Below are 56,991 nucleotides of genomic sequence, written 5' to 3'. Positions count from 1 at the left end.
AGTGGTCGCCAAATTCGCCCCGCGCTTAGTCTTGCAAACACTTTCAATGAATGTGCCACAATCATGACTGTCTACGGAGCCGAAAGCGGTATCGCAATCGTAGCGGCGCGCGTCCGCGACTTTCGCTCGCTTGCCAATGTTGAGTTGGAATTCAGCGATTTCACAGTTCTCATCGGGGCGAACAACGCCGGCAAGACCAGCTTCCTCGACGCACTCTTTGCCGCAATCGGTGTTGGGCGAAAATCACTCGATGCCGATGATGTGCGCCTCGCACTTGGCGAATCCACTGCGCCCAAGACTCGCTCGGTGTTGGTTGATGTGATGCTGCGGCCCGTCGGTGCCGACGGCAAAATCGTGGATGCTTATCCGGCTGGAAGCTTCTGGACGAACCTCTGGGGTGCCACGGGTATCGCGACCGACGACGCCTTTAACGAGTTCACCGGAATCCGGACGACGCTAAAATGGAGCGACATTCGTGGGGAGTACATACTGGAGCGGCGCTTCCTGAGGGAGTGGAAGCCTTTTGACGATTGGGCGGCGGCGGCCACCCAAGATCGCCCCGTCACGGCGGCTCAGCTTGAGCCCTTGGCGTTACACTATGTGGACGCGAAGCGCGACCTAGACGAAGACTTGCGAAAGCCGGGATCGTTCTGGCGACGCCTGACTGAGGACCTTGGTCTCTCCGTGGCTGAGGTTGAGGAAATGGAGAAGACACTGTCCGGGATCAACGAGCAAATTGTTGGAAAGAGTGCGATCCTTAAACACCTAAAACAAAATCTTGCGGGGTTGCAAACTATTGTGGCCGCAGACAGCGGCACGGTCGACGTCACACCTGTTGCTCGTAAGTTACGTGACCTTTCCAAGGGAGTGGATGTGTCGTTCCAAACGGCCGGGGCCCAGCCGTTCCCACTCGCTCGACATGGCATGGGCACCCGCAGCTTGGCGGCGCTTCTGGTGTTTCGGGCTTACGTCTCGTGGCGATACAAACAGGCTACCGATGGTGGGGACAGCGTGCATTCGGTGCTCGCTCTCGAAGAGCCAGAGTCGCATTTGCATCCACAGGCCCAGCGCTCGCTGTTCGCGCATATCAAGCAAGTTACCGGGCAGCGCATTGTAAGCACGCACTCGCCATATTTCGCAGGCCAAGCCCCGCTCGAAGATCTCCGGCTGTTCTTTAAGGCCAACGGTGATTCTTCTGTGACCAAGTTGGACACAAGTTCACTTCACAAGGACGACATTCGCAAGCTGCAGGATACGGTGATTGAGACCCGTGGGGACATCCTGTTTTCACGCGGGGTCGTGCTCTTCGAAGGGCAGACTGAGGAACAGGGTTTACCGGTATATGCAGGAAAGTACTGGGGCAGGAGTGTTCACGAGCTGGGATTTTGTTTTGTGCGCGTTAATGGCACAGACTACTTTCCGTTCATTTGGCTGGCCAAGGCTCTGCGGATTCCTTGGTACATCTTTAGCGACGGCGAGCCTAAGCCTGTGGCACATTTGAATGCAATGCTCCGGAAGGCAGGTGAGGCTGAGTCTGAGAACTGCCCCAATGTGGTGGTGATCCCAGGTGATATGGGGCTTGAGAAGTACCTGCTGTCCGAAGGATACCAGGCTGAGATTGAGCAAGCGATCGACGAAATCGAGGGCAAGTCCAAGCATTTGGATGATTATATGAAGTCCATGCAGGGGCAAAAGAAGAAGGGCGGCACAACCCGCGACTACACGGCGGCTGACGGTCGCGAGCTCGCGACGCTCGACTATCTCGAGGGTAACAAGACCTCTGCGGCCAGACCCGTTGCCCTCATCATCTCAAACCATAAAGACCCGCAGCGTCGGTTCCCGAGAAAGATCGAGGAACTCTTCGAAGCAATCAGCAAAGCCCATGGGTTGTCCAAAGCCAAGGACCAAGCATGACAGACGCGTTTGGATCGAGGCTCTCGCCGCAGCAGCTCAGCGTTACTAATTATCTGGAGGGGCCGCTCCTTGTCATCGCAGGCCCAGGCTCAGGCAAGACGCGTGTTCTTACGGAGCGAATTCGGCACTTACTGACCAGCGTTCCAGGGCACTTTCGGGTGCTCGCACTCACCTTCACCCATAAAGCAGCTGACGAGATGAAGGAGCGGCTGGCCGACCTCGGCGATGCTAGGGACCGCGCGTTTATCGGCACGCTGCATGGCTTTTGTCTGGAAGTACTGACGGAGCGCGGGAAATTCGTCGGCATCGACGGTGCTCCCAATATTTTCGAGCAGACGAGGGATCGTCAAGAAGTACTTCAGAGGGCGGTTGAAGAGGATCCCTTCCTGTCGGAGCAACTCGCCAACAGTGGAGACTTGAAAGAGCGCCATCGGCGCGTCGTACAATGGCTGTCGTCTATCTCGTACGTCAAGTCGCACCCTATCAGCCACGCCTTGGTGGAAGACGAGGAGACGCGCCGCGTGATGGAGGCGTACGAGGCGGGCATGCGCGCTTCAAACGCCTACGACTTCGATGATCTGCTATTGCTTACCTACAAGCTGTTTGTGGACAACCCCAAGATCGGTGACATCTACCGACGCCTTTACAAGTTCATCTGTGTCGATGAGGCTCAAGATATGAACGAGGCCCAATTTGCGGTGATTATGGCGCTTTGCTCTGACAGCAATCGCAACGTTATGATGGTGGGGGATCCCCGGCAATCGATCTATGGATTCAATACGTCGAGCCCCGAGTATATGGAACGTTTTGGCATCGAATTCGATGCCAAGCGAGTGGAGCTCACCGCTAACTACCGATCGTCGCGTGCAGTCGTTGATTTCACTCAGACGCTGGACTCCAACTACATGGTCGACCAGCAGTTGCCTATCCAAGGGCTTGTAAAGGTGCTGCGTGGAGCCGACGAGAAGGATGAGGCGCGGCAGATCGTTGACAGGCTTGAACAGCTGTTCCAGCAAGGCCATCCTGACGTCGAAGGAGGAGTGCAGCCCGGAAAGTGCGCCGTCTTGGGACGGACACGCTATTCACTACTTGCTGTCGAAGGCGAAATGACGGAACGCGGCATTCCCTTCTACAAGCGTTTTTCTGCCAGCCACGAAAACGAATCCGAGGTGGTCGAGGACTTCCTGGTGGCGTTGCGCGTCTTGGCGAACCCAAAAGATCGGCTGCATCTATCCGCGCTTGCTAAGCGATGGCGGGTGGCCGAACAGCCAGTATCCCACGACTTCTTGGCTAGCTTAGAAGTTATGTCGGGTGCGGCACGCAGTTCTCGCGCAGAGGCGGTCCGAAAAGCTATCGTGGCAGCCTCGAGGAACCCAACGAAGCTGGACCTCATGCTGGCGCTCACTGAATTGAGAAAGCACGCTGACGAACAAGCCGTGGCCGATAGGCTTGCGATCTATGAGGATGTCGAAGTGCTTAGGCAAGAGTGGGACCAGTTCCTGCGCCGCGTGACCGGTGCAAGAACCGCAACCGCCTTCATGAGTAGCAAAGCGCTTGGTAGCACTCAGAAGCCTTCGCGTGAGGGTGTAGCGCTGCTGACTGTGCATTCGTCCAAGGGACTTGAGTTTGATGTCGTATTCTTGGCGGGCATGGCAGAAGGAATCTTTCCGGACTATCGCGCAACCGGCGCAAAGGAACGCGCCGAGGAGAGTCGCAATGCCTTCGTCGCTGCCACGCGTGCAAGGCGCCTGCTGTATCTGAGCTATCCAGCCACACGAGAAATGCCTTGGGGTGGTGTGCGAACCTTGGCTCCATCCACGTTCTTGAATGGGGCGCTGTAGTAGAGCGCTGGTAGGGTTAGCTTTATCGTGGTTGGCTATCCGTTGCTCTCGGGCGACGCCTTTTTGAGGCACGCAGTCCAGACCTATATGTGCCTGTGCCGCCAAGTACGAAGACCATCGCGCCGGCCATACAGCCGGAAATAACGCTGCCAGGTGGATGGCGTGTGTTGCCGGTATAGGCCACCCGTCAGGTGCGCAGGGCACTGTCCGGTCATTTGTCGGCCAACGACAACGCCCATCAGCCCGCCAAGCCCACCAGTGCAGTGTCTGTTCTTTCTGAAGCTGTCCAGGAAGTCATGACGAAAAGAGCATCTTCCAATGCAGCCTTCGGCGCGTGGTGTGAGAACCGAGCAATCTCCACCAAGAAGGGTAACCTCACTTCTCAATGGATGGTTCTTTTCCTTGGAAGGAGAACGCTCTCCACAACCGCAATAGAACGGCGGACTATTTTTCATGTTGCACGGAAAGGCTTGATTCCTGAACGCCCCATGGCCTGGGGGATGCGACCGGCGCGCGCCGGCGGTTCCCTTGCCAAGATGCGGCACTACACCGTACATCGTGCACTGCCTAAAATCGGCATGTTCCATGACTTTCGCGAAGTTCAATCTGCTCTTTGGCGAACCCACGATCTCTGGCATATTTTCTTCCAAGGGGGGCATATGTATAATCAGCCACAAAAGAAAACCGTGCGGACCGCTGCTCTGAGACATGCCGTTGAGGTGCTCACGGAGAAGCGGGAAAGTGGCGCAATAGTAAGTCAGGGCTATGTTCGGCAGGTTAGAGATGACCTTGCAAAACGGACAGGTCACGACAAATCCGCAGCAGAAAAATGTGACGACCAGACTATTCAGGCATGGGAGAACTTTTGGCTAAGCAAGGTTGGTACCAGAACAGCAGGAGACCTTGTCGTGGCCTACCTGGCTGGCCCCGAGCCAATGAATGATTTTGATGAGCTTGTTGGTCTTGGCGTCCACCCGCATGGCATCTATGCATTCGAGTCCGAAAATAAGACATTCAACGAAGCTCTGGCGAGTGCCAAAGCTTCCCACTACCCACTGATCAAGATCATAAAGATGCCCATGGATCGGTACCTGCAAGCCGTTCCGATGATGTTTGATATTATCTATTTCGATGCGTGTGGCCCGCTTCCCAGCACATCCCAGGCGACACTTAGAACCGTTGCGAACATATTTCGATACCAGCGCCTGAATCCCTTAGGCGTCTTGATCACGAATTTCGCCAAACCGGACATAGGCGACGTCGGCCAACTTCACGCATATTCCGATATTGTCAGCCCCTATCTGTACCCAAAGGGAATGCTCGAATCCGGGAAGCCGGAATGGAACATGACCGATGGCGCTGTTGCACACGGAATGATCCCGAAAGGGCAGCCTGAAGACGAGTCCTTCTTCCACAAGGTCAAAGCCGATTTTTCGAATTTCTACGGTCAGTACATTACGAGGCAACTGTTCGATCTGGCGTCGTTCATAGTGCCTATGGCTCGCCTGTCGGCGTCTGGATTGTGGCCGCATTTTTTTTCCAAGTCTCCTGTCGAACTGGCTCCACATGCCGCAGAGCAAATATCGTTCGATGAAGCCTTAGAGTTCGGTGGTGGTGACTACATAGTCGACGCCGACATGAACACCCTCGGGTGGACGCTGGCGTCGCTGAACAAGCATAAGGACGAGAACTATCTCGCGCCGGACGCATCGTCGTTCAAATTGATCGACACGTGGCGCAGAGAGCTAGGCGGATTGCCCAATATCCCGGTGGATGATGTCATTCACGCCTATCTGCTGCTCAGAAATGACCGTGACGGTCAGTGGCTAAAACCCGCAATGAAGGAACTTCTGGCGGGGTACGCCTACATGCAAAATATGTACATGTTCTGCGACGTCCCAACATCCGAACTGGCCCTTTTTCCAGTGCTCGCTCAGTACGCGATGCCCTACCACTACAATGCTGAGCAAACCCGGCGGTACACATACGTGGCGGAGGGCAAGAGCACGGAGATGTTCCTTGACGTCATCCCGTTTGATACTTGCCGATATATTTATGACTGGCTGCCGTCTGCGGAATTGGTACAAACCTCCTTCGATACCGAAGCGCATCAGCTCGTGTATCGTTTCGCCTTGGATGGCCTTATGAAGCATACGATCCGCTACAACAACGAGTATGTGTTTGGCGGCCATGTGATGGGCGTGAATGACGACGGCTATTCGGAACGCCTTCTCAGCGTTCGACAAAAAATAGGTTAGTTCCGAAAATTCCGTGGACCGTTTTTGACGTTCGATGATCCAGCGCCGACATGCGGGTGATGTTCTCGCAACACGCATGTGATGGCGCGACACACAATAGCAGCTTCAAAGCCGCCGGCAGGGCGGGACGCGTGCGCTGTGAACAGCACCCTCATCATAAGTTTTCACTTCCTAGGCCACAGAGCTGCCGTACTACCGTCAGCCCCATCTTGGCCATCACTCGCACGCCCCGGAATGTCCGCTATCCATGTCCTGCCATGAAAAGCCGTCAATCCGCTCTCCGCCAAAAGCGGACAGGCTCTACGCGCTCAAGAGAAGACCGCTGGAGAGCGTGAAAGAAGCATGGCGGTGCACCTCGACCACATATCAAACGCCGTGATTAGGCCGTCTGTCGGGGCGACGACAGCCATTGCTGGCTGATCGCACGTGCCCTGGGTCGCGATCGCCGGCCGTTGGAGGAACGCTAATTTTTCAACGCACGCCAAATAGGGCTAATTGTCCCCGGCCTTCCGCCTAGCCTTGTTGGTGAGTGGAAATGTGCGTGCACTGTCAATCAGCAAGAAGTCAGAAAAAATCTGCCGCGCTTTCGAAGCAAGGTAGATTGGAATGGGCACCCCTCCCAGGCCCCAAATCAGGACCGCCCCCGATTGAGTAGAGGGGACCAGCGAGACGGCTGCCGGTAGGCGTGAGGCGTGTTGAGACAGGAGTGTAGGGCTTGGCCAAGCGCTAAGGGCATTATGGTCATCTGCGGAGGCCGACAGCGCCTTTTCCGACGAAACAAAGGAATTCGGGAAATTTCTCCCCTTGCCACGGTGACGAAAAGATAGAGCTGACATCGGCGGGGTCAGTTCGGGGGTTATGGTCCAAAATTGGGAAATATCTGAATAATTTCAATGTGGTATGGCGGAGAGGGAGGGATTCGAACCCCCGATGGGCTTGCACCCATGCCGCATTTCGAGTGCGGTGCATTCGACCACTCTGCCACCTCTCCGCGGTCATGGTCGGCCGTTGCCGGCGCACTAGATAACGGCTGGGCGGGCAGGTTACAAGGCCAAATCCGCGGGGGAATTCAGCTTCCTGTGCGGGCTCTGTCTGGAGGGCTGCGTTGCGGCCACGTCGGCAGATGGGGCCAACCGGTCCTCGACCGGAGAGATCGGGGGCGGCAAGGAGGCGGCGTGGCCAAGGATTCCGCCCGTTTGCCTTGACTCGTACCGAACCTTCGGTTAGGGGAAGCGCGCAATCGGCGTGGAGGGTTCTTCCACGCCGCTTGTTTTTCGAACCCGCAGACTGACAAAAAGACGGCCGAACCGCGTGACGCGGCTCATCGAGGCCGACCGAACAGCGAAAGGCAAAAAATGTTCGCAGTCATTAAAACGGGCGGTAAGCAGTATCGCGTTGCCGCCAACGATCTCCTGAAGATCGAGAAGCTCGAAGCCAATGTCGGCGATATCGTCGAAATCGGCAGCGTCCTCGCCCATGGCGAAGGCGAAAATGTCACCTTCGGCGCCCCGTTCGTCGATGGCGCTCTGGTCACGGCGGAAGTCGTCGAGCAGGGCAAGAACCGCACCGTCATCGCTTTCAAGAAGCGCCGCCGGCAGAATTCGCGCCGCAAGATCGGCCACCGCCAGCTTCTGACCACCGTGCGGATCGCCGAGATCCTGCTGGGTGGCGCCAAGCCTTCCAAGAAGGCCGCAGCCAAGGTGGAAGCCAAGGAAGTCAAGGCTGACGTAGCGCCCGAGGCGAAGGCTGAGGCCGCGCCGAAGGAAGCCAAGGCGAAGAAGGAAGCCAAAGCCGAGGCTGCTCCGAAGGATGAAGCCAAGACGGAGACCGCCGTCGCCGCGCCGCTGTTCAAGGCGCCGAAGGGCGAGCCGGACGATTTGGCCGTGATCAAGGGCATCGGCCCGGTTGCCGCCGGCCAGCTGCACGAGCAGGGCATCACCACCTTCGCCCAGCTTGCCAAGCTGTCGGACAAGGACGTGGCCAAGATCGACGCGCACATGCCCTTCAGCACCGACCAGATCAACGACTGGCGCGAGCAGGCCAAGGAACTGGCGAAGAAGTAAAACGAACCGGCGACAAGGTTGCCGGATCGGACTTGAAACGGAACGCGAACGCGTTCATAAGACCATTCAAGCGCCCCAGGGCGCATCGGAGTTAGTTAGATGGCACACAAGAAAGCTGGCGGCTCGTCGCGCAACGGTCGCGACTCGCATTCCAAGCGTCTGGGCGTGAAGAAGTTCGGCGGCGAAGCCGTCATCCCGGGCAACATCATCATCCGTCAACGCGGCACCACCTGGCATCCCGGCGTCAATGTCGGCATGGGCACGGACCACACCCTTTTTGCGCTCGAGACCGGCGCAGTCACCTTCAACAAAAAAGCCAACGGCCGAACCTACGTATCGGTCAACCCGATTACCAAAGCCGCGGAGTAGCCGGTTCCGCACTATAAAACCGGCGCCCATCTCGGGAACCGGTGTCTGGCCAAACCATTGAATGGAGCCAGGAAAAGGATCAGGGGAGATGGGTTTTCCATCTCCCCTTTTTTCTTGCCTGGAGGACGTCGAATGGTTGCCGAAGCGGAAGACACCGAAGACGAAAGTTACGCGATAGATTGCCCGGTGCTGGCCACGGAGCGGCTGGTGATGCGCGCCCCGTGCGAAGCCGACATCGCGCAACTGGTCGAGCTTGCCGACAACCGTCACGTCGCCGAGATGCTGGCCCGCATGCCGCACCCCTATGGCGAGGCCGAGGCACGCGCCTTCCTGGCTATGACGAGATCGCGCCGGGCCGGCATCGCCTATGCGCTGACGCTGGCCAGTACCGACATTTTCGTCGGCTGCGCCGGCCTCAACATGACCGACCGCGGGCTGGAGCTCGGCTACTGGATCGGCGAGCCCTACTGGAAGCGCGGCTATGCGACGGAGGCCGCGCACGCGTTGGTCGACCTCGCCTTCCAACGGACCTCGATCCAGGTGCTGCAGGCTTCGACGCGGGTGATCAATCCGGCCTCGCGCCGCGTCATCCACAAATGCGGCTTCCAGTATGCCGGCCAGGGCATGCTGAACTCGATCGTCGCCGGCCAGGTGCCGGTCGAGCGGTACCGGCTGGACAGAAAGACCTGGATCAGTCTTCGAAACTGGGTGCATTTCTAGGTGTTTTGATATTAGGTGAGGCCGGCCTGCAAACGCGGGTTTATGCGCTTCCGGTGCACGTACTTAAGTACGCTCCGCTCCGGTTCTCGAAAACCAGTGTTTTCGGCTCGGCCTGACCTGAATCTCAACACACCTAGCGCGTGCCTCCAAACGACAGGTTTGGCAACGTTGGTTGTGGATCGGACTCAACTCAGCCCATCTCGACCCAAATCGGGAGATGGTCCGAGCCGACCGCTTCACGGTCGACCCACAGGCGCTTCAGCGATCCGGCGAGCGAGGCCGAGGTGAAGATGTAGTCGATGCGTTTGTGGCGGCTTGTGTCTTCGGGTCGCGTGGGATCGACCCAGGTGACGACGTCTGGTGTGTTCAGGCGCTGGGCGACGTCGACGGCGAGATCGGCGGTCAGCGGCATGCCGAATTCATGGTCCGGGCGGCCGACGAGTTCGACATATTCGGGCGAGCCGGGCAGCATGTTGAAGTCGCCCATGACTATGAAGGCTTCGGGATAGGGCAGGTCCGGCAGGCCGATCTCGGGAATGCCGGAGAGGCCGCCGCCCTCGAAGGCATAGTTCAACAGGCGCTGGCGCAGGAAACGGATCTGGCTGGCGCGTTCAACCGGACTGCGATGGTCGAGATGCGTGGAATAGAAGCGGATGAAGCCGAGCGGGGTCTCGACCAGCGCCTCGAGTGCGCCGCGCTGGAAGTTCATCGCCTCAAGGCTGCGGCTGCGCGGCAAAAGCAGATTGCGCGACAGATGGATCGGTGTCTTCGACAGCACCATGTTGCCGAGCTGGAAAGTGGTGGTGATGGCGCGGCCGGCCTCCAGGCGCGAGCCGACATTGACCTCGAAATTGCTGCCGTAAGCGGCAAAATATTCGGGCAGCGCCTCGCCGATCTCGGCCACCATATCGCGGTTGCCGTTCCTCGGATTGTTGCGGGTCACTTCCTGCAGCGCGATCACGTCGGCGCCGCGAACCGCCTCGGTGATGCGGCCGAGATCGTAGCGGCCATCCAGACCGATACCGTACTGGATGTTGTAGCTTACAACCTTCATTCCCGCGCCCCTCAAGCTCCGTCCGCGAACACTGCTACCGCGTCCCCGACAAAAGGGCATCCGGCGCTTTAGTCGCAAAACGGCCTCGCCCTTGGCCGCGCCTTGGTTTAGAGCAAGGCGCAAGATCTAGAGCAAAGCCGCAAGGCCAACAGAAACTGCGTAGTCCAATGAAATTTCTCGATCAAGCCAAGGTTTATATCCGCTCCGGCGACGGTGGCGCCGGCTCTGTGTCGTTCCGGCGCGAAAAATTCATCGAGTTCGGCGGCCCGGATGGCGGCGACGGCGGCCGCGGCGGCGATGTCTGGCTGGAAGCGGTCAACGGTCTCAACACGCTGATCGACTATCGCTATCAGCAGCATTTCAAGGCCAAGACTGGTGTCCACGGCATGGGCCGCAACATGACCGGCGCCAAGGGCGCCGATGTGACGCTCAAGGTGCCGGCCGGAACCCAGGTGTTTGCCGAGGACAATGAGACGCTGATCTGCGACCTGACCGTGGTCGGCCAGCGCTTCCTGCTGGCCAAGGGCGGCAATGGCGGTTTCGGCAACCAGCATTTCAAGACCTCGACCAACCAGGCGCCTCGCCGCGCCAATCCCGGCCAGCCCGGCGAAGAGATGAATGTCTGGCTGCGGCTGAAGCTGATTGCCGACGCCGGCCTGGTCGGGCTGCCCAATGCAGGCAAGTCGACTTTTTTGGCAACCGTCACCGCGGCCAAGCCGAAGATCGCAGACTACCCCTTCACCACGCTGCATCCCGGCCTCGGCGTTGCCCGCATCGATGCGCGCGAATTCGTCATCGCCGACATTCCGGGCCTCATCGAGGGCGCGCATGAGGGTGTCGGCATCGGCGACCGCTTCCTCGGCCATGTCGAGCGCACGCGTGTACTTCTGCACCTGGTCTCGGCGCAGGAGGAAAACCCGGGCAAGGCCTACAAGACCGTGCGCGCCGAGCTCGACGCCTATGGCAATGGGCTGATCGAGAAGGTCGAGATCGTCGCGCTCAGCCAGGTGGATATCCTTGACGCCGATGAGCGCAAGAAGAAGGTTGCGTCCCTCAAACGCGCTGCCGGCCGCGCGCCGATGCTGCTGTCGGCGGCCACCGGCGAGGGCGTCGAAGCGGTGCTGCGCGCGCTGATGGCAGTTGTCGGCGAAGCGCGCGACAGGGCTGCCGCTCCCGTCGAGACCCGCTGGGACCGATAACGATGACGGCGCGGTCGCTGACAAAATACCGGCGCATCACGGTCAAGATCGGTTCGGCCTTGCTGGTCGACCGCACCAGCGGCCTGAAGCGCGACTGGCTGGCTTCGCTTGCCGAGGATATTGCGGTGCTGGCCAATGGCGGCGCCGAGATCCTGGTCGTGTCGTCCGGCGCCATTGCGCTCGGCCGCACCATTCTCGGTCTCGGAAAACGGGCGCTGAAGCTCGAGGAGAGCCAGGCGGCGGCCGCCGTCGGGCAAATTGCGCTCGCCGGCGCATGGTCGGATGCGCTGGGCAAGGGTGCGCTGAAATCGGGCCAGATCCTGCTGACGCTCGGCGACACCGAGGAGCGCCGACGCTATCTGAATGCCCGCGCGACGATCTCGACGCTGCTCAAGATGAAGGCGGTGCCGGTCATCAATGAGAACGACACGGTAGCGACCTCCGAAATCCGCTATGGCGACAATGACCGGCTGGCGGCCCGGGTGGCGACGATGATGGGCGCCGACCTGCTTGTGCTGCTCTCCGACATTGACGGGCTCTATACGGCGCCGCCGGCGCGCGATCCCGATGCAAAATTCATTCCGGTGGTCGACCGCATCACGCCCGATATCGAGGCTATGGCCGGGGCGGCCGCATCCGAACTGTCGCGCGGCGGCATGCGCACCAAGCTCGATGCCGGCAAGATCGCCACCGCCGCCGGCACCGCCATGATCATCACCTCGGGCACCAGGCTGTCGCCACTGATGGCGATCGAGCGTGGCGAGCGCGCCACCTTCTTCAGGCCGAGCGCCAATCCGGTGAAAGGCTACAAGACCTGGATCGCCGGCCAGCTCGAACCGGCCGGGCGGCTCACCGTCGACGCCGGCGCCATCGGTGCGCTGCTGTCCGGCAAATCGCTGCTGCCGGCGGGCGTCAGGCTGGTCAGCGGCAATTTCTCGCGCGGCGACACGGTGGCGATCCTGTCGCCCGAAGGGCGCGAGATCGCGCGCGGGCTGGTTGCCTATGATGCCGCCGATGCCGTAAGGATCGCAGGCCTGAAGACCGCCGAGATCGAAACCGTGCTCGGCTACGAGGCGCGCTCGGCGATGATTCACCGCGACGATCTGGTAGTGAGCGGCGCGGCCGAGTGAGGCGCGGCCCTGCGATTGACGGCGCGCTACTTGTCAGGTTCACGCGGCCATTTGGGCGGGTTGCGGTACCTCTCCTGAACGTCCCGTTGAATTTTCAGAAGCTTGCTGCAACCTCCCAACTGTCCTTCAATGATAGCCTTGGCACGTTTATCCATTTCGGCTTGGGGGAGGTCCGTCCCGTCTGCGATGAGGTCGTGCATGACTGAGTCGGCCATCATTGCGTCTGTCGCTTTTTCCTCCTCCATCTTTTTCTTGAATTCTGCTTCAAGCCTCACACGCGGCCCACATCCATGTCCCTCCTCAACTACGACGTAGATTTGGGAAAACGGCGTCGGTAGCGCGCCGCAATAGCGCTCAGCGAGTACGAGGGACATCATCGAACCTACCATGGTCATGGCCAGGCCATCGGGGCTCTCGCCGAGTTCGATCTTGTCATCGCAGTAATCGGCTGCGCGAAGGCCGGTGGGCGCCAGCATCGTGGCCAAAGCAAACAAGACTGCGGCGCTCTTCATTCTGCTCTCCCGAATTTGCGGCCATTGCCGCGAAGGCCGGCCGCGTGTAAATCCACCAGGCTTCACCGGAGCGGTCAGATGTTGAACAAACACCAAGGCGAAGATGTAGCCAGTTTGATGGCACGGATAGGCCGCAATGCGCGCGCCGCCGCCCGACCGCTGGCTATCGCCACGACCAACGCCAAGAATGCCGCACTCGTCGCCATGGCCGACGCGATCATTTCGCGTGAGCAGGACATTCTCGACGCCAACGCCATCGATGTCTCGAATGGCCACGAATCGGGATTGTCCGGCTCGTTCATGGACCGGCTGAAGCTCGATCCGGCGCGCACCCGTGCCATGGCGGATGGCATCCGTGAAATCGCCGAGCTCAGGGACCCGGTCGGCGATGTGATCGCGGCCTGGGATCGCCCCAACGGCCTGCAGATCGAGCGCGTGCGCACGCCGCTCGGCGTTGTCGGCGTCATTTATGAAAGCCGGCCGAATGTGACGGCGGATGCCGGCGCACTCTGCCTCAAGGCCGGCAATCCGGTGATCCTGCGCGGCGGCTCGGACTCGCTCAATTCATCCGCCGCCATCCATGCCTGCGTGGTCGAGGGCCTGAAGGCCGCTGGTTTGCCCGAAGACGCCATCCAGTTCGTGCCGACCACTGACCGCGCCGCCGTCGGTGAGATGCTGAAAGGGCTTTCCGGCAATCTCGACGTCATCATTCCGCGGGGCGGCAAGAGCCTGGTCGGGCGCGTCCAGAGCGAGGCGCGGGTGCCGGTCTTTGCCCATCTTGAAGGCATCTGCCATCTCTACATCGACCGCTCGGCCGATCTTGACATGGCGGTCAGGATCGCCGTCAACGCCAAGATGCGGCGCACCGGTGTCTGTGGCGCTGCAGAGACTTTGCTGGTCGACCGCGCGGCGGCCTCCACGCATCTGGTGCCGATCCTTGACGCGCTACGCGCCGCCGGCTGCGAGATCCATGCCGATCAGGAAGTGATGAAGCTGTTCTTCGACGCCAAGCCGGCGACCGATGCCGACTGGGTGACCGAATATCTCGACGCCGTCATCGCGGTAAAGCTGGTAGACGGAATTGCCGGCGCCATCGACCATATCGAGACGTTCTCCTCACACCACACAGAGGCGATCATCGCCGAGGATACCAAAGCGGTCGAGCGGTTCTTCAACGAGATCGACTCGGCGATCCTTTTGCACAATGCCTCGACGCAGTTCGCAGATGGCGGCGAATTCGGCATGGGAGCCGAGATCGGCATCGCCACCGGCAAGATGCATGCGCGCGGTCCGGTCGGCGTCGAACAGCTGACCTCGTTCAAATACCGCGTGCGCGGGTCGGGACAGGTGAGGCCTTGAATCATTCGCGTCAGGGCTTGAGGCATTGAGCCCAGACACCCCCCTCTGTCCTGCCGGACATCTCCCCCGCAAGGGGGGAGATCAGCTTTTTCTTCCGCTTTCGCCAATCACTAACGTTGCAAGAAAAGTGCCTTTGCCGGAGCTGCTGATCTCCCCCCTTGCGGGGGAGATGCCCGGTAGGGCAGAGGGGGGTGCCTAGCACCATGCTGTCGTCCCTTCAGCCCGCCATCCCCTCGCACTACCTCCGCATGCCGCATGCCGAGAAAGGCCTCGCCGTCGGCCTGTTCGGCGGATCGTTCAACCCGCCGCATGCCGGCCATGCGCTGGTGGCGGAAATTGCCTTGCGGCGCCTCGCGCTCGACCAGCTCTGGTGGATGGTCACTCCAGGCAATCCGCTGAAGAGCACGAGGGAATTGGCGCCGCTGAGCGACCGGCTGCTGCAGTCGGAGCAGATCGCCAAGAACCCGAAGATCAAGGTCACCGCCTTCGAGGCGGCGCATCATATTCGCTTCACCGCCGACACGCTGGCGTTGGTCAAGGCACGCAATCCCGGCGTCGATTTCGTCTGGATCATGGGCGCCGACTCGCTTCGCGATTTCCACCGCTGGCAGCGCTGGCGCCAGATCGTCATGACCTTCCCGATCGCCGTCATCGACCGCCCGGGCGCGACGCTGTCCTTCCTGTCCTCGGTCGTGGCCAAAACCTTCGACTATGCCCGCGTCGACGAGGGTGACGCGCCCCGGCTCGCCCGCATGAAGGCGCCGGCCTGGACTTTTATTCACGGCCCGCGTTCGTCGCTGTCATCGAGTGCTATTCGCAAGCAAGCCAAGGGGTAACTCCGTAAGACCAGATCGCCGATGTCGCTTTTACGGCGGCCTTTCGCGATTGGCTGGGCGATGCTGCGCTGGATATGGCCACTTCAGTGAACCAGACCGACATCGGCCCCAATCATGGCGCCCCGCCGGCGCCCGTGATCGCCATTGCCAGCGTAATCGTGTCGATGGCGCTGATCGCGGTCGGCAACGGGTTGATGTTCGCCTATATCCCGGTCCGGCTTGGCGTCGAGCGCTTCGATCCGACCTGGGCCGGGCTGATCATCACCGGCCTGTCTGCCGGCGGACTTGCCGGCTGTATCCTGACCGGGCCGCTGGTGCGCCGCGTCGGGCACGCCCGCGCCTTCATGGTGCTGTCGGCGCTGATAGCGCTGTCGAATGCCGCCATTGGCGCCGGCACCTACCCGCTGCTGTGGATCGCGGCGCGCGCGCTTTACGGTTTTGCAATATGCGGCCTGTTCATCGTCGCCCAGAGCTGGCTCAACGATGCCGTCGCAAACGCCATTCGCGGCCGGGTGATGGCGGTGTTTTACGTCGCCTATGTCGCCGGACTTGGCGTCGGCTATGCCCTGCTGGCGGCGGTCGACATCGCGACGGCGCAGGCGCCGCTGATCGGCATTGCCTTCACCGCAGTGTCGATCCTGCCGGTCGGCATGACGCGGTTGGCTCAACCGCCGCCACCTCGCGCAGCCTCCGTGGCGCTTGGCCGCGCCTGGCGGATCTCGCCGGTCGGCGTGGCCGGCATGCTGGCCGTCGGCGGTCTGTCGATGGCGATCGCCGGGTTCGCACCGATCCATGCCACGGCCAAAGGCTATAGCCAGGCCGATGTGGCGCTGCTTTTGTCGGCGATGCCCGTCGGCACGCTGATCCTGCAGATACCGCTCGGCTGGATTTCCGACCGTACCGATCGCCGTTACGTGCTGGCCGGCGCTGCGGCACTGGCCATCGTCGCCGGTATTCTGGCCATCGGCTTCGACGGCGGCGCGCTGATGGTGCTCGTGGTGATCTACATCGTCTGGGACGGCGCCTCGGAATCGATCTATTCGCTGGCCAGCGCGCATGCCGCCGACCGCGCCGGCAAGGACGACATGGTGGCGCTGTCGAGTTCGTTGCTGTTTGCCTGGTCGCTGTCGGGGTTCATCGTGCCGGGTATCGTGACGGCCCTGTCGGCTGTCTATGGCACGCAGGCCTTCATTTATGTGGCCATCGTCATCGCCACTGTCTTCTGCCTGTTCGTGCTGTGGCGAGTGGCCACCACGCGCGCCGTCCCCGCTACGGAGACCAGCAGTTTCGCGCCGATGTCGGCGCAGGCGCCGCTGCCGGTGGAGCTCGCCTACGCCCCGGAAGATAAGCGCTGAACGGTTTCACAGCTCCTACTGCCTGGTGGCGGCAGTTTCCTGTCGAGCCTCCGGCGGAGGTGCGGGAACCGAAATGGCTTCGGCGTCGAACGCCTGCTTGACGCGTTTGGTGAGATCGATCTGGGTGGCGAAGAAATCCGCCGCCGTGGTCCAGTAGCGCAAGGTGATGGCGACGCTGGCATCGCCCACCGTGGCGACGAAGGCGATCGGCGCCGGCTCTCGCTTGACGCGGCGCTCGCCGCCGGCAACGCCCAGCATGGTTTTCTGCGCCAGGTCGATGTCGTTCCAGGAGCCGATGCTCAGCGTGATGTCTCCGCGGCGCACACCGTTGCGGGTAAAATTGCGCACCGGCTGGTTCCACAGCGTCGAATTGGGCGCCAGCACATAGACGCCGTCTGTCGTGCGGAGCTTGGTGGCGAACAGGCCGATTTCCTCGACGGTGCCGGAAATGGCGCCGACCTCGACATATTCGCCGATGCGGAATGGCCTGAGCGCCAGAAGCATGATGCCTGCGGCGATGTTCTGCAGCGTGCCTTGCAGCGCCAGGCCGATTGCCAGCCCGATGGCNGATGGCGGCGATGATCGAGGCCGTCTGAACGCCGAACTGGCCGAGCACCATGATGACCACCAGGATCAGGATGGCGTAGCGCACGATCTTCGAGAAGAAATGGCGCAGCGTCGCGTCGAAACCATGGATATGGCCGAGGCCGGCTGAGATCGATCGTTCTGCGAGCCCGGCGACGAGATAGCCGACGACCAGCAGGATGATGGCGCCGATGGCGGAGAAGGAATAGGAAACGATCAGTGTGCTGAGTTGCGCAAGGCCAGCCTGCACGGTGAGCAGCGTGTTCTGGGGGTCGATTGGCATCAGGAAAATCCGTTTGGGGGGTGTGTCGATAACCCCTGCCGCGGCCATGGGTTCCGATTTTTCTCAAGGCGCCGGAACCGGAAGACGTGCACCGCGTTCGCGCTGGCAGGGCCTCCCGTCTTGAAACTGCAAGGGAACTCTGCCTATCTATAGGGTGTCACCTGATTTCGTGGGTGATTTGGTTGTTCTTGCTGCGAAAGGAAATACACTGAGAACAGCATTGCGGAAGAAGGCTGACATCATGCCTTCGCCGGCCAGGATCAGCGTAGATGACGCCGTGTCCCGTGCCATCAAGACAGTCCTTGCCAGTCTGGAAGACTCCAAGGCCGAAAATATTGTCTCAATCGACATTCAGCGGAAATCGAGCCTCGGCGACTATATGGTCATCGCGTCGGGCCGGTCGCACCGTCATGTCTCGGCTGTCGCCGACCACCTCCTCAAGGCGCTCAAGGATGCCGGTCTCGGCACGGCGCGCGTCGAGGGGCTGTCCGGCGCCGACTGGGTCCTGATCGATTCAGGCGACATCATCGTCCATGTCTTCCGCCCAGAAGTCCGCGAATTCTACAATCTTGAAAAGATGTGGCAGGCGCCGGACCTCGAGGAAGAGACCTTGCACTGAGCTTCGTCTCATGTCGTAACCATCCTGGGTGCGACATGGATTGAAAGCTCGCCGAGGCAGGGATGAAGATAGCAGTTCATGCCGTGGGCCGGATGAAGGCCGGCCCCGAGAGAGAGCTCGCCGACCGCTATTTCGAGCGTTTCGCCAAGAGCGGCCCGGCGATCGGGTTCGAATTCTCTGGTGTCGCCGAGATCGCCGAGGGACGAGCCCAGAACGCCAATGAGCGCCGCCGCGAGGAAGGCCAGAAGCTGCAGGCACAGCTGCAGCCGGGCACGGCGCTGTTCCTGCTCGACGAACGCGGCAAAAACCTGTCCTCAGACGATTTCGCCAGCCGTATCGGCCAGCTGCGCGATGGCGGACGCAAGGCGTTGGTCATCGCCATTGGCGGCGCCGACGGGCACGACCAGTCGGTTCGCGATCAGGCTGAGCTGATAGTCTCGTTCGGCGCGGCGACCTGGCCGCACCAACTGGTGCGTGTCATGCTGGGCGAGCAGCTCTATCGGGCGGCAACGATTCTTTCGGGACATCCCTACCACCGTTCGTAAATCAGTGGGTCGAGGATCAATCGTCCGGATTTCCGCCCCAATGCGCGGCTGTTTTGTGCTAGGCTTCGGTTCGATCATGGTTGATGGTTCGTTAACGAAGCCACGCATAGAGTCGGGCTTCAATGGCTGACAACGGGAAATCACGAACGGGCTTTCGGCACGCGCGCTGCGGCATCGCTGCAGCGGTGGTTTTGCTGTCGCTCGGGCTTGCGCGAGCCGAAAATACGCTGGACGTGGCGCCTGACCCCGATTTGAGCCGTGCCGAATATGAGAAGGTGTCGGCCGAGATCACGCTGTCGTCCGAACGGCTGGCCAAGCTCGCCGCCGACATTGCTTCGGTCAAGAAGGACCATGCCTCGATCACCGCGGCGCTTATCCAGTCGGCGATGACCGAGCAGAAGCTCGGCCAGGACATCGAGGATATCGGCGCCAGGCTCGAAGGACTGAAGGGCGAGGAACAGAAGATCCGTGTCTCGCTGGCGGCGCGGCGCGACGTGCTGGCCGAGGTGCTGGGCGCGCTGCAGCGCATGGGGCTCAATCCGCCGCCAGCGATCCTGGTCAAGCCGGAAGACGCGCTGTCGTCGGTGCGCAGCGCCATCCTGCTCGGCGCAGTGGTGCCCGAACTGCGCCAGCAGACCGACAAATTGCTGGCCGACCTCAGGGAACAGACCCGGGTGACGGCCTCGATCGAGGCCGAGCGGACGCGGCTGACGGCGGCGGTCGGCGAGCAGACGGCGGAAAAGAAACGCCTCTCCATGCTGCTCGAAGCCAAGCAGAAGCTCGAGGCGGACACCTGGACGGCGATGGCCGCTGAAAAGCAGCGGTCCCAGGCGCTTGCGGCCAAGGCCGGCAGCCTGAAAGAGCTGATCGCTTCGCTTGAAGCCGACAAGAGCCGCAAGGCGGCGGATGCCGTCAAGGCAGGCGAACAGAAAGCGGCCGACAGCGATAAGCCGGACGCCGATAACGCCGATGCAGGCACAACCGCGTCGACGGAGCTGGCTTCGCTGCCCGTGCCGGAAGGCAACCGCCTCACCGCCGCCGCGCCGTTTTCGGCACTTCAGGGACAAGTCTCGCTGCCGGTCACCGGCAAGATCAAGCTGCGTTTCGGGGCCGATGACGGTAACGGCGCGGTGATGCTTGGCGACATGGTTGCGACACAATCGGGAGCCATCGTCACGGCACCGGCGGACGGAAATGTGCTTTATGCGGGGCCTTTTCGCTCCTATGGTCAACTCTTGATCCTCAATGCGGGAGACGGCTATCATGTCGTCCTGGCGGGGATGAGCAGAATCAGCGTCGCGTCTGGCCAGTCGGTGCTCGCAGGAGAGCCGGTCGGCGCGATGGGAGAGGCCCGGGTGGCAAGCACCTCGGCCTCGAAGAATGGAAATGCCACGCCGGAACTCTATGTCGAGTTCCGCAAGGATGGAAAACCCGTCGATCCGACCCCATGGTGGGCGGACCGCTTCTCTGGAAGGACGTGAAATGATGCGGAAACTGTCGCTTCTTATTGCCGGTGCGCTGATGGGCGCGTCAGCGATGAGCCTGGTCTATGGCGCGCCCGGCTCGACGGCGAACGCTGCAGGCTCCGAGACCTACAAGCAACTGGCGATCTTCGGCGACATCTTCGAGCGCGTGCGGGCGCAGTATGTGACGCCGCCGGACGACAAGTCGCTGGTCGAAAACGCCATCAACGGCATGCTCACCTCGCTCGACCCGCACTCCTCCTACATGAATGCCGAGCAGGCGCAGGACATGCGTGTGCAGACCAAGGGTGAGTTCGGCGGCCTCGGCATCGAGGTCACCATGGAGAACGACCTGGTCAAGGTGATCACGCCGATCGACGACACCCCGGCTGCCAAGGCAGGCGTGCTGGCCGGCGACTATATCGCCAAGATCGACGGCCAAGAGGTTCGCGGCCTGACGCTCAACGATGCGGTCGAAAAGATGCGCGGCCTGGTCAACACGCCGATCAAGCTGACGATCCTGCGCCAAGGCGCCGACAAGCCGATCGAGCTGACGGTGGTGCGCGACATCATCAAGGTCAAGGCGGTCAAGTTCCGGGTCGAGAACGACATCGGCTACATGAAGATCACCTCCTTCACCGAAAAGACCTATGACGACCTCGAGAACGCCATCGACACCATCAAGAAGCAGGTGCCGAACGACAAGCTCAAGGGCTATGTGCTCGATCTCAGGCTCAACCCGGGCGGCCTGCTCGACCAGGCGGTGAGCGTGTCCGACGCCTTCCTCGACCGTGGCGAGATCGTCTCGACCCGCGGCCGCGACCCGAAGGACGTCACACGCTTCGACGCCAAGGCAGGCGACGACATCGGCGCCAAGCCGCTGATCGTGCTCGTCAATGGCGGTTCGGCCAGCGCCTCCGAGATCGTCGCCGGCGCGCTGCAGGACCTGCGCCGCGCCACAGTGGTCGGCACGCAGTCATTCGGCAAGGGCTCGGTGCAGACCATCATCCCGCTTGGCGAGAACGGCGCGCTGCGCCTGACGACGGCGCTCTATTACACGCCGTCCGGCAAGTCGATCCAGGGCAAGGGCATCACGCCCGACATCAAGGTCGACCAGCCGCTGCCGCCCGAACTGCAGGGCAGGGACCTGACGCGCGGCGAATCGGACCTCAAGGGCCATATCAAGGGCGCCGACGAGAGCGATACCGGCTCGGGCTCGGCTGCCTATGTGCCGCCGGATCCGAAGGACGATCTGCAGCTGATCTATGCCGAACAGCTGCTGCGCGGCCAGAAGACCGATCCGGCATTCCCGCCGAATCCGGAGAAGGCAGTGCTCAACCAGTAAAATCGACTGGTAGCTCTGGCTGCCCAATCGAAGCGATGCAATGCTGCCGGGACCGTGAGGTTCCGGCAGTTTGATTCGGGGACCGCTGGGCGCTGCGCCTCAAAAGGCGCAGGGGACGCGCCGTCAGTTTTGGATCTGCGCATGGCGAAAAGATTTCGCCGATCATGCGCCCGGGGATGCGGCTTGGCTGACATCGGCAAGGACATCGAACGCCCACTCGGACAGGCCGCCCGACCGCGTGCTGCGTCGCGCGGGATCAGCGCTGGCGCCGTCGCGGCGACGCTGGTCGTGCTGGCCGCGGTCGGCATCTCCGGCGCGATCGCGCTGCGCGAGAAGCCGTTCCGCAAACCGGAAGCAATCGCGGTCTCGACGCCAAAGGTGACGGCGGCGGCCGAGCCCGCGGCCGCAGCACCCACTGCTCAAGCGACGGCGGCAGCGCCGAAGGCGGAAACGCCCAAGGCCAGCGGTCCGCAGATCATCCATGTGCAAACCCAGGAGGGTGACGGCCCGCCCAATGCAGCCATTGTCATCCACGACCCGTCGACGATCGGCCAGAACCTGAAGATCGCGCATATCCCCGACAGGGCGCTGATCGAGGCCAGCGACACCGGCCCACTCCCGGTTCGCGCCGCTGACGGCCGGCGGCCGTTCGATGTCTATGCGCGGCCGTGGTCGGGTTCGCGCGGCGCTCGCGTGGCAATCGTCATCGGCGGGCTTGCCGTGTCGCAGACCGGCACGCAGGCGGCAATCGCCAAGCTGCCGGCTGAAGTGACTTTGGCCTTTGCGCCGCAAGGCAACAGCATCGGCCGGTGGATGCAGGCGGCACGGCAGAGCGGGCATGAGGTGGTCATGCAGGTGCCGCTCGAACCGTTCGACTATCCCAATGTCAATCCCGGCCGCAACACGCTGACAGTGGCGGCAAGCCAGGACGACAATCTGAAGAATCTGCGCTGGGCGCTGTCGCGGACCACCAACTATACCGGCGTCATGAACTATATGGGGGCGCGCTTTTCGGCCGACGCGACAGCGATGGGGCCGTTCATGGCCGAGCTTGGCAAGCGCGGCCTTGCCTATATCGATGACGGCTCGTCCGCACGGAGCTTGGCGTCCGATCTCGCCTTGAAGGACGGTGTGCCGTTCGTCGCCGGCGATACGGCAATCGACGCCGTGCAGGACCGCGGCGCCATCCTGAAAAAGCTCGACGAGCTGGAAGCGACCGCGCGTGCGAAAGGCTCCGCCGTCGGCATCGGCTCGGCCTTCGACCTCACCGTCGATACCGTGGCGTCCTGGGTGGTCGAAGCAAAAAAGCGCGGCATCGAGATCGTGCCGATCTCGGCGGTGGCCATCGACCCGGAAAAAGGCTGATCATGACGAAGAAACCTGTCGACCCCGAGACGCTGCCTTACCGCCCTTGCGTAGGACTGATGATCCTCAATGGCGACGGGCTGGTCTGGGTCGGGCACCGCATCGCCGAACCGGACAGCGAATTTGCCGGGACCACGCAGCTCTGGCAGATGCCGCAAGGCGGCATCGACGAGGGCGAGGAGCCGCTGCAGGCGGCCGGGCGCGAGCTCTATGAAGAGACCGGCATGCGCTCGGTCACGCTGCTCGCCGAGGCGCCGCACTGGATCAATTACGACCTGCCGCCCGATCTGGTCGGCATCGCCCTCAAGGGCCGCTATCGCGGCCAGACGCAGAAATGGTTCGCCTACCGCTTTCACGGCGAGACCAGAGAGATCCAGATCAATCCGCCGCCAGGCGGCCACACCGCCGAATTCGATGAATGGGCATGGCGGCCGATGCAGGACCTGCCCGATCTGATAGTGCCGTTCAAACGCAAGGTCTATGAGGATGTGGTGGCGGCGTTCCGTCATCTTGCCTAGCTGGATGTGACGGTTCGCACGGCACCTGATTCGTGCTTTATTGATCGGGACACCCGCAGCCACGAGACCCATATGAACGACGCCGGGCAATGGCCTCTTAGCGCAGCGTATGGGCTGCCCCTCACCCGCCTGCCGGCTTTCGTCACTCGAAAAGCCAAGCAGTTGGCTTTTCGTCCGCTTTACGCCGACCGCTCCTCAACTCCCCGTATAGGGATAGGGAGAGATATCCGGCAGGACAATGAGGGGCAGCGCCGACTTCAGCGGGTCTGCGATGCATAAAGCCAAAGATACCATCAGCGAAGCGGCGGCCGGCGCCATTCTCAGCATCGATCTCGGCGCTATCCGAGAGAATTACCGGCGGCTCAAGGCAAAGCTCGGCGGCGTGCGCTGCGCCGGCGTCGTCAAGGCCGACGGTTACGGGCTCGGCGCGCGGCAAGTGGCGGCGGCACTGGTTGCCGAAAGCTGCGACAGCTTCTTTGTCGCTCATCTCACCGAGGGGGTCGCGCTGCGCGACGCACTCGGACCGAAGCTGGAAATCCATGTGCTGAACGGCCTGCCGCCGGACTCGGAACCCGAAGCGGTGGCCGCCGACCTTGTTCCCGTCATCAACAGTGGCGGACAATTGAAGGCGTGGAGCAAAGCCGGCCAGAAGGCCGGCCGCAAGCTCAAGGCCGCCATCCAGGTCGACAGCGGCATGTCGCGGCTGGGCATGGGCCTGGCAGAGGTCGAGGCGCTTACGGCCGATGCTTTCGCCGGCGTCGATGTCGTCCTCGTCATGAGCCATCTGGCCCGTGCGGACGAACCGACCAATGCGGCCAATGACGCGCAACTCAGGGAGTTCGAACGGCTGCGCAAAATGCTGCCCAAGGCGCCGGCGTCGCTCGACAATTCCTCCGGCATCTTTCTTGGGCCGCGCTATCAGTACGACCTCGCGCGTCCGGGCGCTGCGCTCTACGGCATCAATCCGACGCCTGATGAGGCGAACCCGATGCTGCCGGTGGTGCGGCTCGAGGCAAAGATCATCCAGACACGCGGCATCGATAAGGGCGCGGGCGTCGGCTACGGACATGCGTTTCTGGCCAGCGGTCCCTTGCGCGCGGCCACGATCTCGCTCGGCTATGCCGATGGCTGGCACCGGCGCGCGGCTTCGGCTGCCTGGCTCGACGGCGTGCGACTGCCCTTTGTCGGGCGGGTGTCGATGGATTCGATCATACTCGACATCTCGGCCCTGCCGGCCGGCCGGCTGCGCGAGGGCGACCTTGTCGAACTCCTGGGCCCCTCGCAGAGCGTCGATGACGCCGCCGGTCATGCCGGCACGATCGGTTATGAAATCCTGACCAGTCTCGGCCCCCGCTTCCACCGCCGCTATATCAACGAATAGAGCAGCGACACGCCGCCCCTTGGCGGACGCCGCAGAATCCGGCAGACAGGAGGCGGCGGCCCTCTGACGGAAGTCGTCGTGGAGAGTGATGCGATGAAGATCTTCGTGTTGGGCGGCGGCGTCATCGGGGTCACCACTGCCTATTATCTCGCCGAGGCCGGCCACGAGGTGACGGTGTTCGACCGCCAGAAAGGGCCGGCGCTGGAAACCAGCTTCGCCAATGCCGGCGAGATCTCGCCGGGCTATGCCTCGCCCTGGGCCGGCCCCGGCATCCCGCTGAAGGCAATCAAGTGGCTGTTGATGAAGCACGGCCCGCTGGTGGTGCGGCCGGCCTTCGATCCGTATATGTGGACATGGCTCATCAAGATGCTGCGCAACTGCACGGCGGATCGCTATGCCATCAACAAGGCGCGCATGGTGCCGCTCGCCGAATACAGCCGCGACACGCTGAAGGCATTGCGCCAGGCGACCGGCATCGCCTATGACGAGCGGACCAAGGGCACGCTGCAGCTGTTTCGCACGCAAAAGCAGCTCGACGGCACCGGCGGCGATGTCGAGGTGCTGAAGAAATATGGCGTTCCCTACGAGTTGCTCGATCCCGAAGGCTGCATTGGGGCCGAACCTGCGCTGGCTGGCGTGCGGGAAAAGTTTGTCGGCGGGCTGAGATTGCCCGGCGACGAAACTGGCGACTGCAAGATGTTCACCGATCGGCTGGCCGAGCTCTGCGTGGCGCGCGGCGTCACGTTCGAGTACGGCACGCAGATCCGGCGCTTCTCCAAGAACCGCAATCGCATCGTCAGCGTCGGCACCGACCAGCGCTCGCGCGCGGCCGACGCTTATGTGCTGGCGCTGGGCAGCTATTCGGCGCGCTTCATGCGCCTGCTCAGGCGCCCGATCCCGGTCTATCCGGTCAAGGGCTATTCGATCACCGTTCCGATCAAGGACGCGGTCGCCGCCCCGGTGTCGACGGTAATGGACGAAACCTACAAGGTGGCGATCACCAGGCTCGGCGACCGCATCCGCGTCGGCGGCACGGCGGAGATTTCCGGCTTCGATCTCAGGCTGCATGAATCGCGCCGGCGCACCCTCGAACATTCGGTCGGCGATCTGTTCCCGGATGGCGGCGACCTCAAGGCGGCGTCCTTCTGGTGCGGGCTGCGGCCGATGACGCCGGACGGGCCGCCGCTGGTCGGCCGCACCGAGTTCTCCAACCTCTATCTCAACACCGGGCACGGCACGCTTGGCTGGACCATGGCCTGCGGCTCGGCCAAGGTGCTGTCCGACATCATCTCCAGCAAGGTGCCTGATATCGATGTGCGGGAGTTAGGACCGGAGCGGTATTTGAGGTAGGGGTGCTTTTTAAAGCTCGCGGGCCAGCACCCCCTCTGTCCTACCGGACAGAGGGGGTGTAAAGGATCGCTACAGAACGGCATTCCTTCAGCCTCGCCAGCCCTTCAAAACGCCTCCTTCACCCAACCCTTCGAGAACAGCCATCGGTAGGCCCACGGTATCGTCACCTCGGTCGATACCTGGTTCGAATGGGCGACATAGTCGTCATAGACCGGCTGCATCCTGGCGTAGAAGGCAGGGTCGAGCACCGTCATGCCGTTCTCCAGATCGTGGAAGAAACTGCGGTTGTTGAGATTGACCGACGAGATCGTCACCAGCCTTTCGTCGATCATCATGATCTTGGAGTGCAGCACGACATCGGGCGCCTTGAATTCGCGGATGTTGATGCGATTCCCATATTTCTCGACGAACAGCTTGTTGAGCGCGGTCAGCAGCTTGCCGCCAATATCGCCCTTGAGGTCGATGCGGCCGACAATGTCGATCCTGACGCCGCGCGCCAGCGCCCGCTCGATGGCCAGGCTGAGCTTCGGCGTCAGATTAAGGTAGGGATTGACGATCTCGATATGGTGCCGGGCAGTGTCGATCAGCTCGACGAAATAGGTCTCGAGCGCATGGTTGTCCTCGTAGGGCACGGAAATGAAATGGCGCACCGTGCCCGGCGGGCGCCGGCTGTCGGAGCGCACCGGAATGGAGAAGGGTCTTGCGATGTTGGTGTCGGCGTCGCGCAGCCACAATGTCGAGAGATGCGCGGCCAGCGTCTCGACCGTGGCCGGGTCGGCAAACTCGATGTCGAAATCGCTCCAGTTCGAATAGTAGTTGAGCGAGAGGCCGTCGGTCTTGCCGTATTGCTCTAGGTTCGGATAGCGCGACAGGTCGATCGGCTTGTGGAAGAGGAAGCCGTCATGAATGTTGCGGCCGCCGATGATGACGCGCGAGCGGGCGGGATCCTCGGCAAGTGTCGCCAGCATCTTGACGTGATGGGTCTTGTGCAGCTGTGACAGTTGCTCGTCGACCGGCGCGCCGTGGTCGGCCCGCCAACGATATTCCTGCAACTCGACATTGGGATAATCGGCCGCCAGCCGGTGCAGCAGGGCATCGTCCTTGTCGCGCTCCAGCACGTCTGTGACCATGATGCGCACTTTGGTGCCGAGGGCTGCGTGATGGCGGATCAGCCGCTCGATGACGCGGCCGGAAAAATCGGCCTTGAACTCCAGCGACGACAGATAGACCAGCTTGAGTTTCGGCGCGCGCGAGAAATCGAGCGGCAGTTCGGGGTCGGCCTTGTCGAAGGCGCTGTCGGGTAAAGGCGCGCCGAGCAGCGCTTCGACCTTGGCGTTGAAGCCGTCGCGCGACTTGCGCAACAGGCGCGGTAACCCGAGCGGCAGCGAACAGGTCTGCGACAGCCAGCGGCCGGCATAGAAGATGCGGGCGAGTTCATCCAGGCCGGATGGACCGGGCACTGGACAACGCTCGTAGCGGCTGTCGAGCGCGGCTATCGCCGGATAGGCAACCTCTTCGCGCAGGATGGTGAGCGGGGCGCCTGTCGGCGCCAGGCTGGAGCTGAGCTTGAGACTGCAGCGGTTCAGGCCATCGCTGGGGAACAGGCTGGCGGTTTGCCCGGCCGACAGGCGGAGGCGGAAGGCGGCACCGCTCGCCACGCTGCGCGAGCCACCGCCGGCGCGAATCGCCAGCGCCCCGTCGCAGGCGCCCGATATCTCAACCGGCTGCTTTCCCGCCTGGCGCATCACGATCTCGATCGAGCGCGCCTGCAGGCCGGAAAAGCTGAACGTCTTTGGCGCGGAGGGCCGCGCGGCGGCGTTGACATAGAGCGTCTGCCGCGACACGCGCCAACGGCCGTTGAAATGGCCTTCGCCGGTGCCCCTACCTGCCGGCATCTGTTCGGCGCTAACCGGCTTCGCCAGCTGTTCCAGCGTCCGGTAGGTGGCCTGGAAATCGCGGTTGGCGATGGCGTGGCGGTCATGGCCGAACGGACCGGTGCCGTTCGCCCTGTCGATGGCGCCGATCTGGTTGTGGGCGAGCAGCGCCAGGAACTGCCTTTCATAGTCGCTGGCACCGGCATCGCCGAAAAACGCTGCTGCTGCAGTCTGCGGTCCGGGCGTGCCGGCCGATACCGACGGCCGGCCGCAATCCTTCGCATCGGGGAAGAAATCGCAGCTGTGCCGGATCGGGGCGGCGCAACCGACAAGGGCCGCCAGCCCCAGCCCGGCCAGAGCCAGGCAGATGGCGCGGTTCATCCCGTGGCCCCGTTCATCGTCTTCAGCTCAGCCGGGTCGCGCGGCGGCATAAAGCCTTGCGGAAAGACCTTGCAGACGGGAAGTGCGAAAGTGGCGATCAAAAGCTCGGCCTCGCCGCGCACCTTTTTCGGCGCTGTCTTGTCATCACGGATCGCCTTTGCCGAGGCGACGAGCGCGCCGTCGCAGTCGCAATGATTATGGCGCGCGATGTAGCAGGCGTCATGGATTTGGCAGGCGCTGTCGAGGCGATTGACAGGGCGAGCCGAGAGGTCGCCGGTGCGGGTGCCGGGACCGCAGTAATTGCCGAAGACGAAAGGCGACGGGCGGGCCATTGCGATACGGACCGGCTTGGGCAGTTCGGCTTCCGGAACTTCGGTCCATGGATTGGCGCAGGCGGAAAGCGCGACAAGCGGCATGATGGCGAGCACCGCTCGCATTTTGATCCGCACCAGCTTTGCAAAAAAGTGTCCCACCCGGCGCAGCCAATCCTTAATAATAGGCGACATCGCGCTTGTTGCCACACTGGCCGATTTTGTGGCGAGGGCAAGGCGGCGCGGCCATCAGACAAACAGCCCGCGCTCTCTCTCGACTGCCTTGGTGATGAAGTTGGCGACGATCTGCACGCGGCGCAGAGGCCGGACCGATTCATGATAGACCAGCCAGTAGGCGCGGCGGATCGGCGTCACGATGTTGACGGGGATCAGCTCCGGCATCGAGCGGGCGACAAAGGTGTGCAAGATGCCGATGCCGGCGCCCGACCGCACCGCTTCGGCCTGGCCCAGCGCTGAGGAGATGGCGAAGCTGGTGCGCCAGTCCGGGCTGAACTCCGCCGCATAGTCGAGCGAAGGGCTGACGATCAGGTCTGGGACGTAGCCGATCAGCGTATGGTGGCCGAGTTCGGCAGCGGTCTCGGGTAAGCCGTGCGCCTGTGCATAGTCGCGCGAGGCAAACAGGCCGAGCGTGTAGTCGACCAGCTTTCCCGCCACCAGCCTGCCTTCGCTCGGCCGCTCGACGGTGATGGCGATGTCGGCCTCGCGCCGCGACAGCGAGAAGGAACGCGGCACCGGCACCAGCTGGATGGTGAGTTCGCGGTGCAGCGCGGTCAGCGCGCCAAGACGCGTGGCGAGGAATGCAACGCCAAACCCGTCGGGCGCGCCGATGCGCACCGTGCCTGAGATATCGTCGCCTTCGCCCGACACGGCGGAGCGCGCGGCGATCATGTCGGCTTCCATGCGCTCGGCAATGTCGAGAAAGCGCTGGCCGGCCGGCGTCAGCTCGCTGCCGGTGGTAAGCCGGCGAAACAGTTTTGTCCGTAACGCATCCTCAAGCGCTGCGATGCGGCGCGAGACGGTGGCGTGATTGAGTTCCAGCCGCTTGGCGGCGCCAAGGATCTGCCCGGCGCGGGCCACGGCGAGGAAGATGCGGACGTCATCCCAGTTCATGGGGGTGGTCCGGGCTAGCGGCGAACGCGGCGTTCCCGCCCACCCCCCTCTGGCCTGCCGGCCATCTCCCCCGCAAGGAGGGAGATTGGCAGCTCCGCCACCTGCGTCTCTTTTGGTGCGTTGAAGATTTGCGAAGGCGGCGGCCACATCTGATCTCCCCCCTTGCGGGGGAGATGTCCGGCAGGACAGAGGGGGGTGTGACGGAGCGCAACCTTCGGGCCTTTCAGCAATCTGTAATTTGCGGCAATTAATGCACACTCGTCCTTCGTTGTCTATTTCTTGCACAACAGTTGCGTTTCCCCTCGCGTTGCCTTCGCGCCTGCAAAGGGGTTGAATGCGCCATCACAACTCAGGGAGAGAAACCATGATCGAATACGGTCATTTCATCGGCGGCAAGCATGTCGCCGGGACCAGCGGGCGCAAGCAGGACGTCATGCAGCCCATGGACGGCTCGGTGCGCGGCACGGTGGCGCTGGCTTCGCCGGCGGAACTGCGTGCGGCTGTCCTGAATGCCAAGGAAGCACAGATCAAATGGGCTGCGACCAACCCGCAGCGGCGTGTGCGCGTGCTGATGAAGTTTCTTGAACTGGTTGCCCGCGACTATGACGAACTGGCCGATCTCCTGGCGCGCGAGCACGGCAAGACCATCGCCGACGCCAAGGGCGACATCCAGCGCGGCCTCGAAGTGGTCGAAGTCTGCATCGGTGCGCCGCACATGATGAAGGGCGAGTTCACCGACGGCGCCGGCCCCGGCATCGATGTCTATTCGATGCGCCAGCCGCTTGGCGTCGTTGCCGGCATCACCCCGTTCAATTTCCCGGCCATGATCCCGCTGTGGAAGATTGCCCCGGCGCTGGCCTGCGGCAATGCCTTTATCCTGAAGCCTTCCGAGCGTGACCCTGGCGTGCCGATGCGCATCGCCGAACTGTTCCTCGAGGCTGGCCTGCCGGCTGGCGTTCTCAACGTCGTCAATGGCGACAAGGATGTCGTCGACGCCATCCTCGACGATCCTGATATCAAGGCTATCGGCTTTGTCGGCTCGACGCCGATCGCGCATTACATCTACTCGCGCGGCACGGCCGCGGGAAAACGCGTGCAGTGCTTCGGCGGCGCCAAGAACCACATGATCATCATGCCCGATGCCGACATGGACCAGACCGTCGATGCGCTGATCGGCGCGGGCTACGGCTCGGCCGGCGAGCGCTGCATGGCGATCTCGGTTGCCGTTCCCGTCGGCAACGACACCGCCAACCGGCTGATGGAAAAGCTCATCCCGCGTGTCGAAAGCCTCAAGGTCGGCCCGTCGACGGATTCGTCCGCCGATTTCGGCCCGCTGGTCACGGCGCAGGCATTGGAACGCGTCAAGGGTTATGTCGACACCGGCGTCAAGGAAGGCGCCAAGCTGGTCGTCGATGGCCGCGGCTTCTCCATGCAGGGCTACGAGGATGGCTACTATATGGGCGGCTGCCTGTTCGACAATGTAACCGCTGACATGCGCATCTACAAGGAAGAGATTTTTGGCCCGGTGCTGTCGGTGGTGCGTGCGCCGACCTATGAGAGCGCCATCAAGCTCGCCAACGATCATGAGATGGGCAATGGCGTCGCCATCTTCACCCGTGACGGGGATGCTGCTCGTGATTTTGCTTCGCGCGTCCAGGTCGGCATGGTCGGCATCAACGTGCCGATCCCGGTTCCGATCGCTTACTACACGTTCGGCGGCTGGAAGGCGTCGTCCTTCGGCGACCTCAACCAGCACGGCCCGGACGCGTTCCGCTTCTACACCAAGACCAAGACGGTGACCTCGCGCTGGCCCTCCGGCGTCAAGGACGGTGCCGAGTTCGTCATCCCAACGATGAACTGACCGACGATTTCGAAGATCGGCAAGAAGGCCCGGGTTCAACGTCCCGGGCCTTTCTTTGTACGAAACCGACATTGGCCATCACGTTCAAGCGATGGAACCAAGAGCCTGTCATTTGCCTTAAATTGCATTCCTGCCGTGTGCAGGCCATCAAAATAGCGCCGGTAGCAGCCGGGGTTCTCGTCTGGCGCAAGGAGGTGTCAGATGACACGACGTCTTGTGGCGGCTATGTTCTTTGCGGTGTTCGCGATGTCCGGCATCGCCCAGGCCAAAGCCGATCAATGCGCGGCGCGGACCGACTTGGTCAAGGCGCTCAGCGAGAAGTTCCACGAAAACCAAGCCGCACGTGGCCTGGTGAACCCAAATGTGGTGCTTGAGATCTTCGTCTCCGACCAGGGCACCTGGACCATCCTGGCCACCGACACACACGGCCAAAGCTGCATCATCACGGCTGGCGAAGGCTGGGACGGGGCGGCTATGGCCGCAGTCTTGCCGGGCACCTGATAAAAGAACCGGCCGGAAGTCTGGAGCAGAGACGGAGTTCAGCGTGTAGCGGCCACTTCGGCATGGCCGCGCAGCAGTGCCATAAGGCGTTTGGCGTCCTTGGCGGCAGCCTCTTCGTCACCAGCCAGGATCGAGCGGATTAGCGCGACGTGGTGCTCGGCCGATTCGGCCAGCCCTGTGTCGGCCTTGTAGCGAAACCAGAAGCGGCGGCTGTGGGTCTGCAGGGGCGCGGCCAGACGGGCCGCAAAAGGGTTGTCGGCGGCCATCGCCAAGGCCTCGTCGAGCGCCTTGTCGGCCTGGATGAAGGCCAGCACATTGCCCGAGATGACGGCCTTCTGCATGGCAAGGGCTGCCTCATGAAACAGGTCGGCGGCCTCACGGGTGACGAAGCGGGCGGCCGAGCGCGCCAGCACCACCTCGACGCCGCGCCTGGCATCCAGCACGCGCAGCCAGTCGCCGGGATGTAGCGGGGCAATGGCGATGCCGGCGCGTGGCCTGACATCCAGCAGTCCTTCCCAGGCGAGGCGCTGGATCGCTTCGCGCACCGGCGTGCGTCCTAGCGCCAGCTTCTCGATGAGGGCGCCTTCGGTGACAAAGCTCGCCGGCGCCAGTTCCAACGTCACGATCATATGCTCGAGTACATGGTAGGCCTTGGCAGCGGCCGGCTCGGGGTATGCTGTCTCACTGGATATCAAAGGTGGGCTCCTGATATATCTTACAAATATCATAACTAATTCAGCGTTGACAGCCGGTTTTCAAATAGATATACGGCTGATATATCAGATGGAGAGACGATTATGTGGACCGGAGTTTTCCCCGCCGTCACGACCAAGTTTACTGATGACGACCGCCTCGATCATGCCGAGATGGAGCGCTGCTTTGCTTTGCAGATGGAGGCAGGCTGCGACGGTATCATCGTCTGCGGTTCGCTCGGCGAAGGGCCGATGCTGTCGCATGACGAGAAGATCGAGGTGCTGAAGACTGCCCAGAAAGTTGCAGGCAACAAGCCGGTGCTGCTGACGGTCAACGAGGCGGGCACCCGCGAGGCGGCGAGCATCGCAAAGCGCGCGAGCCGGGAAGGCGCCAACGGGCTGATGGTGGTGCCGAGCCCGATCTATCACACCAACCCGGAAGAGACGGTCGCCGCCTTGCGCGCCGTCGCTCAGGCCGGCGACCTGCCGGTGATGATCTACTCCAACCGCCTCGCCTACCGCGTCGACGTCACCGTCGACCAGATGGAGGAACTGGCCGCCGACAAGCGCTTCGTCGCCATCAAGGAGTCCTCCGACGACATCCGCCGCTCGACAGAGATCATCAACCGCTTCGGCGACCGCTACGATCTGTTCACCGGCGTCGACAATCTCGCCTTCGAGGCGCTGTCGGTGGGCGCCATCGGCTGGGTGGCGGGTCTGGTCGTCGCCTTCCCGCGCGAGACCGTCGCCATCTACCAGCTGATGAAGCAGGGCCGCCGCGAGGAGGCGCTTTCGATCTACCGCTGGTTCCGGCCGCTGCTCGATCTCGATGTCTCGACCTATCTGGTCCAAAACATCAAGCTTGCCGAAGTGCTCGCGATCGACACAAATGACCGCGTGCGCATGCCGCGCCAGCCGCTGTCGGGCGAGCGCCGCAAAGCGGTCGAGAAGAGCGTCAAGGACGCGCTGGCGGTACGGCCGAAGCTGCCGCAGTTCTGAAGGCTTTCTTCTCCCCATTCACGGGGAGAAGATGGCGGCAGCCGGATGAGGGGCAGCGCCGACGTGCAAGAAAATTCCAGGGACACAGAGGAGGGCCGCCGCCCCTCATCCGCCCTTCGGGCCCCTTCTCCCCGTGAACGGGGAGAGAGGGTAGATATCGCCATTGTCGGTGGCGGCATTGTCGGCATCTGCGCGGCGGCCATGCTGGCCGAGGCCGGGCGCAGCGTCACGGTCTTCGACCGCACCGGCATCTGCGAGGAGACGAGTTCCGGCAATGCCGCCGCCTTCGCCTTCTCCGACGTGCTGCCGCTGGCGCATAAGGGCATGATGCGGCACTTGCCGAAATGGCTTGCCGATCCGCTCGGGCCACTCAGCATCCCGCCGGCCTACCTGCCGAAGCTGTTGCCTTGGCTGTTGCGCTTCTGGCGCGCTGGCGCACCAGAAAAATATGAGGCGAGCCTTGCTGCTCAGGCAGGCATGATGAAGCTCGCCGAGGCTGAATGGATGGGCCTGCTCGACCGTTCCGGCACGCGGCTGATGCTGCGCGAGGACGGCTCGCTGGAGCTTTATGAAAGCGAGGCCGAATTTCAGGCCGGGCTGCCGGGCTGGGCGGCGCGCGAGCGCTTCGGCATCGGCTTTCGCCATGTCGAAGGCGACGAACTGGCGCCGCTGCAGCCGGGACTGTCGCCGCGCTTCATCAAGGGCACCTTCGTGCCGGGCTGGAAGACCGTCGCCGATCCGAAACTGCTCGGCAAGGGGGTGTGGGCCTATGCCGAAAGGCTGGGCGCGCGTTTCGAAAAGGCGCGCATAGAGCGCGTCGCCGCCAATCCTGATGGCGCGACGCTGACGCTGACGGACGGCACGACCAGGCAGGCAAGACATCTTGTCGTGGCCGCCGGGGCATGGTCGCATCTGCTGACGAAGGCGCTTGGCGACACCATCCCGCTCGAAACCGAGCGCGGCTACAACACGACACTGCCGAAGACCGCTTTCGACGTGCAGCGGATGTTGATCTTTTCCGGCCATGGCTTCGTCATCACGCCACTCGAGACGGGCTTGCGCGTCGGCGGCGCCGTCGAGTTGGGCGGTCTCGACCGGCCGCCGAATTTTGCGCGTTCGAAGGCCATGCTGGAAAAAGCCAGACAATTCCTTCCGGGGCTGGACGCGTCAGGTGGCCGCGAGTGGATGGGGTGTCGCCCGTCGCTGCCGGATTCGCTGCCCGTCATCGGCACGGCGCGCACCGCGTCCAACGTCGTCTACGCCTTTGGCCATGGCCATCTCGGCCTGACCCAGGCGGCGGCCAGCGGCCGCTTGATCCGCGATCTTGTTCTCGGGCAAACTTCGCCGATCGATCTTGCTCCCTTCAGCCCGCAACGGTTTTGAGTTCGAGGAAATCATGGCCAAAAAATCCTTCTTTTGCATCGACGGCCATACCTGCGGTAATCCGGTGCGGCTGGTCGCCGGCGGCGGCCCTTTGCTTCAGGGGTCGACGATGATGGAGCGGCGGGCGCATTTCCTGGCGGAGTATGACTGGATCCGCACCGGGCTGATGTTCGAGCCGCGCGGCCACGATGTCATGTCGGGCTCGATCCTCTATCCGCCGACGCGCGAGGATTGCGATATAGCCATCCTGTTCATCGAGACGTCGGGCTGCCTGCCGATGTGCGGCCACGGCACGATCGGCACGGTGACGATGGCCATCGAACACGGGCTGATCAAGCCGAAGACACCCGGCGTGCTCCGGCTCGACACACCGGCCGGGCTGGTCATCGCCGAATACAAACAAGTCGGCGACTATGTCGAGGAGGTGCGCATCACCAATGTACCGTCCTTCCTTTATGCCGAGGGACTGACGGTCGACTGCCCGCAGCTTGGCGAGATCACCGTCGATGTCGCCTATGGCGGCAATTTCTACGCAATCGTCGAGCCGCAGGCGAATTTTCGCGACATGGCTGATTATTCCGCCGGCGATTTCATCGCCTGGAGCCCCGTGGTGCGGCAGCGGCTCAACGAGAAGTACTCGTTCGTGCATCCGGAAAACCCCGGCATCAACCGGCTGTCCCACATGCTGTGGACGGGCAAGCCGACGGTGGAGGGGGCCGACGCACGCAACGCAGTTTTCTATGGCGACAAGGCGATCGACCGCTCACCTTGCGGCACCGGCACCTCGGCGCGCATGGCGCAGCTCCACGCCAAGGGCAAGCTCAAGGCCGGCGACAGTTTTGTCCACGAATCGATCATCGGCTCGCTGTTCAAGGGCAAGGTCGAGAGGGATGTCACTGTTGCCGGCAAGCCGGCCATCATTCCTTCGATCGGCGGCTGGGCCCGGATGACCGGCCTGAACACCATCTTCATCGACGACCGCGATCCGTTCGCGCACGGTTTTGTGGTTAAGTGATACGGTAGGCTGCCGATCATCCACCGAGACCAACTTGGACCCAGAGCGGGACCTCTTGGCGAAACCAGTCAGCGAAAGGTTAGCGCGTTGGGCGAGGCATCCACCGCCATAGTCGGGAAGTAACCCATGTTGCAGCTGGTCAGTACGGAATGTGGCTAAAAAACGAAGCCCGCCAACAACGCAAAGATTCGTCTCATCACCTAATTTTGACCGGGATTTCTGCGAAATGAGGTCGCTGGTCCGGCTGAATCGTCAAAGACATTGCGTTATGCCAATGATAGGGTCCGCGATAGTCCAGGGGTCGGGAGCAAAAAAACGGGCAATCGGAAGGCGTGCCGGCAAAACACGCTCGACGTTTGAAAAATCACGTTGCAATCCGGGCTCGAAACTTTACGACTAGGGGAAATACGAAAAGGAATGCGTCTGCATGGGCGACATTCCAGGGGAGCCATGTACACATGCAGTACTTTGTCCAGCAGCTTATCAATGGGCTGACGCTGGGATCGATCTATGGGCTGATCGCAATCGGCTACACGATGGTCTACGGCATCATCGGCATGATCAACTTCGCCCACGGCGACATTTTCATGGTCGGGGCATTCGCCGCCCTCGTCGTCTTCCTCATCCTCGGCTCCTTGTTCTATTCAGTGCCGGTCGTCCTGGCGCTGCTGATCATGATGATCGTGGCGATGCTGCTCACCAGCCTCTACAACTGGACGATCGAGAAGGTGGCCTACCGGCCGCTGCGCGGTTCGTTCCGGCTGGCGCCGCTGATCACCGCCATCGGCATGTCGATCGCGCTGTCGAACTTCATCCAGGTGACGCAAGGCCCGCGCAACAAGCCGATCCCGCCGATGGTCAGCCAAGTCTACAACATCAACGGCATCAGCGTGTCGCTGAAGCAGATCATCATCGTCGTCGTCACCGCCCTGCTGCTGGCGCTGTTCTGGTACCTGGTCAACAGGACTTCCCTCGGCCGGGCGCAAAGGGCGTGCGAGCAGGACCGCAAGATGGCGGCGCTGCTCGGCGTCGATGTCGACCGTACGATCTCGATCACCTTCATCATGGGTGCAGCGCTTGCGGCCGTCGCGGGCACGTTGTTCCTGATGTATTACGGCGTCATCGCCTTTTCCGACGGCTTTGTGCCGGGGGTCAAGGCCTTCACCGCGGCCGTTCTCGGCGGCATCGGGTCTCTGCCGGGTGCGGTGCTTGGCGGGCTTTTGATCGGCTTCATCGAGAGCATGTGGTCGGCGTATTTCTCGATCGACTACAAGGACGTCGCGGCGTTCTCGATCCTGGCGATCGTGCTGATCTTCCTGCCTTCCGGCATTTTGGGCCGGCCAGAAGTCGAAAAGGTCTGAGACAATGGCGGTTTCCGTATCCTCGGAGCGCGACACCGTCGCCTCCCCCGTGCAGCGTGCATTGCGCGAAGCGTTCTATGCCGGCGCCATCTCGCTGGGGTTGTTCATTCTCTTCATCGGCCTGAAGACCGACCAGAACATAAGCAACCAGCTGATCCTGGTGCAGCGCTGGTTGCTGCTCATCACCGTGGTCGTGCTGACCATGCTTGGCCGCTTCTTCTACATTGCCTATGGCCAGCCGTTCATGGCCAATCAGAAGATCACCAATGTCGCCACCGGCCTGTTGCCGGCGAGCGTCGCGTCGCGCTTCTTCCTGCTTCCGGCCTTCATCGTCGCCGTCGTGCTGGCGGTTGGCCTGGTTGCGTCTGGCAGCGCCCTGCCGGCGTTGGTGGGACCCGATCTGGCCGGCTACCTTCAGTTCCTGCGCGCATTGGCCGTCATTTACGCGCTCGCTTGCGTGATCTTCTATTTCCGCTCCTTCATCCACGCCAATTTCACCAAGCTCGGGATTGCGGCGCTGGTGCTATACCCGATCCTCGTCGTCGTGGTGCTGTCGATCTACGCGTGGTCGATAACCGGCGGCCTGCAGGGCTCGTTGAAGTGGGTCGACAATTTCGGCATCCAGATCCTGATCTATGTGATGCTGGCCTGGGGGCTGAACATCGTCGTCGGCCTCGCCGGCCTGCTCGATCTCGGCTACGTCGCCTTTTACGCGGTCGGCGCCTATGCCTATGCGTTGCTCGGTTCGCAATACGGCCTGTCGTTCTGGATCCTGCTGCCCGCCGCCGGCGCCATGGCCGCCTTCTGGGGCGTTATGCTCGGCTTTCCGGTGCTCAGGCTTCGTGGCGATTACCTGGCGATCGTGACGCTGGCCTTCGGCGAGATCATCCGCCTGGTGCTGATCAACTGGCGTGAAGTCACCAACGGCTCGGCCGGCATCTCCGGCATCCCGAAGGTCACCTTCTTCGGCCTGATGACGTTTAATTCGACCGACCCGAACTACATCGGCAAGGTGCTGCACATCGCCCAGTCGAGCGCCTACTACAAGATCTTCCTCTACTATCTGATTCTCGGGCTGGCGCTGCTGACCGCCTTCGTCACCATCAGGCTCAGGCGCATGCCTGTCGGCCGCGCCTGGGAGGCGCTGCGCGAGGACGAGATTGCCTGCCGCTCGCTTGGCATCAACACCACTACCACCAAGCTCACCGCCTTTGCCACCGGCGCCATGTTCGGCGGTTTTGCCGGCGCCTTCTTCGCCGCACGGCAAGGCTTCGTCAGCCCTGAATCCTTCGTCTTCCTGGAATCGGCGATCATCCTGGCCATCGTGGTGCTCGGCGGCATGGGCTCGCTGGTCGGCATCGCGGTCGCCGCGCTGGTGATGATCGGCGGCACCGAGGCGCTGCGCGAACTCGATTTCCTGAAAAGTGTCTTCGGAAAAGATTTCACCCCGGAGCTTTACCGCATGCTTTTGTTCGGCATGGCGATGGTCATCGTCATGCTGTGGAAGCCGCGCGGCTTTGTCGGCAGCCGTGAACCGACGGCCTTCCTCAGTGAACGAAAAGCGGTCTCCTCCTCCTTCACCAAGGAAGGGCACGGCTGATGAGCGCGACCTCCATTCAGAAGACCAATCCGGGTATGAAAGACGCCATCCTCCAGGTCGAGCATCTTTCGATGAAGTTCGGCGGCCTGATCGCCATCGGCGACCTGTCGTTCCAGGCCAAGCGCGGCGAGATCACCGCGCTGATCGGACCAAATGGCGCCGGCAAGACCACCGTCTTCAATTGCATCACCGGCTTCTACAAGCCGTCGGAAGGCATGATTACGCTCAACCGGTCCGATGGCTCGAGCTTCCTGCTCGAACGGCTGCCCAATCATGAGATCCCGGCGCGCGCCAAGGTGGCGCGCACCTTCCAGAACATCCGCCTGTTCTCGGGCATGACGCTGCTGGAGAATCTGCTGGTTGCCCAGCACAACAAGCTGATGAAGGCATCCGGCTATACGATCCTGGGCCTGTTCGGGATCGGCGGCTACCGCAGGGCCTCGGCTGAATCGGTGGAGCTTGCCAAGCACTGGCTGGAGAAGGCTGATCTTGTCGATCGCGCCGACGATCCGGCCGGCGACCTGCCCTATGGCGCGCAGCGGCGCCTCGAGATTGCGCGCGCCATGTGCACAGGGCCCGAACTTCTGTGCCTCGACGAGCCTGCGGCCGGTCTCAATCCGAAGGAGTCGGCTGCGCTGAATTCGCTGCTGATGGACATCAAGAGTAGTACCTCGATCCTGCTGATCGAACATGACATGTCGGTGGTCATGCAGATTTCCGACCATGTCGTGGTGCTTGAATATGGCCGCAAGATTTCCGACGGCAGCCCGCAATCGGTGCGTACCGACCCGCGCGTCATCGCCGCCTATCTCGGCGTCGACGACGAGGAGGTCGAGACGGTGCTGACCGAGGTCGGCGATGAAGACGTCATCGAGCAGCTGGACATCGGGCCGGATTCGGCTCACGGACCAGGCACATCGTCTTCCTATCTCGCCGGCCCGGTAAGCGACACGATCGGCCACAGCCAGGGCGAGCGGGTCACAGTGTCGAAGGGAGCTTCAAAGGCCACCCAATACGATACAAGAGCCAACTCCGCGCCAAGAGCACCGTCCGAGCGTCTAACGGCCAAGTCCAAGCCGGCGGCCACCAAATCCCCGACAGGCAAGCCGCGCGGAGGGCGTAAGTGATGGCCGAGACAACGCTCCTCGACATCAAGGGCGTCGAGACCTACTACGGCAACATCAAGGCGCTGAACGGCGTCGATGTCCACGTCAACCAGGGCGAGATCGTCGCGCTGATCGGTGCGAACGGCGCCGGCAAGTCGACGCTGATGATGACCATCTTCGGTGCGCCGCGCGCTCGTGCCGGCTCAATCACTTTCGCCGGCACCGACATCACCCAGATGCCGACGCACGAGATCGCCCGCATGCGCATTGCGCAGTCGCCGGAAGGCAGGCGCATTTTCCCGCGCATGACGGTGATGGAAAACCTGCAGATGGGCGCCGGTCTCGACAATCTCAAGCACTATGACGAAGATGCTGAGAAGGTGTTCGCGCTGTTCCCGCGCCTCAAGGAGCGCATTGCCCAGCGCGGCGGCACGCTGTCGGGCGGTGAGCAGCAGATGCTGTCGATCGGACGTGCGCTGATGGCGCGGCCGAAGCTGCTGTTGCTCGACGAGCCGTCGCTGGGTCTGGCGCCGCTCATCGTCAAGCAGATCTTCGATGCCATCCGCGAGCTGAACCGCACGCAAGGGCTGACCGTGTTCCTGGTCGAGCAGAACGCCTTCGGTGCGCTCAAGCTCGCCACGCGCGGCTATGTCATGGTCAACGGCAACGTGACCATGAGCGGCACAGGCAAGGAATTGCTCGCCAATCCGGAAGTGCGGGCGGCCTATCTCGAAGGCGGCCATCACTGATTTTGGAGCGGAATGTATGCATACGGTATTCCGCTCCAACTTGTTTGTTTGTCGCATGACCTTTGTCCGAAAAGTCTGCAACTTTTCGGGATCATGCTAGGAGTCTTCATCATGCAAGGCATTCTTCACGAGGAACCTTCCATCTGGCAGTTCTTCTTCGTCACCTGTCTGCTCGGCGGCTGGGCGGCATGGATGACCGGCAAGGCCAGCGCCCAGACATGGCGCAGCCTGCCGGCGCTGTTCGCCTATCTGCTGGGTCTCGGCATCGGCATCAGGTTCATCCATCATGCCTTGTTCGGCGGCACGATGTTTTCGCTGCAATACTATGTCGTGGACACAATCGTGCTCATGATATTGGGGTTTGTCGGCTATCAATACACGCGTACGAACCAGATGGTGACGCAGTATAATTGGCTTTACGAACGGGCTTCGATCTTAAGCTGGAAACCGAAAGGTTGACGTTCATCATTAACGCCGTTCCGGGGATGAATCGGCGTGACAAGGGCCTGAAAATCGGCAAAGTACGCTTTCTGCGATAAGGGTGGGCATCGCATGAAAGTTTCATCCACGCCCACCTCGTAAATGGGAGCGTTTAAATGAAGAAATCACTTTTGTCCGCCGTTGCCCTGACCGCGCTTGTGGCGTTCGGTGGCAATGCATGGGCTGACGTTATCGTCGGCGTCGCAGGTCCGATCACCGGTCCGAATGCGGCCTTCGGTGCGCAGCTGCAGAAGGGTGCGGAAGCGGCCGTTGCCGACATCAACGCAGCAGGCGGCATGAACGGCGAGCAGATCAAGCTCGAAGTCGGCGACGACGTCTCCGATCCGAAGCAGGGCATTTCGGTCGGCAACAAGTTCGTCGGCGACGGCGTGAAGTTCGTGATCGGCCACTTCAACTCGGGCGTCTCGATCCCGGTTTCGCAGGAAGTCTACGTCGACAACAACATCGTCGAAGTGACGCCTGCGGCGACCAACCCGAAATTCACCGAGCGCGGCCTGTGGAACGTGTTCCGCACCTGCGGACGCGATGACCAGCAGGGCGGCATCGCCGGCGGCTATATCGCGACCAACTTCAAGGACGCCAAGGTTGCCGTCATCCACGACAAGACCCCCTATGGTCAGGGCCTTGCCGACGAGACCAAGAAGGCGATGAACGCTGCCGGCCTGACCGAAGTCATGTACGAAGGCGTCAATGTCGGCGACAAGGACTTCTCGGCGCTGATTGCCAAGATGAAGGATGCCGGTGTTACCCTGATCTATTGGGGCGGCCTGCATACCGAAGCCGGCCTGATCATCCGCCAGTCGGCGGACCAGGGCCTCAAGGCTACCCTGATGTCGGGCGACGGCATCGTCACCGACGAGCTGGCTGCGATCGCCGGCGATGCGGTTATCGGCACGCTCAACACCTTCGGTCCCGATCCGCGCCTGATCCCCGAGAACAAGGCACTGGTCGAGAAGTTCCGCGCTCAGGGCTTCGAGCCGGAAGCCTACACTCTCTACTCCTACGCCGCCATGCAGGTGATCGCCGAGGCTGCTGCCGTGGCCAAGTCGAACGACCCCGTGGAAGTGGCCAAGGCGCTGCACGAGAAGGGCCCGTTCAAGACCGTTCTGGGCGATCTCGCCTATGACGCGAAGGGCGATCCGAAGCTCCCGGGCTACATCATGTACGAATGGAAGAAGGGTCCGGACGGCAAGATCTCCTGGTTCCCGAAGTCGTAATTCGAAACGCAGCTCTATGGAATGCCCGGCGCTCGCGCCGGGCATTTTTGTTGGTGACAGGGCGGCAGCGAGGGTGGCTGGACAAGCCGTTAGCCGGGGTCGAATTTGTGCGGGCACGACAATTAGCGTCACCTCGAGGCGCCAATCGCACGCAGCTTTTCGAGCCGTGGTGCTAGAATCGCATTTAAATCGGTTTAATCTCTCCTCGATTTTGGTTGCACTGCAACATTTTCGCGTTAATCATGCCTCTGCCCCATCCCTCCCTGTCCGGAGCTCCTTCCTTGGCCATCACGAAGATCCTCGTCGCCAACAGGTCCGAAATTGCCATCCGCGTCTTTCGCGCGGCCAACGAGCTCGGCCTCAAAACCGTGGCGATCTGGGCCGAGGAGGACAAATATTCGCTTCATCGGTTCAAGGCCGATGAAAGCTACCAAGTCGGGCGCGGGCCGCATCTGGCCAGGGACATGGGGCCGATCGAAAGCTATCTGTCGATCGAGGAAGTGATCCGGGTCGCCAGACTGTCCGGCGCCGACGCCATCCACCCGGGCTATGGCCTCCTGTCGGAAAGCCCTGAATTCGCAGATGCCTGCGCCGAGGCCGGCATCACTTTCATAGGGCCGAAGCCCGACACGATGCGCCGGCTCGGCAACAAGGTCGCCGCGCGCAATCTGGCCATCGAGGTCGGCGTGCCGGTGGTGCCGGCAACCGAACCGCTGCCGGACGACATGGAAGCAGTCAAGCAGCTCGCCAAGACAGTCGGCTATCCGGTGATGCTCAAGGCATCATGGGGCGGCGGCGGGCGCGGCATGCGCGCCATCCGCGCGGAAGCCGACCTCGCCCGCGAGGTGATGGAAGGCAAGCGCGAGGCCAAGGCCGCCTTCGGCAAGGACGAGGTCTATCTCGAAAAGCTGATCGAGCGCGCTCGCCATGTCGAGGTCCAGGTGCTCGGCGACACGCATGGCAACGCTGTACATCTGTTCGAGCGCGACTGCTCGATCCAGCGCCGCAACCAGAAGGTCGTCGAACGGGCGCCGGCGCCCTATCTCAGCGAGGTATTGCGCCAGGAGCTTTGCGGCTATGCGCTCAAGATCGCGCGGGAGACCAGCTATATCGGCGCCGGCACGGTGGAATTCCTGCAGGACGCCGACACCGGCAAGTTCTACTTCATCGAGGTCAATCCGCGCATCCAGGTCGAGCACACCGTGACCGAGCAGGTGACCGGCATCGACATCGTCAAGGCGCAGATCCACATACTGGACGGCTTTGCCATCGGCACGAAAGAGTCGGGCGTGCCGGCGCAGGCCGACATCGGGCTGAACGGTCATGCGCTGCAGTGCCGCATCACGACCGAGGATCCGGAGCATAGTTTCATTCCGGACTACGGCCGCATCACCGCTTATCGCGAAGCCGCCGGTTTCGGCATCCGCCTCGACGGCGGCACCGCCTATTCGGGCGCGGTCATCACCCGCTTCTACGATCCGCTGCTGGAGAAGGTGACTGCCTGGGCGCCGACACCGGGCGAGGCGATCGCCCGCATGAACCGGGCCTTGCGCGAGTTCCGCATCCGCGGCGTGGCGACCAACCTCACCTTCCTCGAGGCAATCATCAACCACCCGCGCTTCGCCGACAATTCCTACACGACCAGGTTCATCGACACGACGCCGGAGCTGTTCGCGCAGGTGAAGCGGCAGGATCGCGCCACCAAGCTGCTCAACTATCTGGCCGACGTCAGCGTCAACGGCCATCCCGAAACCCGCGGCCGTCCGATGCCGAAGGCCGATGCGGCAGCGCCCGTCGTGCCCTATCTCAACGGCAATGTGCCTGATGGCAGCAAGCAGAAGCTCGACGCGCTGGGGCCGGAGAAATTCGCTGCCTGGATGCGTGAGCAAAAAGAGGTGCTGGTCACCGACACGACGATGCGCGACGGCCACCAGTCGCTGCTCGCCACCCGCATGCGCACGCATGACATTGCCGGCATTGCCGGCACCTATGCGCGGGCGCTGCCGCGGCTGCTGTCGCTGGAATGCTGGGGCGGCGCCACTTTCGACGTCGCCATGCGCTTCCTCACCGAGGATCCGTGGGAGCGGCTGAGTAAAGTGCGCGAAGCAGCCCCCAATCTTTTGCTGCAGATGCTTCTACGCGGCGCCAATGGCGTCGGCTACACCAACTATCCCGATAATGTCGTGCAGCATTTCGTCAGCCAGGCAGCGGCCGGTGGGGTCGACCTGTTCCGCGTCTTCGACTGCCTGAACTGGGTCGAGAATATGCGCGTCGCCATGGACGCGGTGGGCGCGGAGGGCAAGCTGGTCGAAGCGGCGATCTGCTACACCGGCGACATCCTCGATCAGGCGCGCGCCAAATACGACCTTAAATACTATGTCGGGTTGGCGAAAGAATTGCAGGCAGCCGGCGCCCATATCATCGCCGTCAAGGACATGGCCGGGCTTTTGAAGCCTGCCGCCGCCCGCGTGCTGTTCAAGGCGCTGCGCGAAGCCACCGACCTGCCGATCCATTTCCACACCCACGACACGTCAGGCCTGTCGGCGGCGACGGTGCTGGCGGGCGTGGAAAGTGGCGTCGACGCCATCGACGCGGCGATGGATTCCTTCTCCGGCAACACCTCGCAGCCTTGCCTGGGCTCGATCGTCGAGGCGCTGAAGGGAACCGAGCGCGATCCCGGTCTCGATCCGCAATGGATCCGCAACATCTCCTTCTACTGGGAAGCGGTGCGCAACCAGTATGCGGCCTTCGAAAGCGATCTCAAGGGGCCAGCCTCGGAAGTCTATCTGCACGAAATGCCGGGCGGCCAGTTCACCAACCTCAAGGAGCAGGCGCGTTCGCTCGGGCTGGAAACGCGTTGGCACGAGGTGGCACAAGCCTATCACGACGTCAATTTGATGTTCGGTGACATCGTCAAGGTGACGCCGTCGTCCAAGGTGGTCGGCGACATGGCGCTGATGATGGTGAGCCAGGATCTAACCGTTGCCGACGTCGAAAACCCGGCCAAGGACATCGCCTTCCCGGACTCGGTCGTCTCGATGCTGCGCGGCGATCTCGGCCAGTCGCCCGGCGGCTGGCCTGCGAAGCTGCAGAAGAAGGCACTGAAGGAAAGCAAGCCGATCACCGAGCGGCCGGGCTCGCTGCTCAAGCCAGCCGACCTCAAGGCCAGCCGCAAGGAGATCGAGCAGAAGCTGGAGCGCAAGCTCTCGGAGTACGAATTCGCCTCCTGGCTGATGTATCCGAAAGTGTTTACCGACTTCGCCGCCGCGCAGGAAACCTACGGGCCGGTCAGTGTGCTGCCGACGCCGACCTATTTCTACGGCATGAAGTCCGAAGACGAGATCTTCCTGGACATCGAAAAAGGCAAGACGCTTGTGGTGCGCTGCCTTGCGATCGGCGACGTCGATGAGAAGGGCATGGTCACCGTGTTCTTCGAGCTCAACGGCCAGCCGCGCCGTGTCCGGGTGCCAGACAGGGCGCATGGCGCCTCGGCGGCCAAGGCTCGGCGCAAGGCCGAGCCCGGCAACGAGGCGCATGTCGGCGCGCCGATGCCGGGCGTGGTCTCCGCCCTTGCGGTTGCCGCCGGCCAAGCGGTCAAGGCCGGCGACGTGCTGTTGTCGATCGAAGCCATGAAGATGGAGACGGCCCTGCATGCCGAGCGCGACGGCACAGTGGCCGAAGTGCTGGTCAAGGCCGGCGATCAGATCGATGCGAAGGATCTGTTGATCGCGTTTGGCTGACGCGCGGATCCATCACACTGGGGACGGCTGGCAGCAGCCGTTATGGAGCATCGATAATGGCTTGACCCGCCGCGCCTGCTCGGGCATCGAACCCGCTCCCAATTTACCGCGCCAGAATCGCGGTGCTTAAAAAGTAGCGGAGAAAAAACATGGCCGACGACATCACAGATACCAGCCAGACTGTTGCCGCCGGCCAGTTGCGCGCCTTCATCGAGCGCATCGAGCGGCTCGAGGAAGAAAAGAAGACCATCGCCGACGACATCAAGGAAGTGTTCGCCGAGGCCAAGGGCACCGGCTTCGACACCAAGGCGATGCGGTCGATCATCCGGCTGCGCAAGAAGGACCAGGCCGAGCGCCAGGAAGAGGAAACCATCCTCGATCTCTACAAGGCCGCGCTCGGCATGGTGTAAGGCTGTCTGGAAATTCTACTCCGGTTGATATCGCCGGAGCGAATTTCGAAACAGTCTCGGGCCAAGGAATGATGCTGGAACGGGCATCGAACCATGAGCGCATTCGACTTCGGCGCCCGCCGCGCCTCTGAATTCCGCCAACGCAGCTTCTGGGCGCTGTTCGCCGAACGGCATCCGGAGGAACGCGCTTCCATGGCGCGGCGCGGACCCTGGTTCTGGCAGCGCGGGCTGCCTGACTTCGCTCTGGTCCTGTCCCTGTATGTCGCGCCGGCGCAAAGCCAAGTTGGCGTCTTTTTCGGCCGTAACGAGAAGTTCGGCGCGACCGGGGTCTGGTCGCGGCTGAAGCCGTTCCAACCGGCAATCGAAGACAGGCTGAAGCTCAGGCCGGAGCAGAGCTGCGAGGGCCTCGGCATCAATTCGATGTGGCGGGTGAACTGCTATGCCGAGGACAACTGGCCGGCCATGGCCGACTGGCTGGTGACGGAATGCTCGCGCTTCGAGCGCGCCGTCACCGACGTGCTGGGAGAGGGATAGCTATCAGGTGTTGGGGCAAAGCATCGGATCCTTCTTCGGCTCGCGCTGGCAAGGCGCGGTGCCGGTCGAGCGGTTGTTCTGGCGCGATCTAGTCCTTGTCGGCACGGCGATCAACATCGCCTCGTCGGTGGCCGCGCTCATTCTGCTCGGCTTGAAGCTGCCGCTCGCCGTCGTCCTGGCGGTGCATTTCGCGCCCGTGCCCTACAACATCTTTCTGACGTTTGCCGTCTGGCGAACCACGGAAAAATCCAGTGGCGCCAAGGCTTCGTTGATGACGCTCGGGGCTACGCTTTGGCTGATCCTGGTGGTGGTTGTCTGAGAAGATTGACACGAAAAAGGGCGGCCGAAGCCGCCCTTTGAAGATGGTGGTCAAGCTGCGGCTTAAGCCGCCGGCTCGAATTTCAGCGCCACGCCGTTGATGCAATAGCGCAGGCCGGTCGGCGGCGGGCCGTCGTCGAAGACATGGCCGAGATGGCTGCCGCAGCGGGCGCAGTGGCATTCGGTGCGGACCATGCCGTAGCTGCGGTCGACGGTGTTTTCGACCGAACCGGGCACCGGGTCGTTGAAGCTCGGCCAGCCGGTGCCGCTCTCGAACTTGAGCTTGGATTCGAACAGCGGCTGGTCGCAACCGACGCAGGAAAAGGTGCCGGCGCGCTTTTCGTAGAGCAGCGCGCAGCTTCCGGGCCGTTCGGTGCCATGGCCGCGCATGACCGCATATTGCTCGGGCGTCAGGCGGGCGCGCCATTCGGCGTCGGTGCGGGTGACAGGGTAGGTGTGGGTGTCCATTTGATCTCCTCAGCCTTGGCGGCTTTTTTTGATTGCAACCTCATATTCGCACAGAGATAGGCGTTTGTTACGTGTTGCGCTCGCATTTTCAGCCGAGCTCCTACGCAATCGCCTGAAGATAGCGGGCGATCGACGCATGAAATGCCGTTCTTGCGCCGCCGATGATGTTCTGCTGCCACCACGCGCCGTAGATGTCGTCGAATTCGAAAGGCTCAAGTGCCGCCGCGATGCGTCGCACGGCCGGCGCATTGAGCGGAATGTAGTTCGGATAGCTGTACATGAAGCTGACATGGCGACGCGTCGGCGTCACCTGCAATATGTCGCCGGACAGCAGGGCGTTACCGCCATCGCGTTTCCAATGCAGCACCTGGCCGCCGGCAAAATGGCCACCGCAACGCACGAGTGTCAGCGACGGGTTTATGGCCAGCGTCTCGCCCGCCCAGCTGACGATGGCGTTGTGCGGCCGCATGATCCACTGGCGGTCGTCGGCATGGAGATAGATCGGCACGCCGCCAAACGCCTCGCTCCACTCGACCATCACCGAATAATAGTGGCAGTGCGAAATGGCGATCGCGGCCAGGCCGCCGCGACGGTTGATTTCGGCTACCGCCACGTCGCTCACCATCGAGATGCAATCCCACAGCACATTGCCGTGCGGCGTCTGCGCCAGCAGCGCCCGCTGGCCGATAGCAAAGCGCGGCTCGATGCCGAAAGCGAGAACGCCGGCATCGTCCCTCACAACAAGCCTATGTCGGGCAGAAAGTTCTTCCGGGGTGATCCAGGCTTGCCCCTCCCAGCGCACATATTGCCGCTCGTCCTCGCAGATCGGGCAATTTTCCGGCGGGGTCTGCGTTGCCGCGAACTGGACGCCGCATTGCGGGCAAAGAAAGCAGGTCATCGGTTTTCCTCTCATATCAATGCTTGCGTGAGAGCTGCTTCGTCGCGGCTTCCAACCCGGCCAGCGTCAGTGGGAACATGCGGCCGCCGAAGAGATCGCGGATCATCGCGATCGAATGGGTGAAGCCCCAGTTTTTCTGGTTTTCGGGGTTCAGCCAGACCGCATTCGGCCATTGCTGGATGAGGCGGCCAAGCCAGACACTGCCGGCTTCCGGGTTCCAATGCTCGACCGAACCGCCGGGATGCGCGATCTCGTAAGGGCTCATCGAGGCATCGCCGACGACGATCACCTTGTAGTCGGGGCCGTATTTGTGAAGCAGATCGAAGGTCGGGATGGTCTCGGCATGCCTGCGCCGGTTGTCCTTCCAGACGCCCTCGTAAAGGCAGTTGTGGAAGTAAAAATATTCGAGCTGGCGGAATTCGGCGCGGGCGGCCGAAAACAGCTCCTCGACGCTTTTGATGTGGTCGTCCATCGAGCCGCCGACATCGAAGAACATCAAGAGCTTCACGGCGTTGCGCCGTTCGGGGCGCGTCTGCACATCGAGATAGCCGTGCTCGGCGGTGGCATGGATGGTGCCGGGCAGGTCGAACTCTTCCTCCGCACCCTCGCGCACCCAGCGGCGCAGGCGCTTCAGCGCCACCTTGATGTTGCGGGTGCCGAGCTCGACGGCGTCGTCGAAATTTTTGAACTCGCGCTTGTCCCAGACTTTCACCGCACGGCGATTGTGGCTTTCATGCTGGCCGATGCGCACGCCTTCGGGATTGTAGCCATAGGCGCCGAAAGGCGAAGTGCCGCCGGTGCCGATCCATTTCGAGCCGCCCTGGTGGCGGCCTTTCTGCTCCTCCAGCCGCTGCTTCAGTGTCTCCATCAGCTTGTCGAAACCGCCGAGCGCCTCGATCAGTTTCTTCTCTTCCTCGGTCAGGTGCTTTTCGGCGAGCCGGCGCAGCCATTCCTCAGGGATGTTGGCGACACCGACGGCATCGGGGCCGGTGAGCGCCTCGATCCCCTTGAAGAGATGCGCAAACACCTGGTCGAAGCGGTCGATATGGCGTTCGTCCTTCACAAGCGCGGCGCGGGCGAGGTAGTAAAAACCCTGGACGTCATAGTCGACCAGCCCGGCCTCCAGCCCTTCCAGCAGCGACAGATATTCCCTGAGCGAAACGGGAACCCGCGCGGCCTTTAGTTCGAGAAAGAAGGGGAGGAACATGGTTGGCCGTTATCTATGCCGAACGGTCACGGCGGAGTCGCCACGGGCACTGTCGATTTCGCCGGATTGCAGAAGATTTGCCACAGTACGTGGGTTGGGCATGGGCAAGTGCTTTGCGATGCGGGCTTCCGCCCCATTCGCGCATAGCCGACGCGGCATCGGCTATCGCTTCAGCCGGGTTTGCGCCGGCCCCGTGGCAGCCGGCGAGATAGGGCATCCGCACTCCCCAAACGCCGTCACTGCCATCCACGATTCCGACATAGCGGATCATTCGGCTCCTTCCGCGTTATTTCGATCGCGCTCGCATCATAGCAGATCATACTCGATAAAACCTGTCCGCCGCGCGACATGGTCGTAGAGCTTGCGCGCTGTGGCGTTGGTTTCGTGGGTCATCCAATAGACGTTCTTGACGCCGATCTTGCCGGCTTCCTGCTTGACCGCTTCAATGAGGGCCGCACCGATGCCCTTGCCGCGCACATCAGGGTCGGCGAACAGGTCCTGCAGGTAGCAGTTGTTTTTCTCCGACCAGCCGGAGCGGTGATAGAGATAATGGGTCAGGCCGACCGCCTTGCCGTCGAGCGTGGCGATAAATCCCTTCGGTTCGAATTCACCTTCCGTGAACAGTCGTTTCCAGGTGATGTCGTAGACCTCGTCCGGCAGCTTGGTCTCGTAGAAGGTGAGGTAGGCAGTCCACAGCCGCCGCCAGTCGGCATGGTCGGCCAGCGCCAGCGGGCGGACGGTGATCTCGGTCATTTCGGTTCCTCCAAAGCCTTATCGGATTCCGGCGGAATCAGATCGGAAACACCATCGCCTAATCCACCGGCGAATTGTACTCGCGAAATGCGGTCGCCAGCATTTGCAGCGCGTCACGCGCCCGCGGCGCCAGATTGTGCGAATGCAGGACCACTTCGGAGGGGTCAAGCGACGGCAGGCCGAGCTTGCGGCCAACCTCGATCAGGCCGGGCGGAGCGACGCAGTGAGCCAGCGCCGAAACGGCAAAGCCCGCCGATATCGCAATGTTGACGGCCGCGCCGCCGCCGCCGACGAACGCCTCCTCCCAGGCGATGCCTGCTTTGTCCAGCGCCTCGACCGCCCGCACACGATCCGGACAGTTGCACACGGTGCTTAAGAGCGCGAGGCGCAACGGCGTTCCGCGCTGCCACTCGAAGGAAGGTGCGGCGAACCAGCCATAGTGGTTGCGCGACAAGGTCCGGCCAGGACGGCTGTCGCCTTCGCGGTGCACGATGACTGCGTCGAGCTCGCCGTGATCGAAAGCTTCCTTGAGCACCGTGCTGGTGTCGATCCTCAAACTGAGCGTCAGCGATGGATCGTGCGCATGGAGCTGGGCAATCAGAATGGACAGCGCCGGACCGGCGGCATGATCGACAAAGCCGAGCGCAAGCCGGCACGGTGCTGACGCAAACTCCGCCATGGCGCGCTCGTGCGCGGCAAGGAAGTCACGCGCGGCGGGGAGGAAGACGGCGCCTCGTGCCGACAGGCTGACGCGGCGCGGCGTTCTTTCGATCAATCGCGCGCCGAGCTTCTCCTCAAGGCGGCGCAGCTTGACGCTGATCGTCGCCTGCGTGCTGCCCAGCGCCGTGGCCGCCTGGGTGAAGCTCTGCAGATCGGCCACCATCACAAAGGTTCGTACGGCGTCCACATCAAGACTGGTCATCGCAGCACTCCATTGGGCCAATCATTCCGTTTTGTCATTTCTGATATAGCCGAGCATAGCCTTTTTTCATGGTCGAGTCTCCTCTATCTCAAACTGGTCGCGGTTTGAAGAGCGCCTCATGCTCGGATGGAAAGAGATCGATATGCCAATTCAACGAAACACCATAGCGCTCACCGGCGTGTGCCTGGCGTCGCTGCTGTTCGGGCTCGAAATCTCCAGCGTGCCGGTGATCCTGCCGAAACTGGAAAGCGTGCTCGCCGCCAATTTCAGGGATTTGCAGTGGATCATGAATGCCTACACCATCGCCTGCACGACAGTGCTTATGGCGACGGGGACATTGGCCGACCGTTTCGGCCGCAAGAGCGTGATGGTGATCACCACCGTCGCCTTCGGCCTCGCCTCGCTGCTGTGCGGCCTAGCGCCGAGTGCGGCGCTGCTGATCGCCGCCCGCTTCCTGCAAGGTCTCGCCGGCGGCGCGATGCTGACCTGCAGCGTCGCCGTGCTGTCGCATCAGTCCCAGGACGGCCGCGAACGCGGCAAGGCTTTCGTCGCCTGGAGCGTCGTCTCAGGCATCGGGCTCGGTTTCGGGCCCGCCATCGGTGGCTTGATCGTGGCGCTGTCGAACTGGCAATGGGTGTTCCTCATCCACGTGCCGCTGGCGATCCTGGCGCTCGCCTTTATCGGCGCCGGTGTCACGCAATCGCGCGATCACAATGCCCAGAAGCTCGACTGGGCCGGCATGCTGACGCTGTCGGCTTCTGTGTTCGGCTTCTCCTATCTGATTACGCAGGGTGCGGATCTCGGGACCAGCGCCCGCATCGGCGTGATATCAGCCTCCGTGGCTGCGTTCATCGCTTTCCTTGTCGCCGAGAGGGTCAATCCCTATCCGATGTTCGATTTCTCCGTGTTCCGCATCCGCCAGTTTTCCGGCGCGATCATGGGCGCCATCGGCATGAATTTCAGCTACTGGCCGTTCATCATCTATCTGCCGATCTATTATTCCGGCGTTCTCGGCTACGACAGCACGACGACCGGCCTGCTATTGCTCGTCTACACGCTGCCGTTCATGGTGATGCCGCCGATCGCCGAGCGCATTCGCGCGCGCTATCAGGCACGAATTGCCATCCCGCTCGGTCTGCTGACGCTAGGGATCGGTTTCATCGCCATGTGGATCGGCTCCAGGCTCGAGGGCGCCACCTGGCTGACCATGCTGCCCGGCACGCTGATTGCCGGCATCGGCATCGGTCTCACCAATTCGCCGACCACCAATACCACGACCGGCGCGGTATCGCCGGATCGTGCCGGCATGGCGTCCGGCATCGACATCAGCGCACGCCTGATCACGCTCGCTATCAACATCGCGATGCTCGGCCTGCTGCTGACGCAAGGTATCGTTTCCCACCTGCGGGCCACACTCGGCGCGGCTTTGGAGCCGGATGAGTTGCGGGCACTGGCGGAAAGGGCCGCCACCGGCAATCTGGAGGGCCTTGCGCAGGGGACGCCGAAGCTCGCAGCCCTCGACCCATCCGGCGCCATCGTGCATGCCGCGCTGGTCAATGGTTTCGGCTGGGTCATGCTCTATTGCGGGATCGGCGTTCTCGCCCTGTCGGTCATCGGCTTCGTCATCTTCGGGCCGAAGCGCGTCGCGCCGCAGGAGACAGGGCTTGCGGCGGCCGAGTGATCGGCCGAAGCCCGCTCATAGCGCTCAGCCCGCCCGCCGATCCTTATCCCTGCCGCCTGGCCATGAAAGCAAGGCGCTCAAACAGATGCACGTCCTGCTCGTTCTTGAGCAGCGCGCCGTGCAGTTTCGGCAGCGCGTTCCTGGGGTCGGCGCGCAGATCCTCGGGTGCGATGTCGTCGGCGACCAGCAGGCGGATCCAGTCGAGCGCCTCGGAGGTCGACGGCTTCTTCTTCAACCCCTGCACATCGCGGATCTCGTAGAACTGGGTCAGGGCAGCACGCACCAAATTCTGCTTTATGCCGGGATAGTGCACGTCGACGATTTTGTGCAGCGTGTCGACATCGGGAAAGCGGATGTAGTGGAAGAAGCACCGGCGCAGGAAGGCGTCGGGCAGTTCCTTCTCATTGTTGGAAGTGATGATGACGATGGGGCGCACAGCGGCGCGGATCGTTTCGCCGGTTTCGTAGACGAAGAACTCCATCCGATCGAGTTCCTGCAAAAGGTCGTTGGGGAATTCGATATCGGCCTTGTCGATCTCGTCGATCAACAGCACGACCTTCTTACCGGCCGCGAAGGCGTGCCAGAGCTTGCCGCGCTTGATGTAGTTTTTGATGTCGTTGAACCTGGCATCGCCGAGCTGGCTGTCGCGCAGCCGCGAGACAGCATCATATTCATACAGTCCCTGCTGCGCACGGGTGGTCGACTTGACGTGCCATTCGATCAGGTCGAGGCCGAGCGCCGATGCCACCTGGCGGGCAAGCTCGGTCTTGCCGGTGCCCGGCTCGCCCTTGACCAGCAATGGCCGCTCCAGCGCGATCGCGGCGTTCACCGCCACCATCAGATCCTTGTCGGCGACATAGGCCGCCGTGCCTTCGAAACGCATACTTGCTCCTCGGTTGGTCAGCGCGAGCGTAAGGACGCTGCTTGACCTGTGCAAGGGCGAGCCGGCTGCGACCAAAGCGTGTGAGATCGAAATGGAAACATCGGCTCATGTCACTAGCGCTTGACCGACCAGCCGCCTATATTGGGCTTGGCGGTCTGCGCTTCCCGGCAGGAGAACATTTTCCCCGGGGCCTTAACGATCCTTAGGGAGCTGTCCCTGGGAAGACCCGTGGGTTTTCTCATACGGCGCCCACCTACTTTGTAGGTTCCCGGGATCGCTCTCTCCACCGGTTGTGTGGATCGTCACTTACCTGTATCCGCCCAGTTTGGCGGATGATGTGGTAGAAAACGTCGCTCATGAAACGTCACCCAGATCCGACCTTTTCTATCGTCCGCGGATGACATCTCCCAAAGCCCTGAAAAAGCAGCTGCGCCTCGAGGCACTCGGCCGCCGCGATGCGCTCGATCCGCTGTGGCGGGTGGAGATCGCGCTTGAGATGGCCGAGACGGCGCGCGACCACCTCGCCATCGAGCCGGGTCAGATCGTTTCAGCTTTCTGGCCGATGCGATCGGAAGTCGACATCAGGCCACTGATGTTCGCCTTGCGCGAGAAGGGGGCCAGGCTTTGCCTGCCGGCCATCCTCGACAAGACCACCATCGTCTTTCGCGAACTGGTGCGCGGCGCGCCGATGGTCGAGATGGGTTTTGGCACGGTCGGTCCGCATGCGGAGGCCGAGGTTCTCGATCCCGCGGTGATGCTGGTGCCGCTCGCGGCCTTCGACAGCCGCGGTCATCGCATCGGGTATGGCGCCGGCTATTACGACCGCGCCATCGCCAGGCTGATCGACAAGGGCCAGCCGCCACGACTGATCGGCATCGCTTTCGATTGCCAGGAGGTGGGTCTGGTGCCGGATGAGGCGCACGACGTCATCATCCCGGAAATACTCACCGAGAGCGGTTTGCGCCGCTTCGATATCGCTTAAAAGACCGCGATCCCGCTTAACGCGTTTCCAAGACGTGCCGGATAGTATTCCGGCAACACAGTCCGAGCCGATGGCGGCCATCATGTTTGTCTTCGCACGCTTCCTGCTGATGCCGTTCGTCCTCATCGCGGTAACGCTGTTCGCGATGGCATTGCACATTTCCGGAACGGCCCTGCACCACCAGTTCGCCTGGCATCAGACGGTTGCCACAGTGACGGATGTCAGTTCCTACAGCGAAGCCCAGGGTAATGGCCTCACCGCGAAAGGCATCAACGTCGCTGTCACCTATGTCGCGAACGATGCACCGATGACGTGGTCCGGCAAGGGAAAGGACATCGGCCTCTACACGGCGTCCAAAGGCGACGCGGTGAAGTTGTATTACAACCCTGCCAATCCATCGATCCTCGATACCGCGGCGATGAAGGGCTGGCGCGGCGGGCTGTTGCTCCTGGCCGCTACTGGTGGGTTCACTGTTTTTTTACGTGTGGTTCTTCTGGCTGCGCGGACGCACCGCACCGCCGGCGTCACCGATGATGCCTTCGGCAGTTCGCGTGGCGCGAGCGCAAAGCCGTCTCAACGGCAGCGTGGTACTTTCGGCCGGCGTTAGCGCCAATCGCCTGGGTAGCGCTTGCCTAGCGTCCGTGCCTCTGGATAGAAGTGGGCATGAGACTTCTCTTCCTCGGCGACATGGTGGGCAAATCGGGACGTACGGCGGTGTGGGAACAACTGCCCGGCCTGATCTCGGATTTCAAACTCGACTTCGTCATCGTCAATGGCGAGAACGCCGCCGGCGGCTTCGGCATCACCGAAGACATTTTTCGCGACACCATCGCCGCCGGTGCGGATGTCGTCACCACCGGCAACCATGTCTGGGACCAGCGCGACGCACTGGTCTTCGCGCCGCGCGAGGAGCGCTTCTTGCGCCCGTCCAACTTCCCCCAGGGCACGCCGGGGCGCGGTTCCGGCGTCTATATCGCCAAAAACGGCGCGCGCGTGCTGGTCGCCAACATCATGGGCCGGGTGTTCATGCATCCCGAGCTCGACGATCCGTTCCAGGCCGGCGAGCGCGAGCTGGCCGCCTGTCCGCTGGGCGAGCAGGCCGATGCCGTGGTCATCGACTTCCATGCCGAAGCGACCTCGGAGAAAATGTGCTTCGCGCATTTCGTCGACGGCCGCGCCAGCCTCGTCATCGGCACCCATACGCACCAGCCGACGGCCGACCACCAGATCCTCAACGGCGGCACCGGCTACATGTCCGATGCCGGCATGTGCGGCGACTATGATTCCTCGCTCGGCATGGACAAGGAAGAGCCGCTCAACCGCTTCCTGTCGAAAGTGCCGAAAGGCCGCTTCGAGGCGGCGACCGGACCGGCGACATTGTCCGGCGTCGGCGTCGACATTTCCGACCGGACGGGCCTGGCCGAAAAGATCGCGCCGTTTCGCCGCGGG

General features: G+C 62.3%; 50 protein-coding genes, 1 tRNA gene, 1 other RNA gene and 2 pseudogenes (1 of these 54 running past the window's edge). 39 read left to right on the top strand and 15 right to left on the bottom strand.

Going from position 1 to position 56,991, the window contains the following annotated elements:
• Positions 1-63 precede the first annotated feature (63 nt).
• The 3 genes from X728_RS142305 to X728_RS142315 all read left to right on the top strand — a co-directional run bounded on the left by X728_RS142305 (position 64) and on the right by X728_RS142315 (position 6,013).
• A complete protein-coding gene (locus X728_RS142305; RefSeq protein WP_023832624.1) occupies positions 64-1,914 on the top strand; it encodes an AAA family ATPase in 1,851 nt (616 codons plus the stop codon).
• Positions 1,911-3,755, top strand: a complete 1,845-nt coding sequence (locus X728_RS142310) for an ATP-dependent helicase (protein ID WP_023832623.1) — start codon at positions 1,911-1,913, stop codon at positions 3,753-3,755. The genes X728_RS142305 and X728_RS142310 overlap by 4 nt, the downstream gene beginning before the upstream one ends.
• Positions 3,756-3,946: 191 nt before the next feature.
• Positions 3,947-6,013, top strand: coding sequence for a hypothetical protein (locus X728_RS142315; RefSeq protein ID WP_155924025.1), 2,067 nt, complete (start codon positions 3,947-3,949; stop codon positions 6,011-6,013).
• Positions 6,014-6,914: 901 nt separating this feature from the next.
• On the opposite strand, the gene X728_RS142320 is transcribed toward X728_RS142315, so the two are convergent.
• Positions 6,915-7,004, bottom strand: a tRNA-Ser gene (locus X728_RS142320).
• A gap of 364 nt (positions 7,005-7,368) precedes the next feature.
• Here X728_RS142320 and X728_RS142325 point away from each other — a divergent pair.
• From X728_RS142325 to X728_RS142335, 3 genes are all read left to right on the top strand, one after another.
• Positions 7,369-8,076: a 50S ribosomal protein L21 gene (locus X728_RS142325; protein WP_023700236.1), complete on the top strand. Its 708-nt coding sequence runs from the start codon at positions 7,369-7,371 to the stop codon at positions 8,074-8,076.
• Positions 8,077-8,175: 99 nt separating this feature from the next.
• Positions 8,176-8,445, top strand: a complete 270-nt coding sequence (gene rpmA, locus X728_RS142330) for a 50S ribosomal protein L27 (RefSeq protein WP_015315190.1) — start codon at positions 8,176-8,178, stop codon at positions 8,443-8,445.
• Between the two features lie 132 nt (positions 8,446-8,577).
• A complete protein-coding gene (locus X728_RS142335; RefSeq protein ID WP_023700237.1) occupies positions 8,578-9,165 on the top strand; it encodes a GNAT family N-acetyltransferase in 588 nt (195 codons plus the stop codon).
• A 190-nt stretch (positions 9,166-9,355) separates the two neighbouring features.
• Here X728_RS142335 and X728_RS142340 read toward each other — a convergent pair whose 3' ends face one another.
• On the bottom strand, positions 9,356-10,219 hold the full coding sequence (locus X728_RS142340; protein ID WP_023700238.1) for an endonuclease/exonuclease/phosphatase family protein: 864 nt from the start codon (positions 10,217-10,219) through the stop codon (positions 9,356-9,358).
• 167 nt (positions 10,220-10,386) lie between these two features.
• Between X728_RS142340 and obgE the strand changes: the two genes are divergently transcribed.
• Together obgE and proB are read left to right on the top strand one after the other, a co-directional pair.
• Positions 10,387-11,418 (top strand): GTPase ObgE, encoded by a 1,032-nt coding sequence (gene obgE, locus X728_RS142345; RefSeq protein ID WP_023668691.1) that lies wholly within the window; start codon positions 10,387-10,389, stop codon positions 11,416-11,418.
• 2 nt (positions 11,419-11,420) lie between these two features.
• The gene (gene proB, locus X728_RS142350; protein ID WP_023668692.1) at positions 11,421-12,548 is read left to right on the top strand and encodes a glutamate 5-kinase; all 1,128 of its coding nucleotides are present in this window, start codon (positions 11,421-11,423) and stop codon (positions 12,546-12,548) included.
• 26 nt (positions 12,549-12,574) lie between these two features.
• On the opposite strand, the gene X728_RS142355 is transcribed toward proB, so the two are convergent.
• Positions 12,575-13,060: a hypothetical protein gene (locus X728_RS142355; RefSeq protein ID WP_023668693.1), complete on the bottom strand. Its 486-nt coding sequence runs from the start codon at positions 13,058-13,060 to the stop codon at positions 12,575-12,577.
• A gap of 78 nt (positions 13,061-13,138) precedes the next feature.
• On the opposite strand from X728_RS142355, the gene X728_RS142360 reads away from it, so the two are divergent.
• The 3 genes from X728_RS142360 (at position 13,139) to X728_RS142370 (ending at position 16,610) form a co-directional block, all read left to right on the top strand.
• A complete protein-coding gene (locus tag X728_RS142360; protein WP_023700239.1) occupies positions 13,139-14,419 on the top strand; it encodes a glutamate-5-semialdehyde dehydrogenase in 1,281 nt (426 codons plus the stop codon).
• A gap of 203 nt (positions 14,420-14,622) precedes the next feature.
• Complete coding sequence (locus X728_RS142365; protein WP_023700240.1) at positions 14,623-15,255, top strand: nicotinate-nucleotide adenylyltransferase; 633 nt, start codon at positions 14,623-14,625, stop codon at positions 15,253-15,255.
• 74 nt (positions 15,256-15,329) lie between these two features.
• A complete protein-coding gene (locus X728_RS142370; protein WP_023742222.1) occupies positions 15,330-16,610 on the top strand; it encodes an MFS transporter in 1,281 nt (426 codons plus the stop codon).
• A gap of 15 nt (positions 16,611-16,625) precedes the next feature.
• Here X728_RS142370 and X728_RS1000000171780 read toward each other — a convergent pair whose 3' ends face one another.
• Both X728_RS1000000171780 and X728_RS1000000172285 read right to left on the bottom strand, forming a co-directional pair.
• On the bottom strand, positions 16,626-17,114 hold the full coding sequence (locus X728_RS1000000171780) for a mechanosensitive ion channel family protein (protein WP_245263581.1): 489 nt from the start codon (positions 17,112-17,114) through the stop codon (positions 16,626-16,628).
• Between the two features lie 256 nt (positions 17,115-17,370).
• Positions 17,371-17,478 (bottom strand): annotated as a pseudogene (locus X728_RS1000000172285) (mechanosensitive ion channel family protein); the annotation flags it as partial.
• Positions 17,479-17,719: 241 nt separating this feature from the next.
• Between X728_RS1000000172285 and rsfS the strand changes: the two are divergent.
• The 8 genes from rsfS to X728_RS142410 all read left to right on the top strand — a co-directional run bounded on the left by rsfS (position 17,720) and on the right by X728_RS142410 (position 26,064).
• The gene (gene rsfS / locus X728_RS142375) at positions 17,720-18,097 is read left to right on the top strand and encodes a ribosome silencing factor (protein ID WP_023668698.1); all 378 of its coding nucleotides are present in this window, start codon (positions 17,720-17,722) and stop codon (positions 18,095-18,097) included.
• A gap of 62 nt (positions 18,098-18,159) precedes the next feature.
• Positions 18,160-18,642 carry a 23S rRNA (pseudouridine(1915)-N(3))-methyltransferase RlmH gene (gene rlmH, locus X728_RS142380; RefSeq protein WP_023832621.1) on the top strand — a complete coding sequence of 161 codons (483 nt, stop codon included), beginning with the start codon at positions 18,160-18,162 and terminating at the stop codon, positions 18,640-18,642.
• A 122-nt stretch (positions 18,643-18,764) separates the two neighbouring features.
• Positions 18,765-20,123: a murein hydrolase activator EnvC gene (locus tag X728_RS142385; RefSeq protein WP_023668700.1), complete on the top strand. Its 1,359-nt coding sequence runs from the start codon at positions 18,765-18,767 to the stop codon at positions 20,121-20,123.
• 1 nt (position 20,124) lies between these two features.
• A complete protein-coding gene (locus X728_RS142390) occupies positions 20,125-21,450 on the top strand; it encodes a S41 family peptidase (RefSeq protein ID WP_023668701.1) in 1,326 nt (441 codons plus the stop codon).
• 183 nt (positions 21,451-21,633) lie between these two features.
• Complete coding sequence (locus X728_RS142395; RefSeq protein ID WP_023832620.1) at positions 21,634-22,815, top strand: divergent polysaccharide deacetylase family protein; 1,182 nt, start codon at positions 21,634-21,636, stop codon at positions 22,813-22,815.
• A 2-nt stretch (positions 22,816-22,817) separates the two neighbouring features.
• Positions 22,818-23,333, top strand: a complete 516-nt coding sequence (locus X728_RS142400) for an RNA pyrophosphohydrolase (protein WP_023704925.1) — start codon at positions 22,818-22,820, stop codon at positions 23,331-23,333.
• 271 nt (positions 23,334-23,604) lie between these two features.
• A complete protein-coding gene (gene alr / locus X728_RS142405) occupies positions 23,605-24,714 on the top strand; it encodes an alanine racemase (protein ID WP_031195798.1) in 1,110 nt (369 codons plus the stop codon).
• A gap of 93 nt (positions 24,715-24,807) precedes the next feature.
• On the top strand, positions 24,808-26,064 hold the full coding sequence (locus X728_RS142410) for a D-amino acid dehydrogenase (protein ID WP_023832618.1): 1,257 nt from the start codon (positions 24,808-24,810) through the stop codon (positions 26,062-26,064).
• A 104-nt stretch (positions 26,065-26,168) separates the two neighbouring features.
• Here X728_RS142410 and X728_RS142415 read toward each other — a convergent pair whose 3' ends face one another.
• From X728_RS142415 to X728_RS142425, 3 genes are all read right to left on the bottom strand, one after another.
• Positions 26,169-28,319, bottom strand: coding sequence for a phosphatidylserine/phosphatidylglycerophosphate/cardiolipin synthase family protein (locus tag X728_RS142415; RefSeq protein WP_023832617.1), 2,151 nt, complete (start codon positions 28,317-28,319; stop codon positions 26,169-26,171).
• Positions 28,316-28,756, bottom strand: a complete 441-nt coding sequence (locus X728_RS142420; RefSeq protein ID WP_023832616.1) for a hypothetical protein — start codon at positions 28,754-28,756, stop codon at positions 28,316-28,318. The genes X728_RS142415 and X728_RS142420 overlap by 4 nt, the downstream gene beginning before the upstream one ends.
• Positions 28,757-28,879: 123 nt before the next feature.
• Entirely contained in the window at positions 28,880-29,761 is an 882-nt protein-coding gene (locus X728_RS142425) for a LysR family transcriptional regulator (RefSeq protein ID WP_023822438.1), read from the bottom strand.
• Positions 29,762-30,125: 364 nt separating this feature from the next.
• Here X728_RS142425 and X728_RS142430 point away from each other — a divergent pair, with 364 nt between their 5' ends.
• Complete coding sequence (locus tag X728_RS142430; RefSeq protein ID WP_023684131.1) at positions 30,126-31,622, top strand: CoA-acylating methylmalonate-semialdehyde dehydrogenase; 1,497 nt, start codon at positions 30,126-30,128, stop codon at positions 31,620-31,622.
• Between the two features lie 201 nt (positions 31,623-31,823).
• Positions 31,824-32,123 carry a hypothetical protein gene (locus tag X728_RS142435; protein WP_023832615.1) on the top strand — a complete coding sequence of 100 codons (300 nt, stop codon included), beginning with the start codon at positions 31,824-31,826 and terminating at the stop codon, positions 32,121-32,123.
• Positions 32,124-32,161: 38 nt separating this feature from the next.
• On the opposite strand, the gene X728_RS142440 is transcribed toward X728_RS142435, so the two are convergent.
• On the bottom strand, positions 32,162-32,851 hold the full coding sequence (locus X728_RS142440; protein WP_050589960.1) for a GntR family transcriptional regulator: 690 nt from the start codon (positions 32,849-32,851) through the stop codon (positions 32,162-32,164).
• 69 nt (positions 32,852-32,920) lie between these two features.
• On the opposite strand from X728_RS142440, the gene X728_RS142445 reads away from it, so the two are divergent.
• The 13 genes and pseudogenes from X728_RS142445 to X728_RS142505 all read left to right on the top strand — a co-directional run bounded on the left by X728_RS142445 (position 32,921) and on the right by X728_RS142505 (position 47,749).
• Entirely contained in the window at positions 32,921-33,814 is an 894-nt protein-coding gene (locus X728_RS142445) for a dihydrodipicolinate synthase family protein (RefSeq protein ID WP_023832614.1), read from the top strand.
• A gap of 45 nt (positions 33,815-33,859) precedes the next feature.
• The gene (locus tag X728_RS142450; protein ID WP_031195796.1) at positions 33,860-35,197 is read left to right on the top strand and encodes an FAD-binding oxidoreductase; all 1,338 of its coding nucleotides are present in this window, start codon (positions 33,860-33,862) and stop codon (positions 35,195-35,197) included.
• Between the two features lie 13 nt (positions 35,198-35,210).
• Positions 35,211-36,212 (top strand): 4-hydroxyproline epimerase, encoded by a 1,002-nt coding sequence (locus X728_RS142455; RefSeq protein ID WP_023832612.1) that lies wholly within the window; start codon positions 35,211-35,213, stop codon positions 36,210-36,212.
• A 458-nt stretch (positions 36,213-36,670) separates the two neighbouring features.
• Positions 36,671-37,573, top strand: coding sequence for a branched-chain amino acid ABC transporter permease (locus X728_RS142460; protein WP_023668715.1), 903 nt, complete (start codon positions 36,671-36,673; stop codon positions 37,571-37,573).
• A gap of 4 nt (positions 37,574-37,577) precedes the next feature.
• Positions 37,578-39,173 carry a high-affinity branched-chain amino acid ABC transporter permease LivM gene (livM, locus tag X728_RS142465; RefSeq protein WP_023832611.1) on the top strand — a complete coding sequence of 532 codons (1,596 nt, stop codon included), beginning with the start codon at positions 37,578-37,580 and terminating at the stop codon, positions 39,171-39,173.
• Positions 39,173-40,180 (top strand): annotated as a pseudogene (locus tag X728_RS142470) (ABC transporter ATP-binding protein); the annotation flags it as partial. The gene livM and the pseudogene X728_RS142470, both read left to right, overlap by 1 nt.
• A 119-nt stretch (positions 40,181-40,299) precedes the next feature.
• Positions 40,300-41,028 carry an ABC transporter ATP-binding protein gene (locus X728_RS142475; protein WP_023668718.1) on the top strand — a complete coding sequence of 243 codons (729 nt, stop codon included), beginning with the start codon at positions 40,300-40,302 and terminating at the stop codon, positions 41,026-41,028.
• A gap of 111 nt (positions 41,029-41,139) precedes the next feature.
• Entirely contained in the window at positions 41,140-41,487 is a 348-nt protein-coding gene (locus X728_RS142480; RefSeq protein WP_023668719.1) for a DUF6867 family protein, read from the top strand.
• Between the two features lie 137 nt (positions 41,488-41,624).
• Positions 41,625-42,746: a branched-chain amino acid ABC transporter substrate-binding protein gene (locus X728_RS142485; RefSeq protein ID WP_023668720.1), complete on the top strand. Its 1,122-nt coding sequence runs from the start codon at positions 41,625-41,627 to the stop codon at positions 42,744-42,746.
• Positions 42,747-43,027: 281 nt separating this feature from the next.
• Positions 43,028-46,486, top strand: a complete 3,459-nt coding sequence (pyc, locus tag X728_RS142490; protein ID WP_023832609.1) for a pyruvate carboxylase — start codon at positions 43,028-43,030, stop codon at positions 46,484-46,486.
• A gap of 149 nt (positions 46,487-46,635) precedes the next feature.
• Positions 46,636-46,896, top strand: coding sequence for a DUF2312 domain-containing protein (locus X728_RS142495; protein ID WP_023668722.1), 261 nt, complete (start codon positions 46,636-46,638; stop codon positions 46,894-46,896).
• A 93-nt stretch (positions 46,897-46,989) separates the two neighbouring features.
• Positions 46,990-47,430 carry a hypothetical protein gene (locus X728_RS142500; RefSeq protein WP_023832608.1) on the top strand — a complete coding sequence of 147 codons (441 nt, stop codon included), beginning with the start codon at positions 46,990-46,992 and terminating at the stop codon, positions 47,428-47,430.
• Positions 47,431-47,437: 7 nt separating this feature from the next.
• The gene (locus X728_RS142505) at positions 47,438-47,749 is read left to right on the top strand and encodes a hypothetical protein (protein ID WP_031193151.1); all 312 of its coding nucleotides are present in this window, start codon (positions 47,438-47,440) and stop codon (positions 47,747-47,749) included.
• Between the two features lie 62 nt (positions 47,750-47,811).
• On the opposite strand, the gene msrB is transcribed toward X728_RS142505, so the two are convergent.
• The 5 genes from msrB to X728_RS142530 form a co-directional block, all read right to left on the bottom strand.
• Positions 47,812-48,216, bottom strand: a complete 405-nt coding sequence (gene msrB, locus X728_RS142510) for a peptide-methionine (R)-S-oxide reductase MsrB (RefSeq protein ID WP_023832607.1) — start codon at positions 48,214-48,216, stop codon at positions 47,812-47,814.
• A gap of 100 nt (positions 48,217-48,316) precedes the next feature.
• Entirely contained in the window at positions 48,317-49,114 is a 798-nt protein-coding gene (locus X728_RS142515; RefSeq protein ID WP_023752636.1) for a hypothetical protein, read from the bottom strand.
• A 16-nt stretch (positions 49,115-49,130) separates the two neighbouring features.
• The gene (locus X728_RS142520) at positions 49,131-50,321 is read right to left on the bottom strand and encodes a VWA domain-containing protein (protein ID WP_023752635.1); all 1,191 of its coding nucleotides are present in this window, start codon (positions 50,319-50,321) and stop codon (positions 49,131-49,133) included.
• A 306-nt stretch (positions 50,322-50,627) separates the two neighbouring features.
• The gene (locus X728_RS142525; protein ID WP_023668728.1) at positions 50,628-51,074 is read right to left on the bottom strand and encodes a GNAT family N-acetyltransferase; all 447 of its coding nucleotides are present in this window, start codon (positions 51,072-51,074) and stop codon (positions 50,628-50,630) included.
• A 58-nt stretch (positions 51,075-51,132) separates the two neighbouring features.
• A complete protein-coding gene (locus X728_RS142530; protein WP_023737887.1) occupies positions 51,133-51,996 on the bottom strand; it encodes a LysR family transcriptional regulator in 864 nt (287 codons plus the stop codon).
• Positions 51,997-52,138: 142 nt separating this feature from the next.
• Between X728_RS142530 and X728_RS142535 the strand changes: the two genes are divergently transcribed.
• Positions 52,139-53,677 (top strand): MFS transporter, encoded by a 1,539-nt coding sequence (locus X728_RS142535; protein WP_023818221.1) that lies wholly within the window; start codon positions 52,139-52,141, stop codon positions 53,675-53,677.
• Positions 53,678-53,720: 43 nt separating this feature from the next.
• Here the strand turns inward: X728_RS142535 and X728_RS142540 are convergent, their stop codons facing one another.
• Positions 53,721-54,560, bottom strand: a complete 840-nt coding sequence (locus X728_RS142540; protein WP_023694573.1) for a MoxR family ATPase — start codon at positions 54,558-54,560, stop codon at positions 53,721-53,723.
• Positions 54,561-54,709: 149 nt separating this feature from the next.
• Between X728_RS142540 and ssrS the strand changes: the two genes are divergently transcribed.
• From ssrS to X728_RS142555, 4 genes are all read left to right on the top strand, one after another.
• A non-coding RNA gene (ssrS, locus tag X728_RS1000000169400) (6S RNA) lies at positions 54,710-54,865 on the top strand.
• 92 nt (positions 54,866-54,957) lie between these two features.
• Positions 54,958-55,542: a 5-formyltetrahydrofolate cyclo-ligase gene (locus X728_RS142545; protein ID WP_023832606.1), complete on the top strand. Its 585-nt coding sequence runs from the start codon at positions 54,958-54,960 to the stop codon at positions 55,540-55,542.
• An 82-nt stretch (positions 55,543-55,624) separates the two neighbouring features.
• On the top strand, positions 55,625-56,149 hold the full coding sequence (locus tag X728_RS142550; RefSeq protein ID WP_196815103.1) for a DUF3592 domain-containing protein: 525 nt from the start codon (positions 55,625-55,627) through the stop codon (positions 56,147-56,149).
• A gap of 56 nt (positions 56,150-56,205) precedes the next feature.
• Positions 56,206-56,991 carry the 5' portion of a YmdB family metallophosphoesterase gene (locus X728_RS142555; RefSeq protein WP_023832604.1) on the top strand. It continues 39 nt past the right edge of the window, so 786 of the gene's 825 nt are visible here — the first part of the coding sequence; the start codon lies at positions 56,206-56,208; its stop codon lies off the right edge, out of view.

The organism is Mesorhizobium sp. L103C119B0 (assembly GCF_000502235.1).
Lineage (GTDB): Bacteria > Pseudomonadota > Alphaproteobacteria > Rhizobiales > Rhizobiaceae > Mesorhizobium.
This window is presented reverse-complemented; position numbering and strand designations above follow the sequence as displayed.

Coding starts and splice junctions, on each gene's coding strand:
- X728_RS142305 (WP_023832624.1), top strand. CDS start 64: ATGACTGTCTACGGAGCCGAAAGCGGTATCGCAATCGTAGCGGCGCGC.
- X728_RS142310 (WP_023832623.1), top strand. CDS start 1,911: ATGACAGACGCGTTTGGATCGAGGCTCTCGCCGCAGCAGCTCAGCGTT.
- X728_RS142325 (WP_023700236.1), top strand. CDS start 7,369: ATGTTCGCAGTCATTAAAACGGGCGGTAAGCAGTATCGCGTTGCCGCC.
- rpmA (WP_015315190.1), top strand. CDS start 8,176: ATGGCACACAAGAAAGCTGGCGGCTCGTCGCGCAACGGTCGCGACTCG.
- X728_RS142335 (WP_023700237.1), top strand. CDS start 8,578: ATGGTTGCCGAAGCGGAAGACACCGAAGACGAAAGTTACGCGATAGAT.
- X728_RS142340 (WP_023700238.1), bottom strand. CDS start 10,219: ATGAAGGTTGTAAGCTACAACATCCAGTACGGTATCGGTCTGGATGGC.
- obgE (WP_023668691.1), top strand. CDS start 10,387: ATGAAATTTCTCGATCAAGCCAAGGTTTATATCCGCTCCGGCGACGGT.
- proB (WP_023668692.1), top strand. CDS start 11,421: ATGACGGCGCGGTCGCTGACAAAATACCGGCGCATCACGGTCAAGATC.
- X728_RS142355 (WP_023668693.1), bottom strand. CDS start 13,060: ATGAAGAGCGCCGCAGTCTTGTTTGCTTTGGCCACGATGCTGGCGCCC.
- X728_RS142360 (WP_023700239.1), top strand. CDS start 13,139: ATGTTGAACAAACACCAAGGCGAAGATGTAGCCAGTTTGATGGCACGG.
- X728_RS142365 (WP_023700240.1), top strand. CDS start 14,623: ATGCTGTCGTCCCTTCAGCCCGCCATCCCCTCGCACTACCTCCGCATG.
- X728_RS142370 (WP_023742222.1), top strand. CDS start 15,330: ATGGCCACTTCAGTGAACCAGACCGACATCGGCCCCAATCATGGCGCC.
- X728_RS1000000171780 (WP_245263581.1), bottom strand. CDS start 17,114: ATGCTTCTGGCGCTCAGGCCATTCCGCATCGGCGAATATGTCGAGGTC.
- rsfS (WP_023668698.1), top strand. CDS start 17,720: ATGCCTTCGCCGGCCAGGATCAGCGTAGATGACGCCGTGTCCCGTGCC.
- rlmH (WP_023832621.1), top strand. CDS start 18,160: ATGAAGATAGCAGTTCATGCCGTGGGCCGGATGAAGGCCGGCCCCGAG.
- X728_RS142385 (WP_023668700.1), top strand. CDS start 18,765: ATGGCTGACAACGGGAAATCACGAACGGGCTTTCGGCACGCGCGCTGC.
- X728_RS142390 (WP_023668701.1), top strand. CDS start 20,125: ATGATGCGGAAACTGTCGCTTCTTATTGCCGGTGCGCTGATGGGCGCG.
- X728_RS142400 (WP_023704925.1), top strand. CDS start 22,818: ATGACGAAGAAACCTGTCGACCCCGAGACGCTGCCTTACCGCCCTTGC.
- alr (WP_031195798.1), top strand. CDS start 23,605: ATGCATAAAGCCAAAGATACCATCAGCGAAGCGGCGGCCGGCGCCATT.
- X728_RS142410 (WP_023832618.1), top strand. CDS start 24,808: ATGAAGATCTTCGTGTTGGGCGGCGGCGTCATCGGGGTCACCACTGCC.
- X728_RS142415 (WP_023832617.1), bottom strand. CDS start 28,319: ATGAACCGCGCCATCTGCCTGGCTCTGGCCGGGCTGGGGCTGGCGGCC.
- X728_RS142420 (WP_023832616.1), bottom strand. CDS start 28,756: ATGCGAGCGGTGCTCGCCATCATGCCGCTTGTCGCGCTTTCCGCCTGC.
- X728_RS142425 (WP_023822438.1), bottom strand. CDS start 29,761: ATGAACTGGGATGACGTCCGCATCTTCCTCGCCGTGGCCCGCGCCGGG.
- X728_RS142430 (WP_023684131.1), top strand. CDS start 30,126: ATGATCGAATACGGTCATTTCATCGGCGGCAAGCATGTCGCCGGGACC.
- X728_RS142435 (WP_023832615.1), top strand. CDS start 31,824: ATGACACGACGTCTTGTGGCGGCTATGTTCTTTGCGGTGTTCGCGATG.
- X728_RS142440 (WP_050589960.1), bottom strand. CDS start 32,851: ATGATATTTGTAAGATATATCAGGAGCCCACCTTTGATATCCAGTGAG.
- X728_RS142445 (WP_023832614.1), top strand. CDS start 32,921: ATGTGGACCGGAGTTTTCCCCGCCGTCACGACCAAGTTTACTGATGAC.
- X728_RS142450 (WP_031195796.1), top strand. CDS start 33,860: ATGAGGGGCAGCGCCGACGTGCAAGAAAATTCCAGGGACACAGAGGAG.
- X728_RS142455 (WP_023832612.1), top strand. CDS start 35,211: ATGGCCAAAAAATCCTTCTTTTGCATCGACGGCCATACCTGCGGTAAT.
- X728_RS142460 (WP_023668715.1), top strand. CDS start 36,671: ATGCAGTACTTTGTCCAGCAGCTTATCAATGGGCTGACGCTGGGATCG.
- livM (WP_023832611.1), top strand. CDS start 37,578: ATGGCGGTTTCCGTATCCTCGGAGCGCGACACCGTCGCCTCCCCCGTG.
- X728_RS142475 (WP_023668718.1), top strand. CDS start 40,300: ATGGCCGAGACAACGCTCCTCGACATCAAGGGCGTCGAGACCTACTAC.
- X728_RS142480 (WP_023668719.1), top strand. CDS start 41,140: ATGCAAGGCATTCTTCACGAGGAACCTTCCATCTGGCAGTTCTTCTTC.
- X728_RS142485 (WP_023668720.1), top strand. CDS start 41,625: ATGAAGAAATCACTTTTGTCCGCCGTTGCCCTGACCGCGCTTGTGGCG.
- X728_RS142495 (WP_023668722.1), top strand. CDS start 46,636: ATGGCCGACGACATCACAGATACCAGCCAGACTGTTGCCGCCGGCCAG.
- X728_RS142500 (WP_023832608.1), top strand. CDS start 46,990: ATGAGCGCATTCGACTTCGGCGCCCGCCGCGCCTCTGAATTCCGCCAA.
- msrB (WP_023832607.1), bottom strand. CDS start 48,216: ATGGACACCCACACCTACCCTGTCACCCGCACCGACGCCGAATGGCGC.
- X728_RS142515 (WP_023752636.1), bottom strand. CDS start 49,114: ATGACCTGCTTTCTTTGCCCGCAATGCGGCGTCCAGTTCGCGGCAACG.
- X728_RS142520 (WP_023752635.1), bottom strand. CDS start 50,321: ATGTTCCTCCCCTTCTTTCTCGAACTAAAGGCCGCGCGGGTTCCCGTT.
- X728_RS142525 (WP_023668728.1), bottom strand. CDS start 51,074: ATGACCGAGATCACCGTCCGCCCGCTGGCGCTGGCCGACCATGCCGAC.
- X728_RS142530 (WP_023737887.1), bottom strand. CDS start 51,996: ATGACCAGTCTTGATGTGGACGCCGTACGAACCTTTGTGATGGTGGCC.
- X728_RS142535 (WP_023818221.1), top strand. CDS start 52,139: ATGCCAATTCAACGAAACACCATAGCGCTCACCGGCGTGTGCCTGGCG.
- X728_RS142540 (WP_023694573.1), bottom strand. CDS start 54,560: ATGCGTTTCGAAGGCACGGCGGCCTATGTCGCCGACAAGGATCTGATG.
- X728_RS142545 (WP_023832606.1), top strand. CDS start 54,958: ATGACATCTCCCAAAGCCCTGAAAAAGCAGCTGCGCCTCGAGGCACTC.
- X728_RS142550 (WP_196815103.1), top strand. CDS start 55,625: ATGTTTGTCTTCGCACGCTTCCTGCTGATGCCGTTCGTCCTCATCGCG.